The following is a 53,399-nucleotide window of genomic DNA, read 5'->3' as shown; positions in this document are numbered from 1 at the left end:
GACGCAGCCCGCCGCCCCGCAGGCACCGTCCGCCCCGCCCGCGGCAGCGCCGGTCCCGGCCGCCGCGCCGGTCCCGCCGCCCGCAGCCGCACCGCCGGCAGCCGTGCCGGCCCAGGCCGCTCCGGCAGCCGCGCCGGCTCCGGCGTCCGCGCCGAGCTCCACGGCCGCCGCCGCGGTGCCGAACCCCACCCAGGACGGCGCGGCCTCGGGCTACGTCACCCCGCTGGTGCGCAAGCTCGCCAACGAGCAGGGTGTCGACCTGTCCACGGTCACGGGTTCCGGTGTCGGGGGGCGCATCCGCAAGGAGGACGTCCTGGCCGCCGCCGCGAAGGCCCCGGCCGCCTCGGCTGCAGCGGCACCCGCCGCCGCGTCCGGCCCGTTCGTCGCCGAGGTCTCGCCGCTGCGCGGAACCCGCGAGAAGATGACCCGCCTGCGCAAGGTGGTCGCCGAGCGTGCCGTGCAGTCGATGACCTCGACCGCACAGCTCACGAGCGTCGTCGAGGTCGACGTCACGAAGGTGGCGCAGTTCCGCGACGCCCACAAGGCGGAGTTCCTCGAGAAGACCGGCTCGAAGCTCTCCTTCATGCCGTTCTTCGCCCTCGCGGCGTCCGAGGCGCTGAAGGCCCACCCGAAGATCAACTCCACGGTCGAGGGCGACGAGATCGTCTACCCGGAGACCGAGAACGTCTCCATCGCGGTGGACACCGAGCGCGGCCTGCTGACCCCGGTCATCAAGGACGCGGCCTCGCTGGACCTGGCGCAGTTCTCGAAGTCCATCGCGGACCTCGCCGAGCGCACCCGGAACAACCAGCTGAAGCCCGACGAGCTGGCCGGCGGCACGTTCACGCTGACCAACACCGGTTCGCGTGGCGCGCTGTTCGACACCCCCGTGGTGTTCCTGCCGCAGTCGGCGATCCTCGGCACCGGCATCGTCACGAAGCGCCCGGCGGTCGTGAAGGTCGACGGCCAGGAGGCCATCGCCATCCGCTCGTTCGTCTACCTGGCGCTGTCGTACGACCACCGGATCATCGACGGTGCGGACGCCTCGCGGTACCTCGTCGCGGTGAAGAACCGTCTCGAAGAGGGCAACTTCGCCCCGAACCTCGGGTACTGATCACCAGCAGCACGGCCGACGGCCCCGGTTCCCCTCGTGGGAGCCGGGGCCGTTCCCGTGTGCGTCCTCGGTACGGCGTCACCCGGCGCATCACCCGCCGCCGAGCAGGGTCAGGGCGGCGACCACCGACCCGACGGTGACGACGAGCCCCACGAGCGCACGGCGGAGCGGGAGTCGTCGTCCGGCTCCGAGTGGGACGCCGTGCTCGACCACATCCCGCAGTCGCTCGTGCAGTCCGTCCTGCCCGTTCGGTGCCGGCGGTCCGGCGAACACGAGGTCGCTCGGCACGGGGGTCCACCGGAACGGCCGGGGCGCGGCGGCGGCACGGACGACGTCGAGTGCTGCTCGTGCGCTCGGCCCGTCGCCGTCGAGGGCGTCCTGCAGCGCCCCGAGCACCGGGGCCTGGGCGAGCTCGGCCGGGTCCACCCGGTCCCACACCGTCCGGGCTGCGAGCACGAGGGTCCGGGTCGCATCGGTCGCGTGCGCGGTGCGCGTCGGGTGCGCGGTGCGCGTCGCGGTCGTCGCGTTGGTTTGGTTCGTCGGGGTCGTCGCGTTCGTCGGGCGGTCGCAGAGCACGACCGCACCGGCGTCGTCCACCAGCACGTCGTCGACACCGGCGACACCGAGCAGGACCGCGCCGTCGTGCACCGCCACCAGGAGTTCCAGGAGCGGGACCGTGAGGGTCACCGCGACGCCGGTGGTCGGCGTGCCGAGCCGGTCGAGCGCCGGCACGAGGGGCGTACCGGTCGGCCGGTCGAGTTCGACCACGAGACGCCCCGTCGGGGTCCGACCGACCGCGGCCACCGGGACGAGGTGGCGCTCGGCGGCCGCGGAGCGGTCGGCGACCCACGTGAGCACGTGGTGCTCGTCGTCGGTCGCGATCCAGCGATCCGGGTGGTGGTCGGTGCTCGTCTCCATGGTGACCAGCGTGGCGGTGGCGCGGTGGGGCTCCAGGCTCTCCCGCACCATCTGTGGACAGGACGTGTTCGCGCACAGCCGGACACGCGACGGTCTCCCCCGGCGCACGGAGGCCGTATCCTGTTCGCATGGCACGCAGCTCTTCCACAGACAAGAAGGCGAAGGAGCCGGGGCGTCTCAAGCAGATGTTCCAGGTCTTCCAGATGACCCGAAAGGCCGACCCGTCGTCGGTCTGGTGGTTCGCCCTCGCCTTCGTCGGTCCGGTCGTCCTCGGTGTCCTGCTGGCGCTGCTCCTGCCGGGGCAGAACTGGCTCGCGATCGTCCTGTGGATCGTCGCCGGTGTGCTGCTCGGTGTACTGCTCTTCCTCATCGTGCTCGGTCGTCTGGCCGAACGTGCCGCGTACTCGCAGATCGAAGGCCAGCCCGGCGCCGTCGGTGCCGTGCTGTCGAACTCGCTCCGTCGCCAGTGGCGCTCGAGCGAGATGCCGGTCGCGGTGCACGGTCGCTCGCAGGCAGCGGTCTACCGTGCCGTGGGTCGCCCGGGTGTCGTCCTGATCACCGAGGGTCAGCGCGGCAACCTCACCCGCCAGGTCGGCGAGGAGCGCCGCAAGGTCCAGCGCATCGTCCCGAACGTCGCCGTGCACGTGCTGCACGTGGGTGACGGGACCGGTGAGAGCCTGACGCTGCACAAGCTGCCCCGTGCCATGAACAAGCTCAAGAAGTCGCTCAACCGCAACGAGGTCCTGGCGGTCGCGAACCGTCTCGACTCGCTGACGCAGAGCCCCGCGGCCTCGATCCCGAAGGGCATGGACCCGATGCGGGCCCGCGCCGGACGGCCGCGCTGACCGACCCCCCACCCACGAGGACGCCCCCGACCAGATCTGGTCGGGGGCGTCCTCGCGCGTGCGGGGGTGCGATCTCGCTCGAAGCCGGTCCTGCATGGTGCGGGGTCCCGTACTCGGTGCGGGAAGAGCAGGCGCGCACCGAGTACGGAACCTCGCACCAGCCGAACGGCCCCGGCTCAGCGCCGGACGAGCACCGTCCCGGCGATGCGGTCGTGCGCACCCCGGCTGTCGCGGTCGATGATGAGCGCCGGTACCACCAGGCAGAGCAGCACCGTCCGGAGGATCGGCCGCCACACCCCCACGTAGCCGCCGCGCATCGGGACGACCCGCAGTCCGACGCAGATGTGCCCGAACGACCCGGACAGCAGGCAAATGAACACGATCTGCAGCACGGCGAAGATGGCGATCTGCACCCACGAGTGCGCGATGTCACCGGAACCGTTGACCGGCGACCACACACCGGTCACGTAGGCGACCAGGTCGGCCAGCGCGCCGTCGATCAGCAGCGCAACGATCCGCCGGCCGATCCGCCCGACGCTCCGGGGCCCGGACTCGGGCAGTCCGAGGTCCTTGCCCGGCCACCCGTCCGGGTGCTCGGAGGGCGCGGACGGGCTGGGGGTGCTGCGGGCCATGGTCCCCAGCGTAGGCGACGGCCCGGGCGTAACACGCCCGAAACAATCCAGTCATGTCCGGGAAACCCCGTGTCAATAGCCTCGTCGGAGGGTGCCTTGACCGGTGCCTCCGACATCACCCAACCCATTGGAGATCGGCCCCATGTTCAGCGATTCCTCCGAGGTCCTGGCCTTCATCAAGGACACCGACGTCAAGTTCCTCGACATCCGCTTCACGGACCTGCCCGGTGTGCAGCAGCACTTCAACATCCCGGCATCCACCGTCGACGAGGACTTCTTCTCGGTCGGCCAGCTGTTCGACGGCTCCTCGATCCGTGGGTTCGCGTCGATCCACGAGTCCGACATGCAGCTGATCCCCGATGTCACCACGGCGTACGTCGACCAGTTCCGCGCCGAGCGCACGCTCATCATGATCTTCGACATCTACAACCCGCGGAACGGCGAGATCTACGGCCGTGACCCGCGCCAGGTGGCGAAGAAGGCCGAGAAGTACCTCGCGTCGACGGGCATCGCGGACACCGCGTTCTTCGCCCCCGAGGCCGAGTTCTACATCTTCGACGACGTCCGCTACTCGGTCACGCAGAACGAGTCCTTCTACGCGGTCGACTCCGAAGAGGGCGCCTGGAACACCGGTCGCGACGAAGAGGGCGGCAACCTCGCCAACAAGACCCCGTACAAGGGCGGCTACTTCCCCGTCTCGCCGGTCGACAAGACCGCCGACCTGCGCGACGACATCACCCTGAAGCTGATCGACGCCGGCTTCGAGCTCGAGCGCTCGCACCACGAGGTGGGCACGGGCGGCCAGCAGGAGATCAACTACAAGTTCGACACGATGGTCCACGCCGCGGACGACATCCTGAAGTTCAAGTACATCGTCAAGAACACCGCTGACCAGTGGGGCAAGGTCGCCACGTTCATGCCGAAGCCGCTCTTCGGCGACAACGGCTCGGGCATGCACACCCACCAGTCGCTCTGGTCGGACGGCAAGCCGCTCTTCTACGACGAGAACGGCTACGGCGGGCTGTCGGACCTCGCCCGTTGGTACATCGGCGGCATCCTGAAGCACGCCCCGGCACTGCTCGCCTTCACCAACCCGTCGATCAACTCGTACCACCGTCTGGTCAAGGGCTTCGAGGCCCCGGTCAACCTGGTCTACTCCGCCGGCAACCGCTCCGCGGCGATCCGCATCCCGATCACGGGCACCAACCCGAAGGCCAAGCGCATCGAGTTCCGCGCGCCCGACGCCTCCGGCAACCCGTACCTCGCCTTCGCCGCGCAGCTGATGGCGGGCCTCGACGGCATCCAGAACCGCATCGAGCCGCACGAGCCGGTCGACAAGGACCTCTACGAGCTCCCGCCCGAGGAAGCCAAGGGCATCCCCCAGGTCCCCGGCTCCCTCGACGAGGCGCTCGACGCGCTCGAGGCGGACCACGAGTTCCTCACGAAGGGCAACGTCTTCACCGAGGACCTCATCCAGACCTGGATCGACTACAAGCGCGAGAACGAGATCCTCCCGCTGGCCCAGCGCCCGCACCCGTTCGAGTACGAGCTGTACTTCGGCGTCTGAGTCCCGCTGACCGACGAAGGGCCCCGCACCGTCAGGTGCGGGGCCCTTCGTACGTGCCGGCCACGGTTCGGGTGAGCGACACCTCACGGGCTGCGCCACCCGTGCGGTGTCGCCCAGCGCGAGAGGACGCGGCCACCGGGAGCGCGGGTGCGGACGCGACCGCCTGGAGGCCCGGTGCCGGTTCGTCGGGCGGGCGCCGGGCCTCCAGGCGGTCGCGACGCACGTTCCTTCCCATCGCAGGTGGACTGGAAAGCGGAATCGGGCGTACCTGGTCAGAACTTCCGACCAGGTACGCCCGACTCGATCAGGTACGCCCGAATCGACAAGGTACGCCCGACTCGATCAGGTACGCCCGAATCGACAAGGCACGCCCGACTCGACCAGGTACGCCCTATTCGACCCGGTACGCCCGATTCGACCAGGTACGCCCGAATCGACCAGGTACGCCCGAATCGACAAGGCACGCCCGAAACCGCCCGGCGGCCCCGCGCGCACGGGAACGGGGCCCGCGCCGCCCGGCACGGACCCCGTCTCGCGAACGGTGACTAGCGGCTCGTGGCCAACGCGTCGTTCGTCCCCGCTGCGACGCTCACGGGTGCACCCGTGACCGGCGTGGGACGTCCCAGGGAACGGACGGTCCACCCCGCTTTCACCCAGTCCGAGACCGGGAGGCAGTTGCGCGCGTCGATGACGACGCGGCGCCCGACGAGATCTCCGAGGGCGACCGGGTCGGCGGTGATGATGTCGTCCCACTCGGTGAGCACGAGGACGACGTCGGCGCCCTCGATCGCGTCCGTCATCGAGGCGGCGTAGCTCAGCGTCGGGAACGAGCGCTTCGCGGGCTCCATCGCCTCGGGGTCCCAGAGCGTCACCTGGGCGCCGCGGAGGTGCAGCGCAGCGGCGACGTTCAGCGCCGGGGAGTCACGGACGTCGTCGGTCAGGGGCTTGAACGCGGCGCCGATGACGGCCACGCGGCGGTTGAGCACCGATCCCCCGGCCGAGTCGATCGCCATGTCGATGACCCGCTGGCGCTGCCCCATGTTGATCTCGTCGACCTGCTGCATGAGGCCGACGACCTGGCCCGCGCCGATCTCGTTCGCGCGGTACATGAGCGCCCGGATGTCCTTCGGCAGGCAGCCGCCGCCGAAGCCGAGGCCGGCGTTGAGGAACTTCCGGCCGATGCGGGCGTCGTGGCCGAGGGCGTCGGCGAGCGTGGAGACGTCGGCACCGGTGATCGCACACATCTCGGAGATCGCGTTGATGAACGAGATCTTCGTGGCGAGGAACGCGTTGGCGCTCACCTTGACGAGCTCCGCGGTGGCGAGGTCGGTGGTGATGACCGGGGTGCCCTCGCTGATCGGTGCGGCGTAGACCTCGCGGATCACGGCGTCGGCTGCCTCGGAGGCTCCGCCCCAGACCAGCCGGTCCGGGTGCAGGGTGTCCTCGACGGCCTTGCCCTCACGCAGGAACTCGGGGTTCCAGATGAGTTCCGCGTCGATGCCGGCGGGGGTGAACTCGCGGACGATGCCGCGGAGGCGCGATGCCGTCCCGACCGGGACCGTCGACTTGCCGACGATGAGGCCCGGGTGGGTGAGGTTCTCGGCGACGCCACGGGTGGCGCTCTCGACGTAGGCCAGGTTCGCCGCGTGCGACCCGGCCTTCTGCGGGGTGCCGACGCAGACGAAGTGGACGTCCGCAGCGGCGACGGCCGAGGCGATGTCCGCCGTGAAGCGGAGCTTACCGCTGGCGACGTGCTTCGTGATGAGCTCGGGCAGCCCGGGCTCGAAGAACGGGACCTCACCGGCGGACAGTGCGGCGAGCTTCGACGGGTCGATGTCGACACCGATGGTCTCGAAGCCCATCTCGGCCATGGCGGCCGCGTGGGTGGCGCCGAGGTAGCCGGTGCCGATGACGCTGATGACGGGTGCGGGACGGGTGTCGGCCGATGCGGTCGACTTCTTGGACTCGCTCATTGCGTGACCTCCTGCAGGTCGTAGTCGATGTCGTTGCGCTTGATGCCCTCGGCGAAGGCCTTGAGGGAATCGGCGCGGGAGTTGAGACGCCAGTCGTTCGTGGTGCGCTTGCCGTCGACGATGGTGGTCGCGGTCTCGCTGAAGTACGCGAAGCCGACGATGTCCTTGTTGGCGGGGTCGGCCAGCGCATCGAAGAGCGAGTTGATCCACTGCGTCTTCTGCGGGTTCCCGACACTGGTGCCGGTCTCGGTCGCCCCGATCTCGTTGAGCATGATGCCCTTGCCCGGCGCGATCTGCCGGAGCTGCGCGAGCGTCGCTCCGAAGGTCGTGGCGAACGTCGGCTGCTCGGTGGCGTCCCGGTAGTAGCCGCTCATGCCGACCCAGTCCACGTAGTCAGCACCCGGGTAGTACTGCTGCATGTAGTCGAGCGTCTGGTACTTCGTGTTGCCGAGCTTGTCGATGCGGCTCGGGGACCAGTCCCAGATGACGTACTTGTTCGCGCCGTTCGCCTGGAAGACGTCGTGCACGTGCTTCCACATCTTCTTGTAGGAGCCGACGGGGTTCTTCTGGGCGTCACCCTCGGCCCAGTTGTACCAGGAGCCGTTCATCTCGTGGTCGAGACGGATGACCATCGGCTGCCCGTTGGCCGCCAGCGCCTTGGCGTACTTCGTCAGGTAGGCGTCGAACGACCCGCCGGAGATGTCGTCGTTGGTGTACCCGGGGACGTACTTCTGGTCGTTGCCGGTCTGCGCCGGCACCGTCTCCCACGTCATGAGGGGGACGCGGCCGTTGGCCCAGGAGCGCTGCACCGCGGTGGCGTTGAACTCCTGGTCGAAGCCCTGGAAGAAGCCGGTCATGTTCGACGCGGTGCCGACCTGACGGGAGACCTCGTCGTACTCGGCCCAGTTGAACGGGGACTGCGCGGTGTACAGGCCGTACCAGCGCGACTGCTGGCCGAGGATCTCGGCCTTCGTCGGCGTGACGACCGGGGTGGCACCCGGATCGGTCGAGGGGCCGGGGTTCGGCTTCGACCCACCGCCGTTGCCCGAACCCGAACCGCTGCCGGACCCGTTGTCGGACGAACCCGAACCGGACCCGCCGGCGGAACCGGCACCGGACCCGCCGGAACCCGAGCCACCGCTGCCGGAGCCCGCGGCGTTGACGTTGGACGAGCCTCCCGAGCCCTTCGCGGCACCGAGCTGGGACTGCAGCGACGCGATCTGCGCCTTGAGTTCCGAGATCTGTTCGCCGCGCGACCCGGCCTGGGCCGTGCGGGAGTCGAGCTTGCCCTCGAGCGACCAGATGCGCTCCTGGGCGGCGTCGAGCTGCGTCTGCAGCTCGGCGGCGGACACCTTCTTGGCCTTCGGCGCCTCGACGCCGAGCGCCTGGTGCACGGCGGTCGAGACGGGGCCGGTGGGCGAGATCCACACCGACCAGGTGATGAGGCCGAGCGCCAGCACGATGGCCGTCGTGCCGATGGCCGTCCGGCGGGCGTGCTTGCTGGACTGCGCCCACCAAGCACTCGAGGAACGGATGATGTCAGACAATGAGGAACGCCTCCAGGGCGAAGATCGCGATGCCGATCACGTACGGGATCGCTGCGTACGGGTTGTACCGGCGGGCTCGGGCGGGGGCCGGCGCGGCTGCTCGCTGGGCCTCCTGCTGCGCGACCGCGGCTGCGGCCTCGCGGCGGGTGGCGAGGACGGTGGTGGTGGAGTTGGTCGCCGCGTCGGCGCCGAAGAGCTCGTCGAACGCACGGTCGACGGCCACCTGGTCGACGGTGTCGAGCGGAGCGGACGAGCCCGAACCCGAGCCCGCGGAACCTGCGTCCGCGCCGGTCATCCGGGCACGTTCGGCGTCGATCGGGCTGACCGGGACCTGCGCGGTGGAGGACAGCGGCTGGACGGCGTCCGCCGGGTCCTCCTGCATCGGCCCACCGGCGTAGGCGCCGGCTCGGGTCCCCCAGCCGGACGCGTGCGCCAGCCGGAAGAAGCCGATGAGGCGGATCGGCATCAGGAAGAACGTCGACACGATGATGAACATCGGCAGGCGGAAGAAGTCGCTCGGCTTCTCCGACAGGTGCCGCATCTGGCGGATCGCCATGCTCAGCACGCTCGAGATCACCATGAGCGCCGCGACGTAGACGAAGCCGGTCGAGAAGCCGTACTGCGACAGGATGCCCTGGTACAGGTTCTCCCCCTGGCCTGTGAAGGCGCGGTAGATCCAGCCTGCGATCACGCCGAAGAGCATGAACGGCAGGATGATGTCGGTGATGAAGAACGCCGCCAGGATCGGGGCGTGGCCGAGCATCCACGGCAGCATCCGCAGCGTGTTGTACTGCGAGCCGCGGGCCCAGCGGAGCTGCTGCTTGAACAGCTTCTTCACCTGCAGCGGGGCATCCGTGTAGACCAGCGACGTGTACTGGTAGACGGTCCGGTACCCCTCCTTGAGCGTGAGGTTCGTCAGCGTCCGGTCGTCGGAGACCTCGAGGAACACGCCCATGAACTTCTCGTGCATGAACCGGTCCATCACCCGCATGAGGATGCTCCGGCGGAACGCGATGGTGCGCCCGGGCAGGCAGCCGATCTGCCCGAGGACACTCTGTGCCGGCATCGAGTAGAGCGCGCGCGAGTTCTCGAGCCAGTCGGCCCAGCGGGTGATCCAGCTGCGCTCCGGCTCGAGGATGCGCTGCCGGGTGGTCACGCCACCGACGGACTCGTCGGCGAACGGCCTGAGGAGTTCCTCGAGCGCGCCGGGGGTCCAGACGGTGTCGGAGTCGACCAGCACGGTGATGTCGCCGTTGGACATCTCGGTGCCGACCTTGACGGCGTTGCGCTTGCCCGGGATGGGCGTGTGGGTCCAGCGGACGAGCGGGGCGAACTCGTCGCAGACCGCTTCGAGTGCCTCGTTGCGGGCACCGTTGATGACGACGATGATCTCGCCGGGCTGCTGCTCGACCATGCGGCCGATGACGTCGCGGAACAGGTCGAGCGGTTCGTCCACGACGGGGACGACGACGCTGGTGGTACCGACGAAGGTGCCGGTGAAGGGGCGGTAGCGGGCGGAGATGACGACCTTGAGCAACCAGAGCAACCAGATCACCGCGGAGTACACGGCGAACAGGTAGAACTCGGGGTGCCCTTCGACCATCTGCCTGATCTGCAGAATGAAGGTGAACACTGATCCCTGCTTCAACGTTCGAGGTGGAGATTCCGCTTCATCGGGGAATCAGGGCCGGTTCGGGTGATGCAATTGATGCAGAACCTGAACGCGCGCGCAACGGGGCCCCCGTCCGGGGGCGTTACGGGCGCGTTACGGGGTACACACTGGTCCCCCTCTTCGCCGGTCGGAGCGGTCCCCCGTCGTGCTGACAGCACTCCTGCGGACCGCGCAGCAGCGGTGGCTCGCCCCGATGGGCGACAGGTGCGGCCTGGAGGCACGGGTCGGGCCAGACGGAAAGCCCAGGTCAGCAGGTGGTCAGGTGGCGTGTCGGGGGGCACCGGAAATGGTCCCCTGGCGATCCGGTGGGAGTTCGGTCACGGCACGGTAACGAGCCGGGCTCTGTTTCGAACAGGGGTACGAGCGGGATGTCGTCGGGGGACGCCGCGCGACACGGAGAATTAACCTTCGAAGGCTGCTCAGGTCGGGTCCGTCCGGAGACGGCCGGGCGTGTCGCGCGGTGCTCTGCGTGGTGTCGCAGGCGACGCAGCGTCGTGTCGGGGGCGGGTCAGGCGCCGCAGCGTCGTCTCCGGGGCGGGTCAGGCGCCGTAGAACTCGCGCTCGAACACCTGTCGGGCGCGCCGTGTGACGCCGAGGTAGTCGTCCTCGAGGCGGCTCGCGGAGCCCGGCGGGTACTCCATCAGACGGGCGACCCCCTCGAGCTGGACGCGGTCGACGGGCAGGACGTCGGTGGTCTTCCCCGACCACAGTACGAGGGCACTGCGGGTGCGCGACGCGAAGCGCCAGGCGGCCCCGAGCCGCTCGCCGTCCTCGGCGCCGACCAGTCCGGCTTCGACCGCGGCGTCGAGCGCCTCGAGCGTCGACGTGGTCCGGAGCGACGGGATCTCGAGCGCGTGCTGCAGTTGCAGGAGCTGCACGAACCACTCGACGTCGCTGAGCGATCCCCGGCCGAGCTTGAGGTGCCGGGCGGGGTCGGCGCCGCGGGGCAGCCGCTCCGACTCCACGCGGGCCTTGATGCGGCGGACCTCACGCACCTGGTGGTCGTCGATCCGCTCCGGGTACCGGGTTCGGTCGGCGAGGTGCTCGAAGTCGCGCAGGAGCTGTGCGTCGCCGACGGCCCCGCGGGCGCGGAGGAGCGCCTGCGCCTCCCACGTGAGCGACCAGCGGGCGTAGTAGGCGCCGTAGGACTCGAGCGTCCGCACGACGGGACCGTTCTTGCCCTCGGGGCGCAGGTCGATGTCGAGGTCGAGCGGGTGGATCGTGTCCTCGGTGAGCCGGTTGAGCTCGCGCACGATGGTCTGGGCGGTCCGGGACGCGACCTCGGGGGCCAGGTCGGGTGCGCGGTACACGTACAGCACGTCGGCGTCCGAGCCGAAGCCGAGCTCCCGCCCGCCGTACCGGCCCATCGCGATGATCCCGAACTCGAAACCCTCGGGGGCGTCACGACGGGCGAGCGCGAGGGCACCGGCCAGGGTGGCCTCGGTGACGTCGCTCAGGGCCGGGCCCAGGCCGTCGACGTCGAGCGAGCCGAGCACGGCGGCCATGCCGAGCCGCAGGGTCTCCCGACGTCGAGCCGACCGGAGCAGGGCCGCGGAGCCGTCGACGTCGTTGCCGTGCCGGGCGGTGGTCGCGGTCATCTCGGCGAGCAGCGCGTCGATCGGCCGCGGACGCAGGAGCGCCTCGGGCTCGTCGAGCCAGGCGACCGCCTCGGGGAACCGCTCGAGCAGCCCGGACAGGAAGGCCGACTCGGACAGCACCGTGGTGAGCGAGTGTGCGGCACCGGACGAGTCGCGCAGCATGCGGAGGAACCAGCTCGACTCCCCCAGGCCGTCGCTCAACCGGCGGAAGGCCAGCAGGGCACGGTCCGGCGCCGGCCCCTCGGCCATCCAGCGCAGGAGCACGGGGAGCAGGTTCCGCTGGATCGCCGCACGCCGACTCGTGCCCTGCGTGAGGGCGCGGATGTGCCCGACGGCGCCGGTGGGGTCGACGAACCCGACACCGGCGAGCCGGTCGACGACCTGGTCGTTGGTCAGGACGATCTCGTCCTCGGTGGAGGCCACGGCGGACAGCAGCGGCCGGTAGAACAGGCGCTCGTGCAGCCCGCGGACCTCGAGCTTCACGGCACGCCAGCGGGCCTCGAGCGCCGGGGCCGACGCGGCGACACCGCTCGACCGGGCGAGCACCCGCAACTCCTCCTCGTCGGAGGGCATCAGGTGCGTCCGCTGCAGACGCCGGAGCTGGATGCGGTGCTCGAGCACCCGGAGCAGGGCGTAGTCCGGCCCGAACCGAGCGGCCTCGGCACGGCCGACGTACCCGGCGTCGGTCAGGGCGTCCATCGCCTCGAGCGTCGACCGGACCCGCACGGACGGGTCGTCACGGCCGTGCACGAGCTGCAGGAGCTGCACGGTGAACTCGACGTCCCGCAGGCCTCCGGGGCCGAGCTTGAGCTGGCGGTCGACGTCGGCGTCGGGGATGTGCTCGGTCACCCGCTCGCGCATGCGCTGCACCGACTCGACGAACCCCGGCCGGGTGGAGGAGTTCCACACGAACGACGCGACGGCCTCGGCGTACCGGGCACCGAGGTCGGCGGACCCGGCGATCGGGCGGGCCTTGAGCAGCGCCTGGAACTCCCACCCCTTCGCCCAGCGCTCGTAGTACGCCACGTGCGAGTCGAGGGTGCGGACGAGTGCGCCGTCCTTGCCCTCGGGCCGGAGGTTCGCGTCGACCTCCCACAGGGCGGGCTCGGCGGCGAGGTCGGTGATCGCGTGCATGGCGGCGATCGCGATGCGGGTGGAGACGAGCACGGCCCGGTCGGTGGGGACCTCGTCGGTGGGCTCGGTGACGAAGATGACGTCGACGTCGCTGACGTAGTTGAGCTCGCGGGCACCGGCCTTGCCCATCGCGATCACCGCGAGCGGGGTCGCCGCGACGTCGGCCGCGGGGAACGGCACCTCGCGCCGGGCGATGTCGACCGCGGCGTCGAGGGTGGCTCCCGCCAGGTCGGCGAGGCCGGCAGCCACGGCCGGGAACGCATCCGTCGGCACGGGGTGCAGCACGTCGAACAGGGCGATCTGGGCCAGGTGCCGGCGGTAGCGCACCCGCAGGCGCATCCGGGCGTCCTCACCCGTGGCGCCGTCGACGGCCTCGGCCAGCGACGCCGTGTACCGCTCCTGCGACCACGGTTCGCCGACCGGTTCCAGCAGCAGGGCGAGCTCCGCCGGACGCCGGTGCAGGAACTCCCCGAGCCCGATCGACGCGCCGAGCAGGCGGACCAGGCGCTCGGTCGCCGCGTCGTCCGTCAGGACGGGGCGGAGCTCGTCCGGCGCGCGCTCGAGCAGCCGCTCGAGCATCCGCAGGGCGCCGTCCGGATCAGCGGTGCCGCCCCAGAGCGCGGCAGACCCGGCGACCGGCAGCGGCACGTCGGGGCCGAACCGGGCCTCCAGGTCGGCAGCCCGCTCGAGGCTCTCCGACAGCTCCGCGAACCCCAGACGGGCCAGCTCCGAACGTGACGTCGTCGTCCGACCGGTCATGTGGAACGTGCTCCCGAGGGGTCAGGGCGCTCGGCTCTAGAGCGCGCCGAGGTTGGTGTCGAGCTCGAACGGGGTGACCTGGTCGCGGTAGCGCTTCCACTCCTGCCGCTTGTTGAGCAGCACGAAGTTGAACACCTGCTCGCCGAGGGTCTCGGCCACCAGCTCGGAGTCCTCCATCAGGCTCAGGGCGTGGTCGAGGCTCGCGGGCAACTGGCTGTAGCCCAGGGCCCGGCGCTCCGAGTCGCTGAGGCTCCAGACGTTGTCCTCGGCCTCGGCGGGGAGCTCGTACTCTTCCTCGATGCCCTTGAGGCCGGCGGCGAGCAGCAGCGAGTACGCCAGGTACGGGTTCGCCGCCGAGTCGATGCCGCGGTACTCGATGCGCGAGGACTGGCCCTTGTTCGGCTTGTAGAGCGGCACGCGCACCAGGGCCGAGCGGTTGTTGTGGCCCCAGGTCACGAAGGACGGGGCCTCGTCGCCGCCCCAGAGCCGCTTGTACGAGTTCACGAACTGGTTCGTCACGGCGGTGATCTCGGGCGCGTGCTTGAGCACCCCGGCGATGAAGTGCTTGGCCGTCTGCGACAGCTGGTACTGGCCACCGGCCTCGTAGAAGGCGTTCTGGTCGCCCTCGAACAGCGAGACGTGGGTGTGCATGCCGGAACCGGGCTGGCCCGAGATCGGCTTCGGCATGAACGTCGCGTAGACGCCCTGCTCGATCGCCACTTCCTTCACCACGGTGCGGAAGGTCATGATGTTGTCCGCCATCGTCAGTGCGTCGGCGTAGCGGAGGTCGATCTCGTTCTGTCCGGGGCCGGCCTCGTGGTGCGAGAACTCGACCGAGATGCCGAGGTCCTCGAGCATCCGGACCGACCGGCGACGGAAGTCGTGCGCGCTGCCGCCGGGCACGTTGTCGAAGTAGCCGGCCTGGTCGACGGGCTGCGGGCCGCCGTCCTTCCACTCGCGGCTCTTCAGCAGGTAGAACTCGATCTCGGGGTGCGTGTAGAACGTGAAGCCGCGGTCGCTCGCCCGCGCCAGGGTGCGCTTCAGCACGTTGCGGGGGTCGGCCACGGCGGGCTGCCCGTCCGGCGTCGTGATGTCGCAGAACATCCGAGCGGTCGGGTCGATCTCGCCCCGCCACGGCAGGATCTGGAAGGTCGAGGGGTCCGGGTGCGCCAGGACGTCGGCCTCGTACGAACGGGTGAGGCCCTCGATTGCGGAGCCGTCGAACCCGATGCCCTCGGCGAACGCGCCCTCGACCTCGGCCGGGGCGATCGCCACCGACTTCAGCGTCCCGATGACGTCCGTGAACCAGAGTCGGATGAACTTGATGCCGCGCTCCTCGATGGTGCGGAGCACGAAGTCCGTCTGCTTGTCCATGCACGACCTTTCCGTGTATCGGGTGGCCGCTGGCGGGCCTCGTCCCAGGCTAGTGGTCCGGCGGTGTGCGCGGGGCCGTGCGACGCGCCGTCACCGGGGCGTCGCACGGGGCGCCGTCGGGGTGCCGGCCGCGGTGCCGGCCGCGGTGCTCAGCGGTCCTCGGCATCCCACTTCTCGTTGTTCGCGGCGATGCGGTCGAGCGCGTGCTGCGCCTCCTCTCGCGTCGCGAACGGGCCGATCCGGTCGCGCTGCGGGGACTGCGGGCCCTGCTCGACCTGGCCGGTCTTGTCGTTGAACCACCACTGGGACTCGATGCGGTCTTCGCTCATGCGGCCCACCGTACCCACGTCGCGGTGCCGGCGGACCGCCGGCGCGGTGGCTCCACGCCGAGACTCGGCTCTCCGGACGTCTTCCGGGTCGCGCGTTCCGGGATCTGTCCGCCGGTCCGAGACTCGGCTCGCCCTGGAGGCCCGGCGCCGGTCCGGCGGACCGGCACCGGGCCTCCAGGCAGTCACGCTCGCCCCGTCGGGCCGCACCCGGGGGGCGGTTGCGTTCGGCGCGTCGCGCCGCGGCTAGAGTGGTCCGCATGCCCCGGGACGAACACGGACACCTGACCGCCGGCCGCATCTCCCCGCACCGCGCCGTCCCGAAGGACATCGAGCGTCCGGAGTACGTCGGGAAGGTCGAGCCCCACGAGCACGGTCTCGGTGACACCTACACACCGGACGAGGTCGAGCGCATCCGCGTCGCCGGACGCATCGCGTCGCAGGCCATCGACGCCGTCGGCGAAGCGATCCGCCCCGGCGTGACCACCGACGAGCTGGATCGCATCGGGCACGAGTTCGTCGTGGCCCACGGCGCCTACCCCTCCACGCTCGGCTACCGCGGCTACCCGAAGTCGCTCTGCTCGAGCCTCAACGAGGTCATCTGCCACGGCATCCCCGACGACACCGTCCTGCAGGAGGGCGACCTCGTCAACATCGACATCACCGCCTACAAGGACGGCATGCACGGCGACACGAACCGCACGTTCGTCGTCGGACAGGCCGCGCCCGAGGTGTCGGACCTGGTGACACGGACCGAAGAAGCACTGCGTCGCGGCATCAAGGCCGTCGCCCCGGGCCGGCAGGTCAACGTGATCGGTCGTGCCATCGAGGCGTACGCGAAGCGCTTCGGCTACGGCGTCGTCCGCGACTACACCGGTCACGGCGTCGGTCGGGCGTTCCACTCCGGCCTGATCATCCCCCACTACGACGCACCGCAGTACGACACGGTGATCGAACCCGGCATGGTGTTCACCATCGAACCCATGCTCACGCTCGGCGGCATCGAAGCCGACATCTGGTCCGACGACTGGACCGTCTCGACCCGCGACAAGTCGTGGACCGCGCAGTTCGAGCACACCCTCGTCGTCACCGAGCGCGGCGCGGAGCTCCTCACCGTCTCCTGACCGGACACCTCCGGCAGGCAACCGAAAGGCACGACAACCTCATGACCTCCCTCGCAGTCGGCGTCGACATCGGTGGTACGGGCATCAAGGGCGCGATCGTCGACGTCGCGTCCGGCGCCCTCACCACGGACCGCATCAAGAAGGCCACGCCCGAGGGCGGGAAGCCCCAGGACATCACGGCGGTGGTCAAGGAGATCATCGGCGAGCTCGCCCCCGGTGACGACGTGCCCGTCGGCGTCTGCTTCCCGGCCATCGTGCGGGACGGCAAGACGATGTCCGCCGCGAACGTGTCGAAGAAGTGGATCGGCTTCGAGGCCGAGGCGCTGTTCGAGAAGGAGCTCGGCCGCTCCATCCACTTCGTCAACGACGCCGACGCCGCCGGGTTCGCCGAGCAGCAGTTCGGTGCGGCCAAGGGCAAGGACGGCCTGGTCATCGTGACGACGCTCGGCACCGGCATCGGCACCGCGCTCATCAACGACGGCGTGCTCATCGTCAACTCGGAGCTCGGGCACCTGGAGATCGAGGGGCACGACGCCGAGTCGCGCGCCTCGTTCGCCGCCAAGGAGCGCGACGACCTGTCGTGGAAGCACTGGGCGAAGCGCCTGCAGAAGTACTACTCGACGCTCGAGGCCCTGCTCTCCCCCGAGCTCTTCGTCGTCGGCGGCGGGGTCTCGAAGCAGTACGAGGAGTTCCTCCCGCTGCTCGACCTGCAGGCCGACATCATCCCCGCGACGCTCCGCAACAACGCCGGCATCATCGGCGCCGCGACCCTGGCGGCGCGCAGCGTCTAGTCCGGGTCGGATCGGCGTCCCTGGTCGCGGGCGTGCCTGGTCGCGGGCGTGCCTGGTCGCGGGGGTCCCTGGTCGAATCGGGCGTCCCTGGTCGCGGGCGTGCCTGGTCGAATCGGGCGTACCTGGTCGGAACTTCCGACCAGGTACGCCCGTTCTCATCAGGTAGCAGTGTGGGTGGGGCGCCCCTCGCATCGGGCATCGCGGAGCCGGGTAGACTCGCTCCAGCGAATGGGTCGGTGAGACGGTCGCGTCGCTCCCCCGGGAGCGCCGAGGAACGTCCGGGCTCCACAGAGCAGGGCGGTGGGTAACACCCACCCGGAGCAATCCGCGAGACAGTGCCACAGAAAGCAGACCGCCGGCGGAGACGTCGGTAAGGGTGAAACGGTGGTGTAAGAGACCACCAGGGGTCCGGGTGACCGGATCCGCTCGGTAAACCTCGCCCGGAGCAAGGTCAGACAGAGGACGTTGAGGCTGCTCGCCGAGTCCTCGGGTAGACCGCTGGAGGCCGACGGCAACGTCGGTCCGAGAGAGATGGCCGTCACCGCCGTGCAAGCGGCGGGACAGAACCCGGCGTACGGCCGGCCCATTCGCCCCCCTTCTCCGTGCTGCGTTGGCCCGCGCGGGCGGCGCGCGCGGTCACGACTCCCCGCTCAGGTTCGCCGAGCGGTCACCAACTGTCGGCCGGCACGGCCGCAGCCGACAGTTCGTGACCGGCCGACGGCACCCACGCGACGCGTTGCGACCAGCCCACGACGGACAGGAGGCGCGGTGCCAGCCGCCACGGGCCTCCCGTCGGACGGCGCGCGCGGTCACGACTCCCCGCTCAGGTTCGCCGAGCGGTCACCAACTGTCGGCCGGCACGGCCGCAGCCGACAGTTCGTGACCTCTCGGCGTGACGCGCGCGACGCGCGCGACGCGTTGCGACCAGCCCACCACGGACAGGAGGCGCGGTGCCAGCCGGCACCGCGCCTCCGGCCCGGACGTCGCTCGCGACTACAGCCCGGACTCGGCCGTCCGCACCAGGATCGCCTCGCTGTCGGGGCACAGCACCACGTCGTCGGGCGCAGCCCGGCGGATGGTCTGCAGGTCGGAGTTGTTGAGCGCCACGCCCGAGGCCGTCGACACGCCGCCCTGCAGCAGCGAGGCACCGAAGCCGTAGCGCGCACGCTGCCGGTCGTACAGGGCGAGCAGCTCGGCCGGCACCTTGGCGGCGACGTCGGCACGGGCCTGCTCGGCGGACTCGCGGTCGGCCGTGAGCCGGGCGATCTCCGCGTCGCGCTCGGCGACCAGGCCACCGCGGGCGGCCTCGACGTCAGCGAGCTTGGCCTCGACGTCACCGACCCGGGCGCGGAGCCCGTCGAGGTTCTCCATGATCTCGAGCTCGGCGGTCTCGAGGCCGCCGATGCGCCGCTGCAGCGAGTCGAGCTCGCTCTGCAGTCCGGCGGCGTCCTTCGCGTTCGCGACGTTCTGCAGCATCGTGGTGTCGCGTTCGACACGGGCCTGTGCCACGGCGGTGTCGGACTCCAGGCGGGCGAGGTCGCGCTCGGCGTCCTCGACCTCGCCGGTGGCGGCGACGAGTTCGCTCCGGAGCGCCGCGGCCTGCTTGCTCAGCTCGGTCAGCTGGTCGCCCTTCTGCAACGACGTGATGCGGTGGGCGATGCGGGTGACGTCGTTGTCGAGACGCTGGACGTCGAGGAGGATGACCTGGTCCTCGGGTGCTGCCTTCATGGTCAGGCTCCTTCTGTGGGGGTGGTGGGTTCGGCGGCCGGCAGGACGGCGAAGTCCCACGGGTCGGTGCGGAGTTCGCTCACGGTGACGCGGACCCCGGCCCGGGTGCGCAGCTGCTCCGCGGCGACGTCGAGCCAGAGCCACTCGGTGGCCCAGTGCGAGGTGTCGATGAGCGCCGGCCCGCCGTCGAGCAGCGCCTGTTCGCGGAACTCCGAGGCCGGGTGGTGCCGCAGGTCGCTCGTGATGTAGACGTCGGCGTCGAGCACGGCGGGGTGGCCGAGCAGCGAGTCGCCGGCACCTGCGCACAGCGCCACGGTGCGGACGGGCTGGTCGAAGTCACCGGAGACGCGGACGCCGGTCGCGGTGGGCGGCAGCAGGTCGACGAGCTTCCGGGCGAGGGCGCCGAGGGTCGTCCCCTCGGGCAGCACCCCGACTCGGCCGATGCCCGTGTCGGGGTCGGCTCCGGCGTCGAGCGGGCATTGCTCGGTCAGCCCGAGGCGGTCGGCGAGGACGGCCGAGGTGCCGGTCGTCACGACGTCGGCGTTGGTGTGCGCCGCGAGCAGGGCGCTGCCGCCACGCACGAGGGTCGCGAGGACACTGCCCTTGTAGGTCGACTCGGCGATCGTCGTCACCCCGCGGAGCAGCAGCGGGTGGTGCGTGAGCAGGAGCTCGGCGCCGAGTTCGACGGCTTCACGGGCGGTGGCCGGGACCGCGTCGACGGCGAGGTGCACGTGCTCGACGGTGGCGTCCGGGTCACCCGCGACGAGCCCGACGGAGTCCCACGACTCGGCACCGGCGGCGGGCCACAGGTCCTCGATCACGGCCTGGAGTTCGCGGAGCGTCGGCATCCCGTCAGTGTACCGAGGCGACCGCCCCGCACGGGGCAGCCGGCCCGTGTGGGGTGATCCGGGCCTCCAGGCAGTACGACCGGAAGCAGTGCGACCCGGAGCGATGCGACCGAAGGCCATGCGACCGAAGGCGGTGCACCCGACGGCGCCGTGGCCGCAAGCCGTCAGCGACGACCGAGCAGGCCGAGCAGCCGGTCGACGAGTCGCGACCACCAGCCGGCCGCGGCCGGCTCTGCCGCCGTGTCGGTGTCGGCTTCTGCCGCGTTCGCGACGGGGGCCGGGACGACGGGTGCGGCGACGGCGTCCGGCAGGACGACCGGCGTGCTGGCGGTGACGCCCTGGTGCGCGGTGAGCGCGGCGGCGAAGGCCGCGCGGTCGATGACCGTCGGCCCGGTGGCGGGCAGGACGAGCGGGGTCGGTCGTGTGGCCGCGGACACCGGGGACACGGCCGGGAGGCCCAGCACCGGCCGGACGGGTTCGTCGCGTTCCGGGGTGACGAGTTCCACCACCGGTGCGGCTTCCGGTGCGGGTGCCTGCTCTGCTGCGGGGACGCTCCGTGCTGCGCGGGTCGGCACCGGGGCCGGTCGGGTGACGAGCGTCACGGGCGCGGTCGCTGCGCGGCGGGCTGCGGCGCGGTCGCGGCGGTCCGCCTCGGCGGCGGCGTCGGTCAGCAGGTCGGCGAAGACGGTGTGGGCGAAGGCGCGGGCGGCCGTCACCTCGGGGTCGTCGGAGTCGGCGACGGTGGCCTCCCACGCGGCGAGGCGAGCGAGGTCCTCGTCACGGCGGCGGACCTCGTCCTCGAGCAGGACGATGCGCTCGATGCTGCTGCGGCCCGTGGACGAGGACATCTCGACGGCGAGGTCCTCGATGCGGAGGGCCAGACGCTCCGGCGGCTCCGGGAAGGACGGGGCGCAGACCGCGGCGTGCCGGGCGCGGTCGCGGCGGAACGCGGGGGCGGCGGGCGCCGACGGGGTCGTCTCGTCGGCCGGTGCCGGGGTGGCGACGTGCGCCGGTGCCAGGGTGGCGGCGTGCGCCGGGGCGGTCGTCGCGGTTGTCGCGTCGGCGGTCGGCGCTGCGGCCGTCGCTTCGTCGGCGGCCGGCGCTGCGGCCGTGTCTTCGTCGGCGGTCGGCGCTGCGGCCGTGGCTTCGTCGGCGGTCGAGGTGCTGATCGCGGCGTCTCCGGGGCGCTGCACGGGGCCGGTGACGGGCGGGACGACGAGGTCCGGCACGTACGGGGCACGGGTCGCCGGTGCGTCGCGGAGCCACTCCTCGAGCTCGCGGCCGAACGGGTCCACGAGCGGGGTGCGTGCGCCGGACTGGGTCTCCATGTCCGAAGGATAAATATCGCGCGGGACGAAACGTGGGACATCCGCGGTGTGTCGCTGTACCGCCTGCCATATCGGAGCGGAGTTGAGCGGCGTGTCGCGCGCCGTGCTCACCGGGGTGGGCGGAGGCCGTCCTCGAACGCCCGCAACAGTTCCCGTCCCGCGGACCAGGCACCGACTCCGCTGGCGACGTTCACGTGCCCGAGGGCACCGACACGGACGACGTCCGCGCCCATCGCGTCGGAGAACACGACGGCCCGGTCAGCGCTGCAGTACGGGTCGTCGTCGCTCAGGACGAGGCGCGTCGGGACCTGCTGGGCCGGGGGCACCGGCCGCGGTGCCACGAAGCCCGCAGCCTCGGCCGGGAACGCGTCGCCGAGCGGGTCGGGCGGGGCGACGAGGAAGGCGCCGGCGACGAGCGTGGGAGCGTCCACCGTGGTGACGAGCCAGTCGGCGACGGCCAGGACGCCGAGGCTGTGGGCGATGAGGACCGGGGGCTCCGCGCACGAGGCCACGGCCGTGGCGATCGCGGCGCGCCAGTCGTCGGGGTCCGGGTCGCTCCAGGAGGTGGGGGCGATGCGGACGGCGGCGCGGAGCTGGTGGTGGCGGTCGCGCTCGTCCTGCTGCTCCCCCTCCCGCTCCCAGACGGACTGCCAGTGGTCCGGCTCCGAGTTCCAGATGCCGGGGACGATCACCCACGGTCGCGGTCTGCTCACCCGGGCAGCGTAACGAACCGGCGAGGCGCGATCCGGAGTGTGACGTGCGTCAGGGCTGCGGGACCGCGCCCCGGGGCTGCTGCAGCGTGTCGCGCGGGTACTGCCCGAAGCGCGACGCGTACGCCGCCGAGAACCGGCCGAGGTGCGCGAAGCCCCAGCGCAGCGCCACGCTCGCCACCGTCAGGTCACCCGCCGACGCACGCCGGAGTTCCTCGTGCACGCGGTCCAGGCGGATCCCCCGCAGCAACGCGTTCGGCGCTGTGCCGACCTGCCGCTGGAACGCCTGCTGCAGCCCCCGGACGCTCAGGCCGACGTGCAGGGCGACGTCGGTCGTGGTCACGGGCGTGTGGGCGAAGGCGTGCATGAACTCCACGGCCTCGCGGACACGGCCCGTGGCGCCCTGCGGCAGCCCGACGTCGGGGGCGATGGACTCGTGCGGGAACGTGTCGAGGAACGCCAGCGCGGTCTCGCGCACGGTCTCGGCGAGGGCCAGCTCGGTGAGCGGTGCCGGGCCGAGCACGATCGCTGCGGCACGCTGCACCCGGGCGTTCCAGGCGCGGAGGTCCTCCGGCCGGGGCGCCGCGGTGTGGTCGAACACCAGGGGGCCGGGCCGGGTGCCGTGCACCTCGGCGGCGACGCCCTCCAGGTACGTGCGGTCGAACTGCACGAGGCTCTGGCGGATGTCCTGCAGGTCGAACGCGAAGGGGCGCCGTGTCGGGAACACGCGGGGCGTCCCCGGTGCGAAGTCGACCTCCTGGCGACCGACGTCGACGCGGCCACCGCCGTCGGAGGTCCACATCACGACGTACTCGTCGGGGACCTCGACCTCGCCCTGCATCCGCCCGTCGAACCGGGTGGAGCGGAACGTCATCATGTCATCGCCGACGACCTGGAACCGGTACGCGAACGGACGATCGGTCCGGGACGCCGAGAACCCCGTGCTCTCGTAGGCCTCTTCGTACAGTTGCACGGCCGCGTCGAGTCCGGCGCCGGACGTCTCGAACCGGATCCGGGGATCAGGCTCGACAGTCATCGCGCGAATCGTGACACGGTGTCCAGGATGCGCGGCAATCGGCGATCCGTCATTGCGGTTTACGGCCCACGGAGTGCGCTGGGTGGACGACCGGGGCGGATCCGTCGATGCGTGACGGCCGTGCTCCCGCTCAATGCCGGGAGCGCAGCACCGTCCAGCGGTTCCGGTCGGCGACGCGTTCGTACCGCAGATCGTCGACGACCATCCGGACGAGGGCGAGCCCGCGACCGCCTTCGGCGAAGTCGTCGGGCAGCACGGCGGCATCGGGATCCACCGTCGCCGCGACCCCGTCGTCGGAGAGCAGCGCCTGGAAGCGCTCGTCGCCGATCTCGAGCCGGAGTTCGCACGAGACGCCGTCCGCACGCGCGCCGTGCTCGATGACGTTCGAGGTGAGTTCGACGAGCGCGAGTTCGAGGGCCATCCGGTCCTCGGTCGCGACCGACGGCTCGTGCTGCCACACGCCCGCGAGGAAGTCGTGCACGGCGGACACGTCATCCGGGGGGCACGCCAGTGCGAGCATGTGCTCGGCGACGGGGGCGGTCATCACCAGTCGGTCACCGCGGCGTCCCCGTCGGGGTACGTCCGCAGGATCTTGTCGATGTTGGAGAGCTTGAGCACCATCTGGACCTGTTCCGACGGTGCCGCGATGCGGAGGTCGCCGCCGGCCTGCCGCGCGGTCTTCAGGCTGCCGACCAGGGCGCCGAGCCCGGAGGAGTCCATGAACTCGACCCCGGAGAGCTCGACCACGAGCCGCGAACGCCCGTTGCCGACGATCTGCGCGACGGTCTCGCGGAACGTGGGCGCGGAGACCATGTTGAGCCGGCCGCTGCACTCCAGGACGGCGGTGTCGGTCTCCGCCTCGTGTACGACGATGTCCATCTCGGTGGGTCTCCTCAGATCGGTGCGCCTTGCAACCAGCAACCTACCGGCTCAGACCCTCAGTTGTGGGACCGGTTTCGCCGCGTCGCCGTCAGTTGTGGGACCGGTTTCGCCGCGTCGCCCTCAGTTGTGGGACCGGTTTCGCCGCGTCGCCCTCAGTTGTGGGACCGGTTTCGCCGCGTCGCCCTCAGTTGTGGGACCGGTTTCGCCGCGTCGCCGTCACCTGGACCACCACGGCCGCGGCCATCAGCGCTGCCATCACCCCGCCCATGGCCAGCGCGGTGCCGCCGAGCGCGCCGGCGAGCGGGGTGCCGAGACCGCCGATGCCGAAGGTCAGCCCGCCCTGCAGGGCGGCCGCGGTGCCCGGGTGCGCCGCGCCGACGTGCTGGGTGCGGGTCATCGCCGCCGGCAGGACGAAGCCCCACGCGGCCGTCACGACCGCGAGGGCGCACCACACCGGCACGGGCCCGAGTCCGAGGAGCGCCGACACGAACACGGCCGTGGCCCCGACCGTCCCGACGACCAGGCCCAGGGTCAGCAAGGCGTCTTCGGTGAACCGTCCGACGAGCCGACCGAACAGCAGCGTCGTGACGATCATCATCGACGCGTTCGTGGCGAAGACCAGCGTGTACAGGCCCTCGGAGAACCCGAACTCCGACTGGAACACGAACGAGCTCGTCGCGATGTACGCGAAGAACCCCACCGTCGACAGCACCCCGCTCAGCACGTAGGCCCGGAACCGCGGGATTGCCAGGAGCTCGCGGATGCGCCGCCCGTTGGCCGCGAACCCGACGCCACCACGACGCTCCGGCGGCAGGGTCTCGCGGAACCGCAGCACCACGGCCACGAAGAACACGGCGCCGAGCACGGCCAGCACGACGAACATGAGCCGCCACGTGCCGACCGTCAGCACCGCTCCCCCGGCCAGCGGGGCCACCACGGGTCCGATCGCGTTGATGGCCGCGAGCGTGCCGAACACCTTCGCCATCCGGGTGCCGCTCGTCACGTCGGACACCATCGCCCGGCCCGCCACGGCGCCCGCGGCACCGGCGAGTCCCTGCGCAACGCGGGCCACCACCAGCGTCACGACGTCGGGGGCGAGCGCGCAGCCGACCGACGCGAGGGCGAACAGTGCGGTCCCGACGACGAGCATCGGCCGACGACCGATCCCGTCACTCACCGGTCCGACGAGGAGCTGGCCGACCGCGAAGGCCACGAGGAACGCCGTGAGCGACAGCTGCACCGCGCCGGGCGTGGTGCCGAGGTCGCGCGCGATGGCCGGGAGTGCGGGGATGTACATGTCCGTGGCGAACGGCGACACGCCGACGATGAGCGCCAGCGGCACGATCGGGGGCAGCACGGTCGTCGTCGGTCCCAGCCTGCGCTCCGTCGTCACCTCGGACACGCTACGCGTCCCCGAATCGATTCGACAGGCACTTCGTGAGCAGCACGGTCGGGTCGCGGTGCCGGAAGCGACCGTTGCTGCTCACGAAACGCGGCCTGCGACGTGCGCGCGGACGGACTGGAGGCCCGGTGCGGCCCCGCCACGGGCCTCCCGTGCGGCGCGCGAGCGGTCACGACACCCCGCTCACGTCCACCGAGTGGTCGCAACCGGTCGCTCGGCGACGGCGCAGCCGACGGTTCGTGACCACTCGGCCGGGGCCACCCGACGTGTCGTGACCACTCGGCGGAGCGGCGCGTGAGCGGTCACGACACCCCGCTCACGTTCGCCGAGTGGTCGCGTTCCGTCGCTCGGCGACGGCGCAGCCGACGGTTCGTGACCACTCGGCGGGGGCCACCCGACGTGTCGTGACCACTCGGCGGAGCGGCGGCGGGCGCCGCGTGAGTGGTCACGACACCCCGCTCACGTCCGCCGAGTGGTCGCGTTCCGTCGCTCGGCGACGGCGCAGCCGACGGGTCGTGACCACACGGCGGGTGCCACCCGACGTGCCGTGACCACTCGGCGGAGCGGCGGCGTGCGGCACGAGCGGTCACGACACCCCGCTCACGTCCGCCGAGTGGTCGCAACCGGTCGCTCGGCGACGGCGCAGCCGACGCTTCGTGACCACTCGGCGGCGCGACCCGGGACGTGCGCGCGGACGGACGGGAGGCCCGGTGCCAGCTGGCACCGGGCCTCCTGTCCATCGGTCGGGGGCGTCAGCCCGTGTTCTGCAGGCCGGCCGCGATCCCGTTGACGGTGAGCAGCAGGAGCCGGTGGTCGGCGTCCGTCGGGTCCGTGCTGCCGGACGTACGGATGGCGCGCAGCGCACGGAGCTGCAGGTGCGACAGGGCGTCGACGTACGGGCTGCGGAGGCGCACGGCGCGGGCGAGGACGGGTCGGTCCTCGAGCACGTCGCTGCCGCCGGAGACGCGGAGCACCCAGTCGCGGGTGCGGACCATCTCGTCGAGCACCTTCGCGGCGAGGTCGTCGCGGTCGGCGAGCTCGAGGTACCGGCGGGCGATGTGCTCGTCGGTCTTCGCGAGCGACATCTCGACGTTCTTGATCATCGCGGCGAAGAGCGGCCAATCGGCGTACGCGGCGCGGAGCACGTCGACGTCGCCGACGGCCTCGAGCGCGGAGCCGAGCCCGTACCAGCCGGCGAGGTTGATGCGCGCCTGCGTCCACGAGAACACCCACGGGATGGCGCGGAGGTCCTCCAGCGACTCCACCGACAGGCCACGACGGGCCGGGCGGGAGCCGAGGGGCAGCAGGCCGATCTCCTCCATCGGGGTGACCCGGGCGAACCACGGCGCGAAGCCGTCGGCCTTGACCAGGTCGTAGAAGGCGACGCGCGAGACGTCGTCGAGCTGCTGGGCGAGGTCGGCGAACCGGGCGGCCGCGGCGGCGGTGCGCGCCTCGTTCGACGGCGACGACGCGAACAGCGTCGCCGAGGCCATCTGCTCGAGGTGGCGGGCGGCGATGTCCTGGTCGCCGTACTGGGCGAAGATGACCTCACCCTGCTCGGTGAGCTTCAGGCGACCGTCGATCGACCCCGGCGGCTGCGCGAGGACCGCCTCGTTGGCGGGACCGCCACCGCGGCCGAGCGAACCGCCCCGGCCGTGGAACAGGGTCAGCTCGATGTCGTTGTCGCGGGCCCAGTCGGCGATGCGGGCCTGGGCGTCGTACAGCGCCAGGTTCGCGGACACCGGGCCGACGTCCTTCGACGAGTCCGAGTAGCCGAGCATGACCTCGAGCCGACGGCCGGTCGCGGCGAGGCGTCGCTGGAACGCCTCGGTGCGGACGGCCTCGTCGAGGATGTCGACGCTGGCGTGCAGGTCGGCGAAGGTCTCGAACAGCGGGATGACGTCGAGCACCGGCGCGGCCTCGGCGGATCCGAGCGCGGCGACCGCGAGTTCGTGCACGTTCGCCAGGTCCGCCGGGGACTGCGTGAAGGACACGATGTACCGGTTCGCCGCACGGACGCCGTAGCGGGACTGCAGCCCGGCGATCGTGCGGAACACGGCGAGGACCTCTTCGGTGGTCTCGCTCAGTTCGCCACCGGCGCGGATCTCGGCGAGGGCCGTTCGGTGCACCTGCGAGTGCTGCCGGACCTCGAGCTCGGCCAGGTGGAACCCGAAGGTCTCGACCTGCCAGACGAGGTTCTGCAGCTCGCCGTTCGCCGGGCGGATGGCACCGGCGGCGATGAGCGACGCCTGGATGGTGCGGAGGTCGGCCAGCAGCGCCTCGGGGCCGTCGTAGGCCAGCGGTGTGGTGCCGGTCCGGGTGGCGTCGATGCGCGCGGCGACGAACAGGAGCGCACGACGGTGGGTCTCGTTCGGTGCGCGGACGCCGATGCGCTCGGCGATGCCCGGGTCGAGGGACTCCTGCGCGGCGACGAGGGCGGTGAGGCCGGCGTCGGCGGGGGTGTCGCTCGCGTCGAGGGTCAGGGCGCTGCCGATGCGGGTGGTCGCGCGGGCGAGGCCGAGCAGGATGTGCTCCGCCGCGATCTCGGCGGCCTGGCGGGTGACGTCGGCCGTGACGTGCGGGTTGCCGTCGCGGTCGCCGCCGATCCAGGTGCCGAACCGCACGAACGCGGGCGCGATCACGGAAGCGCGGCCGGCGTCGTCGCCCTGCAGCCGGTCGTCGAGCAGGCGGTAGACCTGCGGGACGATCTCGAACAGGGTCTGGTCGAACACGCTCATCGCGGTGCGGACCTCGTCGAGCGGGGTCGGCCGGGTGGTGCGGAGCGGCGAGGTGCGCAGGAGGGTCGTGATCTCCTCGAGCAGGCGGCGCTCGTTCTCGGCGCGGGCCATCGCGTTGCGGGCACGGTCGCGCTCGTCGATGAGGTCCGTGATGCGGCGGACACCCGTGGTGACCGCGCGGCGGCGGGCCTCGGTCGGGTGGGCCGTCAGCACCGGGTGGAACCGCAGGGTGCGGAGGCGTTCGGCAGCCTCGGCCTCGCCGACCTCGGCGACGAGCTCGGCGTAGGTGGCGGGGAACGAGTCGCCGGCCACGCCGCCGTCGTCACCACGCTGCCGGAGGACCCGCACGCGGTGGTGTTCCTCGGCCAGGTTTGTGAGGTGGAAGTAGGTGGTGAACGCCTGTGCCACGGCCTCGGCGCGTTCGGCCGACATGCCAGAGACGATCGCCTGGGCACGCGCTGCGCCCTCGGCGTGGTCGCCTTCGTAGGCGTCGATCACGGCGGCGCGCAACGACTCCACGTCGTGGAGCAGTTCGTCGCCCCCGTTCTCCCGCAGCACCCGGCCGAGGAGGTTGCCGAGGTACCGCACGTCGGCGCGCAGGTCACTGTCGACCGCACCGCTGACGTCGTCCCGCGCGCGCTCGTGGCGTGCAGATCCGTCGATCGCCGTCATGGAGTCCTTTCCGGGTCGTCCGGGAGGCTGGTCCCGGGTCCCAGCAGCGTATCGGCACCCGGGGGCGCATGACGTCGACCGTCCGGACGGACGCGAGGCCGGGGCCGGGGGCCGGGGCCGAGGGGCTCTGCGCGGGGACCGCCGCTGTGCGGTCAGGCCGTGACGGCGGCGACCGACGTGTCGCCCGGCTCCTGACGGAACGGAGCACGGCGGGCGTCGAGGCCGGCGAGCAGCCCACGGTTCAGCTCGTAGGCGAGCTCGACCTCGGCGATCACCCGCTCCTGCTCCTCGGCCGTCCAGGGCGCGGCGTCGAGCTGGGCCCGGTAGGTGTGCTCGAAGTCGCTCGGGTCGGCGACCTGGTCGAAGATGTAGAAGAGGACGCCGTTCGTGTCGAACCCGAACCGCTCGGCCAGCACCTGCCCGATCACGTGCCCGCCGGACACGTCGCCGAGGTACCGCGTGTAGTGGTGTGCCACGAAGCCGCCGGGCCACTCAGCCGCGACCTCGTTGAGGCGTCGCACGTACGCGGTCGTCGCGGGCAGCGGGCACACCAGTTCGGACCAGTCCGGGCCGATCAGGTACTCGAGGTCGGCGCGGATCGCCGGCATCCGGGTGAGCTGCGCGGTGACGAACGGCGCCGCCACGGGGTGGTCGGCCATGCGTTCCGCCGCCCGCTCGAGCGCGTCGTACACGAAGGCGTACTGTCCGAGCAGGTCCGCGTAGTCGGCGACGTCGCAGTCGCCGCCGAGCAGGTCCTGCATGAAGCCGCTCGTGGCCGAGGCACCGTGCGAGCGCCGCGTGCGACGCCGCAGCAGCTCGGAGAACGGGATGACGGTCGAGTCCATGAGGTAAGGCTAACCTTAGTGCCGCGCGCGTCAAGCAGGGATCACCCAGGTGGCGCCGAACCCGCGAGAGGAAGCTCCCCCACGATGAGCTCGAAACCCAAACGCCCCCAGCACGTCTTCGTCGTCGACCGCACCGAACGGCTCTCGCCCCACATGGTGCGCGTGCACCTGGGCGGCTCGGCCTTCGAGGACTTCGTCGCCCAGGCCGACCCCGACCGGCTCGGCTCGACCGACAAGTACGTCAAGCTCCTGCTCGCGAAGCCGTCGCTCGGACTCGTGCCGCCGTACGACCTCGAGGCCCTGCGCGAGACCCTGCCGAAGCACGACCGCCCCGCCCGCCGCACCTACACGGTGCGTGCGGCCGACCACACCACGCGGACCATCGCGATCGACTTCGTCGTGCACGGCGAGGAGGGCCTCGCCGGTCCCTGGGCAGCGTCTGCGCAGCCCGGCGATCGACTCGCCCTGTCCGGGCCCGGTGGTGGCTACGCGCCGACCCCTGACCCGGCGGTCACGCACGTGCTGCTCGGCGACGACAGCGCCCTGCCCGCGATCGGCGCCGCACTCGAGTCGATGCCCGGCTCCGCCGTCGGCGTCGCCCTGGTCGAGGTGGCCGGGCCCGCCGACGAGCAGGACATCCGGCACCCGGCCGGGGTCGACCTGCGGTGGCTGCACCGGGACGCCACCGGCGCCCAGCCGGGCACGCTCCTGCTGGAGACGGCCCGCGGGCTGCCGCGTGCCTCCAGGCCGGTCCAGGTCTTCGCGCACGGCGAGCGGACCGCGATGAAGGCGATCCGTCGGCTGCTGCAGGACGACTGGGGGCTGGAGAAGCGCGAGATGTCGTTGTCGGCGTACTGGGCGCTCGGTCGCGGTGAGGACGAGTTCCAGGAGGAGAAGCGCGAGCCCGTCGGGGTGATCTTCACCGACTGACGGCGGCCTGCGTGCCCGTTCCTTCCCAGAGCGGGTGCGATGGCTGGTGGGAACGGGCGTACCTGGTCGGAAGAACGGACCAGGTACGCCCGATCTTGGCCGGTACGCCCGGTTCGACCAGGTACGCCCGGTTCCCGCAGGTACGCCCGCTCTTTCCCAGAGCGGGCGCGATGGCAGGTAGGAACGGGCATACCTGATCGGAAGAGCGGATTAGGTACGCCCGATTCGACCAGATACGCCCGATCCGACCAGGTACGCCCGGTTCCCGCAGGTACGCCCGCTCTTTCCCAGAACGGGTGCGATGGCTGGTAGGAACGGGCATACCTGGTGGGAAGAACGGACCAGGTACGCCCGATTCGACCAGGTACGCCCGATTTGACCAGGTACGACCGATTCGACCCGGTACGCCCAGCGCGCGCAGCGGCCGGGAGGCCCGGGGCACGTCGGTGGGTCGGGCTAGCGTTCGGCGCATGGTCACCTCGTCGTGCTGCGTGCCGGGTTGCGCGGGCGTGCTCGCGGACGGGCTCGCGGGCGTCCCCCTGTGCGGCGCGCACGTCGCGTTCGTCGCCGACCTCGCCGCCGAACACTCCGGCATCGAGGACACCCTGCCCGGACCGTGCCCGGCGTGCGGTTCGCGGATCGGGGTGCGGTTCCCCTCGGGTGCGGTGTGCGCCCGGTGCGAGTGGCGCTGGGGTGACGTGCCGGACGGCGACCTCGCTCCCCCTCGGGTCGACGTCGTCTACTACCTGCGGATGCGCGACGACTTCGGCGACCGCATCAAGATCGGCACGACGATGAACCCTCGGCAGCGGCTCGCGGCGATCCCGCACCAGGACCTGCTGGCGTTCGAGCGCGGTGACCGGACCCTCGAACGCCGCCGGCACGCAGCCTTCGCCGCCAGCCGGTACCCGGGCACCGAGTGGTTCCGGGTGACGCCGGAACTCCTGGCCCACGTGGACGCCGTCGCCGCCGGGGTCGACGACCCGTGGGACCTGCACGCACGGTGGACGAGCGAGGCGCTCGCGCTGCGGGGCTGACGCGCGACCAGGCCGTCGGGGCACCTGCTCAGGCGGCCTGCAGCATGCGGTCGGCGGTGCGGAGCGAGAGCGCCATGATCGTCAGCGCCGGGTTCGCGATGACCGCGCTCGGGAACACCGAGTTGTCGGCGATCCACAGGTTCGGGACGTCCCACGAGCGGCCGTCCCGGTCGACGACGGAGGTCTCGCGGTCCGTGCCCATCCGCGCGGTGCCGATGGTGTGCGCCGTGCGTTCGAGCACCCGGACGTCCTGCCCACCGGCAGCCTCGACGATGGTCGTCATCGTGCGGACCGCGTGACGACGGATCGCTTCCTCGTTCGAGCCCGGGGTGAACGAGACCCGGGCACGCGGGACACCGTGCTCGTCGAGTTCGTCGGTCAGCTCGAGGCGGTTGTCGTCGTACGGCAGGCACTCGGCGTTGATGCCGACGCCGGCCGAGAACGGGTAGTCCTGCAGCGCCCGGACGAGCTCGGTGCCGCGGAGTCCGCCACCCCGGACCAGCGAGGTCGCGAAGGTCTGTGGCTGCACGCCCAGGCTCTGGATGAGGTAGCCGCCCGCGAAGTCGGCGTCCGCCGGTCGGACGAAGTCCTCGGTGATGATCGACGACGGGTACCCGCGGTACGAGCGCATCGACTCGTCGAAGCGCGCCCACACCTGGGTGGCTCCGTGCGCGGTGAAGTTCCGGCCGACCTGTCCGCTGCCGTTCGCGACACCGGTGTGCAGCAGCAGCCGCGGCGTCTCGACACCGCCCGCGGCGAGGACGAGGGTCCGGCAGCGCTGGCGGTGCTCGCGCCCGTCGGCGGTGTACAGGACCGCCTCGACCCGTCCCGCCGCGTCGAGCTCGATGCCGTGCACGAAGGACTCCGGACGGATCTCGGCACCGAACGCCACGGCGGCGGGCAGGTAGGTAGGTCGTGTCCATCGACACCTTCGAGCCGTTGCGGCAGCCCTGGTGGCACGAGCCGCAGGACACGCAGGCCTGACGCAGCCCGTGGTGCTCCTGGTGCCGGTCCTCGGTGGTCAGGCCGACGGGGGCGTCGGTCGCGGTGATCCCGGCGGCCGCGGTGCCGCGCATCATCATGTCCGACGAGGCGTTCCGGGCCGGCGGGCGCATCCGGTAACGGCGGGACGGGTCCCACGGGTAGTGCTCAGGGCCGGCGACGCCGACGTCGTGCTCGACCTGCTCGATCCAGCCGGTGAGTTCGGCGTGGCTGATCGGCCAGTCCTGCCCCGCGCCGCTCTCGGTCCGCAGCCGCAGGTCGTGCTCGCTCGGCCGCGGGGTGAACGCGCCCCAGTGCAGCGTAGAACCGCCGACGCCCGTGCCGCTGTTGTTCGGGCCGAAGGCCGTGGGGGTCCCACCGCCGCTCAGCCGCTCGTCCATCCAGTTGATGTCACCGGGGGCGGCGACCTCGTCCGGCACGTGGTCGCCCGGCTCGGTGTTGCGACCGGCCTCGAGCGCGACGACCGTCAGGCCACGGCGGGCCAGCGATGCGAGGAGCGGCGCTCCCCCGGCCCCGGTGCCGACCACCACCACGTCGATGACGTCGTCCGTGCCGTACGTGCGTTGTCCGTCGAGTCTCATCGTGCAGCTCCGGTCGTCGGTGCGGTGTCCATCGTGCCGGCGGTGCCGGCGGTACCGGGGCCGGCGGGGGCCTCGGGTTCCCAGGCCTCGCGCTCGCCCGCCGCGAGCAGCTGGAAGCCCTGCTTGCGGACGCCGTCGCCGCCGTTCGCGTAGCCGTCGAAGTCGATGGCGGCCAGGGTGGCGGGGTGTGCGAGCCAGTGCTTCACGAGGTCGACGCTGGCGTCCTCGAACCACGCGCGCAGCTGCTCGGCGTCGAGATCGCCGTCGGCGCGGTACCGCCCGGCAGCCACGGACTCGAGGGCCTGGTCGAGCACGCCGTCGCGGGCGGGTGCGGCGAGCACGTCGAGCGCGGCACGGTAGGCCTCGGCGTCCACCGGCAGGCCGTCCGGCCGCCAGCCGTCGCCGAGCCCGGCGGCCAGCTGCGCGTCGACCCGCAGTGCCAGGTCGACCTGGTCGGTGCCGGGCTGCGGGACGACGATCCGCGCGACCGCACGCAGGGTGTCCAACTGCGTCGGCATCAGGGCGTGGGGTGCGGCCGCCGGGTCGTCGGGCAGTGCCCGCTGGGCCAGCAGACCTCGGGTCCGGGCGCTGACCCGCGGTGAGGCGATCACGCGGGCGTGCTCCACGGGGACGACCGGCGACCCCGTGACACGGCGCTGCCAGAAGTCGCGGATGCGCTCGGCCACGGCCTCGGGCTGTTCCCAGGGCAGCAGGTGGGCTGCGCCGTCGACGACGTGGAGCTCGCTGTTCGGCCAGTGCGGCAGGGTCAGGCGGCGCTGGGCGTCGGCATCGAGGTCGCCGTCCTCGGCGCCGGCGAGCACCAGGGCGGGCACCGGGTTCGGTGCGGCGTCCGACCAGTCCTCGCGGCTGCCGCGGGACAGCCAGTCCGTCCAGGCTGCCGGGTCGGTCAGCTCGACGTCCTGCACCGCCGCGCTGTGCCGCGAGGGCGCCAGGGGTGCCGCGGTGTTGGCGGCGACGAACTCCTCGGCGTCCTCGGCGCCGATCGGGCCACCCGCAGCCCATGACAGCATCGTCCAGCGGCGGTCGTCGTCCATCGGCTCGGGAGCGAGCGGGGACGCGGCGAGGAGCACCACGGCTCGCAGCCCGAACAGGCCGTTCGCGCCGGAGATCGTGCGGTCGGCCACCACCGTGGCGACCTTGCCGCCCATCGAGTGCCCGAGGAGCATCCACTCCGTCGAGCCGCTCGCCCCGATCGCGCGCTCCACCAGGACGGCCATCTCCTCGACGGTGGTGCCGGACGACGCCGGGCTGCGACCGAAGCCGGGCAGGTCGATGCCGATCAGGTCGAGGTCGCCGACGAGTTCGGCGCGCAGCAGCGCGAACTCCTCGGAACTCGCGCCGAGGGCGTGGAGACAGAAGACGGTGGTCACCATGTATACCTACCCGTCGCTCGCGACCGCTCCCAGCCGGGTCGTACCCCGTCACGCCGCGCCTGTCCCCCGGTCGGCGGCGTCACCGGGTGTACGCGTCGACGAACAGCGCGCCCCGGAGCTCGCGCAGGGTGTCCGCAAGCCGCTCGACGGTCCGCCCGGAGATGCCCGAGACCTGCAGGTCGTACGGGCCGAGCGCCGGCAGCCGTCCGGTGCGGATGCGGACGACCTCCCACCCCACGGCACGGACGGCGCGGTCCTTTCTGCGGTCGGTCTCCTGCCGGGGGCCGACGTGCTCGAGCCCGTGCCGACCGGTGGAGTCGTACTCGATCGCGACGCGGAGCTCGGGCAGGATGATGTCCGGCCAGGCCTCGACGTGGTCGAAGAACGGGCGGTCGAGCCGGATCGCGGAGTGGTCGTAGGTGAACGCGAACCGGTCGGACAGCATGCCTCGGAGTTCGGCTTCGACCGCCGATGCCGTCGCCGGGGCGCAGACGCTCGTGAACGACTCACCCGACGGCAACCGCGGGGTCTTCGGGCAGATCGTGCGGGGAACGGACTGGGCGGCCCGACGGGGTGCCCCAGCGGCCGACCCGGCGGACCCGGCGACGGGCCGACGGGACCGGGCACGGCTCGACGCAACGGCGCCGGCCGGGACCCCGCGGACCGGAGCCGCCGGCAGGGTCTGTCGTCCGGTACTCCGGACGACCCGCTGCGGCACGGGCACCGCCTGGGGCCAGTCCGACGGCAGCACCGGCCACCGCTGCGGCTGGGCCTGCACCGCGCACTCGGGGCACCAGACGGAGCGGCGGCGCTCACGACCCGGGCGGGACCGCTGTTCGGAGGGCGTCGCGACGAAGACGTGCCCGACGTCGCACTCCCAGGTGAGCAGGACCTCGGCCGCCGGGGGGACCTGGGTCAGGACAACGCCGTGGTTCAGGTCGGGGTGGTACTGCCTGATGAGCACCGGGTACGGCGCCCAGTCCGCGCGGAACTGTCCGACGGCGTACGGCACCGCTTCGCCGCGCGACCACTGTCGGCGGCGCCACCACGCATCGACGGGTTCGGCCACGCCACCACGCTAGGAACGACCACCGACACCCGCCGCACCACGCAGCGCGGCCGACACCCGCCGCACCACACAGCGAGCAGCGCGACCGACACCGCCGCGGCACCACGCAGGGACGCGCGACCGCTCAGGGGGCCAGCGCGTGCTTCACGTAGGCGACCAGGGCGTTCGCGTGCCCGTGCCCGAGGCCGTGCTCGGACTTGAGCCACCCGACGACCTCCATGTGCTGGTGGTCGTCGAGCCGGTCGGCGACCAGGTCGAGCCACTCCTGCACCGGGCGGCCGTACGTCGTCTCGATGCTCGGGAAGTACGACGCCGGACCCTTCACCTTGGTGCCGTCCGCCGGGGGTGCCGGGGCGGTCACACGATGCGCTGTCATGGCGCAACGGTAGCGCTTCGTCGGCCGTCACGGAACGTCACCCAGGACACCGTTCTGTGACGCCGCGTTGCGCCGGATGGCCGGGTGTTGCGTCGCGTGGCGGGGTGTTGCGCGACCCGTTGTCGGCGCCGCCCAGGCCTCCTACGGTCGCGACATGACCGACACCACCAGGGCCCCGCAGCGGGAGGCGACCAGCGTCGACGACGGGGGTCGACCGCCCGAGGCGGGACGCGCCTCCAGGCCGACGTCCGCGACCATCGTCGCGGCCGGACACGCCGCACTCGACCGCCCCGTCGTGCCGCTGCGCCACCCGATGCGGTGGATCGCCGCGGCCCTCGTGCTCGTGGTGCTGCTGAACTTCGTCGAGACGCTGTTCACCAACGAGCAGTGGGGCTGGCCCGCCGTCGGCAAGTGGCTGTTCAGCCCCGCCGTCCTGACCGGACTGCAGCTGACGCTGACGGCGACGGCGCTGAGCGCGGTGATCAGTTTCGCCGGCGGTGTGGTCGTCGCGATCGCACGGCTGTCGCGGAACCCCGTGCTGTCCGGGCTCGCCTGGGGGTACGTCTGGCTGTTCCGGTCGGTGCCGCTCATCCTGGTGCTCGTCTTCCTGTACAACCTCGGGTCGCTGTACCCGACCATCGGCATCGGCATCCCCTTCGGGCCCCAGTTCCAGGTGCCGACCGCCAACGTCCTCGGCGACCTGGCGATCGGCGTGATCGGGCTGAGCCTCAGCGAGATCGCCTACGCGTCGGAGATCGTCCGCGCCGGCGTGCTCGCCGTCGACCACGGGCAGCACGAGGCCGCACAGGCACTGGGGCTCCCCCGCCGCCGCCAGTTCGTGCGGGTGATCCTGCCGCAGGCGCTGCGGTCGATCGTGCCGGCGTTCGTCAACCAGGTCGTCGGACTGCTGAAGGCCTCTTCGCTGCTGTTCTACGTCTCGCTGCTCGACCTGTTCGGCGTGGTGCAGAACCTGTCGAGCACCTACCCGACGGACATCATCCCGCTGCTCGTCGTCGCCACGATCTGGTACCTCGTGCTCACCAGCGCGGTGTCGATCGTGCAGTACCACGTCGAGCGGTGGACCGCCCGAGGCTCGGTCCGGGCGCTGCCGCCGACACCCTGGCAGCGGGTGCGCACCGCCGTGCGTCGCGCTTCCGGACGTGGGTCGGGACGGCCTGGAGGCCCGGATCACCCCCGGCAGGCCGCCTCCGCAGCGCGCGTGGTCGCGTCCGGCCCCGGTTCCACCATCGACGACAGGACCATCTGATGAGCGCAGCGATCAGCATCCACGGGGCCGTCAAGGCGTTCGGGGACAGCGTCGTCATCGACGGCATCGACCTGTCGCTGCCGTCCGGCAGCGTGACCGTCGTCCTCGGCCCCTCCGGTTCCGGCAAGTCCACGCTGCTCCGGGCGATCAACCACCTCGAACCGCTCGATCGCGGGATCGTCACCGTCGGCGACGAGCCCATCGGTGTCCGCCTGCGCACCGGCCGCGACGGTGTCCCCCGCTGGAAGGAGCTGCCCGAGCGGCACATCCTGCGGCAGCGGTCACGGATCGGCTTCGTGTTCCAGCACTTCAACCTGTTCCCGCACCTCACCGCGCTCGAGAACGTCGCCGAGGGGCCGATCGCCGCCGGGGTCCCCGTCACCACGGCCCGAGCGCGGGCACGGACCCTGCTCGATCGGGTCGGACTCGGCGACCGCGGCTCGGCCCGCCCCCGGCAGTTGTCCGGCGGGCAGCAGCAGCGCGTCGCCATCGCCCGGGCCCTGGCGCTCGAGCCGTCGGTGGTCCTGCTCGACGAGCCGACCTCGGCGCTGGACCCGGAGCTCGTCGGCGAGGTGCTCGGGGTCATCCGGGGGTTGGCGGACACGGGCACGACGCTCGTCATCGTCACGCACGAGATCGCCTTCGCCCGCGAGGTCGCCGACCACGTCGTGTTCCTCGACCACGGGCGGGTCGTCGAGCAGGGGCCGCCGGCCCGGGTGCTCGACCACCCGCAGCACACCCGCACGCGCGACTTCCTGTCCCGTGTCCGCTGACCCCTGATCCCCGCACGCACCCCACACCCACCCCAAGGAGAACCATGTCCACGATCACCCCGTCCCGCTGGCGCAACCGCGCCGGCTTCCTCGTCCTCGCAGCCGGCGTCGTCGTCGCCCTCGCCGGGTGCTCGGCGGGCGCTTCCGCCGACACGAGCGGCGAACCCGACGGCTCCGTCACCATCGGCGCCGCCTCGAACGGTGCGGCGAAGGAGACGACCCTCGAGGTCACCGAGGACACGAAGCTGCACGACGCGCTCCCCGCCGCCGTCCGGGAGTCCGGCAAGTTGACCATCGGCGTGGGTGCCCTGCCCGCCGGGTTCCCGCCACTCGCCTTCACGGGCGACGACCAGAAGACGATCACCGGTTCGGAGCCCGACCTCGGACGACTCGTCGCCGCGAAGCTCGGGCTGCGCGCGGACGTGCAGAACGCGACGTGGGACAACCTGTTCGTCGGCATCGACAGCGGCAAGTACGACGCCGGCTTCTCGAACGTCACGGTCACCGAGCAGCGCAAGGAGAAGTACGACTTCGCCTCGTACCGGCAGGACAACCTGGCCTTCCAGGTGCTGGCCTCGAGCTCGCTGCGCTTCGACGGCGACCCGTCCGTGCTCGCCGGGAAGACCCTGTCCGTGAGTTCCGGCACGAACCAGGAGAACATCCTGCTCGAGTGGCAGGAGGAGCTCCGGGCGAAGGGCGAGGACTTCACGATCAAGTACTACCCGGACGGCAACGCGGTCAGGCTCGCGCTCGACTCGGGCAAGATCGACGCCTACTTCGGCCCGAACCCGACGATCGCCTACCAGAACACGCAGAGCGGGAGCACCGCGAAGCCGACGAAGACCGCGGGCACGTACTCCGGCGCCGGCTCCTCGTTGCAGGGGCTCATCGCAGCGACGACGAAGCAGGGCAGCGGGATCGCGAAGCCCGTCGCGGCCGCGATCAACGAGCTCATCGAGGACGGCACCTACGCGAAGTGGCTCGCGGCCTACAACCTGTCGAACGAGGCCGTGAAGACGTCCGAGGTGAACCCCGAGGGTCTGCCGCTCGACAACAGCTGAGGTGTGCCGCGACACCCCCGTGACCGTCGTGGTCGCGGGGGTGTCGTCGGTTTCTCGCACACGCACCCGATGTGTGCGCAACGAACGACATCCCACCCGTCGAACGACAGGTGGGATGTCGGAACATGCACACGCAGCGACCTACCGGGCAGCCAGAGCGGACTCCCCCTCGGCGACACGCGCCGCCCACTCCGCGGCGAGCAGCTCGTAGGAGCGCACCCGGGCCTCGTGGTCGTGCGCGATCGTCGTGACGAGCAACTCGTCCGCTCCCGTGACCCGCCGGAGCGTCTCGAGCCGTTCCGCGACGTGTGCCGGGTCGCCGACGAACCTCGTCGCGAGCCGGTCCGCCACCGACGCGGCGGCATCGTCCGGCAGCCGAACCGCTCGAGCCTCGTCCGGGGTGGGGTACTCGATCGCCCCGACGCCGGAGCGGATCGAGTGCACCCACTCGGCGTACCCGAGCCCGAGCTCGTCCGCCTCGGCCGCGGTCGGCGCCACGAGCACGTCGGCCGACACGATCACGTGCGGCGCGTCGAGCACACCCGGGCGGAACGCGTCGCGGTAGGCCTGCACCGACGCCAGGACCGTGCCGGGCGACGTGTGGTAGTTCGCGCCGTACGGCAGCCCGAGCGCGGCGGCGATCCGGGCACTCTCGCCGCCGGTGGAGCCGTGGATCCACAGCTCGACAGCGGCACCCCCGGCCGGCGGGGCCTCGATCAGCGCGCCGTCCCGCGACCACGTGCCGGCGAACAGGCCGCGGATCAGGTCGAGTTCGCCCGCGAACCGGTCGACGTCGCCCGGCACCCGGCCGAGCAGCTCCCCCTGCAGGGCGAACCGGCTGCCCGGCTCGAAGCGGAACTCGAACGGCGCGGGGACGAGCAGGCCGTCGACGACCTGGTCGGTCCGCGGGGCGAGCGACGGCGGCTTCGGGGTGCCGGGTGCTGGCGCTCCTGAGCGGCCGAGCCCGAGGTCGATCCGGGCACCGTACAGCGCGGCGAGCGTGCCGAAGGTCTCGGCGATCTGCAACCCGCGGACGTTGCCGACCAGGGTCGCGGCGCTGCCGACCCGGATGGTCGAGGTGGCGGCGGCGACCGCACCGATGACGATCGTCGGTGCGCTGCCGGCGACCCCGGGGTTCAGGTGGTGCTCGGCCAGCCAGTACCGGGCGTACCCGGCACGTTCGGCACGCTGTGCGAGGTCGACCGTGTTCGCCAGGGCCTCGGCGGGGGTCGACCCGCTGCTCACCGGCACGAGATCGAGGACGGAGAGCGGGACCCGGCTCATGCGAGCACCCGCTGCCGGTCGAGGACCCGTCCGGGAAGGTCGAGCGTCTGCCGGAGCGTCGCCCCCTCGTCGTACGACTGCCGGTACACGCCGCGCTCCTGCAGCAGCGGGACGACCCGGTCAACGAACTCGTCGAGCCCGTACGGGTTGGTGTGCGGCACGACGACGAAGCCGTCGGTGGCGCGCTCCTGCACGTACCGGTCGATCTCGGCGGCGATGTGCGCGGGCGTGCCGACGAAGCCGCCACGGGTGGAGGCGCGGATGACCAGGTCACGGATCGACAGGTGTTCGGCCGCGGCGAGGTCACGCCACGACTGCACCAGCGCGGGGACGTCGCGGGTGTGGCGGACGCGGCCACGGGTGATGTCGGCGCCCTCCAGGTCCGGCTCGATCGAGGGCAACGGCCCGTCGACGTCGTACGACGACAGGTCACGGTTCCACACCTGTTCGAGGAACGCGATCGCCGTCGCCGGGCTGACCTGGGCGCGGCGGATCGCCCGGGAACGTTCCTCGGCCTCGTCCGCCGTTTCGCCGAGCACGAAGGTCGCGCCGGGCAGGATCAGCAGCTCGTCCTTCGACCGCCCGACCCGCTCCAGGCGCTCGGTGACGTCGCCGTAGAAGCTCCGTGCGTCGTCGAACTCGGTGTGCAGCGAGAAGATCACCTCGGCGTGGGCGGCGGCGAGGTCGCGGCCTTCGTCCGAGTCACCCGCCTGCACGATCACCGGGTGCCGCTGCGGGCTGCGCGGGACCGGGAAGGTGCCGGACACCTCGAACTGCGGGCCGTGGTGGTCGACGTCGTGGATCCGGGACCGGTCGGCGAAGGCCCCAGCGGCCAGGGTCCCGGCGGCGCCCGACCCGTTCGCCACGATCGCGTCCGACTCCCACGAGTCCCAGAGTTCGCGCGACAGCTCCACGAACTCGGCGGCTCGCGTGTACCGGTCGGCGTGGTCGAGGAATCCCCCACGGCGGAAGTTCGCACCGTGGAACGCGTCCGAGCTCGTCACGACGTTCCAGCCGGCGCGGCCGTCGGTCAGGTGGTCGAGCGTGGCGAGCTGCTTCGCGAGCTCGACGGGCTCGTTGAAGGTCGTCTGCAGGGTGCCGACGAGCCCGATGTGGTCGGTGACCCCGGCCAGCGCGGCCAGGACCGCGAGCGTGTTCGGGCGCCCGACGACGTCGAGGTCGTGGACGCGTCCCTTCTGCTCGCGGAGCCGCAGGCCCTCGGCGAGGAACAGGAAGTCGAAGAACCCTCGCTCGGCGTTCCGAGCGAAGTGCTCGAACGACGAGAACGCGATCTGGCTCTCGGCTCGGTCGTCGCTCCAGACGGTGGTGTTGTTGACGCCCGGGAAGTGGGCGGCGAGGTGGACCTGACGCTTGGCGCTCATGCTGAGACCCCCGAGGAGACGGAACCGACACCGGCACCGGTGACGGCAGGGCGCGAGTACCGGCTGACCGCCGGCGCGATGCCGAGCCGCGTGCGCAGGTCGGCGGTGGGACGGGATGCCACGTCGGCGCGGAGCCCCGCGGTGACGAGCGCCGGGACGAGCTGCCGCGCGATGGCGGTGCTGTCGACCGGGATGCGCAGTGGACGGAGCCGGGCGCCGGCGTACCCGAGGGCCCGCAGGTCCGCGATCAGCGACACGAGTTCCGGCGCCGTCGTCGCGAGGACGGACGTGTCCGACCCCGTACCGACGGCGTACGGGGCGCCAGCGGCCGCGTCGAGCGCGGCGAGCTCGTCGGCGGCGGCGGCCGGTGACGACCCGATGAGCACGGCGAGGTCGGCGAGGACCGGACGGCGGAGGTCGGATCCGGCCGCCTGCTCGGCGTCACGGACGAGTGCCAACGCTTCCCGCGCCTCCCTGCCGTCGAAGCCGGGCGTGACCAGCACGACGTCCGCAGCGTCCACGGCGAACGCGGCCGCGTCGGCGCGGTGTGCCAGCGCGAACACCGGCGGTCGACCCTGCGGGGACCGCGGCACGATCGACGCGCCGTGCACCGAGACGAACGAACCGGAGAACGCCGCGTCGTGGATGCGGTCGCGGTCGATGAAGCGGCCGGTCGTGACGTCACGGATGATCGCGTCGTCGTCCCAGCTGTCCCAGAGGCGGGAGACGACCTCGGCGGCCTCGCGGGCTTCGTCGAACAGCGTGGCCGCGTCGTCGCCTCCGGGTCGGCGGCCGAACAGCGCGGCCTCGCGGGTCGTCGGACTCACCTGGATCCGCCATCCGGCCCGCCCCAGCGAGACGTGGTCGAGGGTCTGGAGGCCCGTGCCGACGTGGAACGGTTCGGTGTGCGTGACCGAGACGGTCGGCACCAGACCGATCGCGCGGGTCGCGGGGGCGACCGCGTTCGCGACCAGGAGGGCGTCCAGGCGGCCGACGACGGTCGACGTGTCGAGGTCGCCGTCGGGGTCGGTGGGGCCGGCGGTGAAGGAGTCCTCGAGGGTGACGGCGTCGACTCCGAGCCGGTCCTGCTCGACGACGACGTCCCGCCAGTGCCGGAGGCTCGTGAGGCGCTGTGCTGCCGGGCCGGCGACGCGCCAGGCGGCGGGATGCCAGCCGGCGCCCTGCAGCGCGGTGACGAGGGTGATGCGGTCGGGCACGGTCATGGGGCGACGCTAGGACGGTTCGGCCGGGCGGCGAAGCGGTGTTGCGGAACGTGACCGACGGTGTCGCCGTGTGACGCGCGGCGGGGGCGGACCGCACGGCGGCGTCGCTCGGTGCGCACCTCGCGCCGTGCGAGGATCGCCGGATGGTCTCGTCGTTCCTGACCCACGCTGAAGTGGTGGTCGACCCCGCGGTCACGATCGAATCGTGGGGGCTGTCGCCCGAGGGACGCGTCCGGGCTGCCGCCGCACACCGGCTCGCGTGGACTCCGGGCTCCCGGCGGATCGTCTCGAGCACCGAGCGCAAGGCCGTCGAGACCGCCGGCCTGCTCGCCAGCGCCGTCGGGCTGTCGGTCGAGCACGACCCCCTGCTGGGCGAGATCGACCGGAGCGCGACCGGGTACCTGCCGCCGTCCGAGTTCGAGGCCGTCGTCGACGCGTTCTTCGCCGCACCCGAGCAGTCGGTCCGCGGCTGGGAGCGGGCGATCGACGCCCAGGAGCGCATCGTCGCGGCCGTGCGCCGGCACTGCGCCACCGGCGACGTCATGATCGTTTCGCACGGTGCGGTCGGCGCGCTGCTCCTGGCCCACCTGCGCGGCGTCCCGATCACGCGCGCCCTCGACCAGCCCGGCATGGGCAGCGTCTTCCGCTTCGACGCGCCCGCCTGGCGGGCGACCAGCGGCTGGAGACGCGTCCCCGCGACCTGACGGGAGGCGCGGGGCGGGGCCGCCACGGGCCTCCCGTCCGTCGCCTGCGCGGCCCGAGCGCCCCGCTCGTCAGACCACGCGCGTCGCGCCCGTCACGGGGCCGGGGGCGGCGTCCTCGTCGTCGGCGTCGTGCAGGGTCCGCTCGGCCTGTCCGAGCAGGTGGTGCACGGCGAGGCCGATCGAACGGGCACCGACGACCGCGACGAGCACGCTCAGCAGCGCCAACAACACGGCGGTGGGGATCCAGGCGGACGGCAGCGCGAGTGCCCGGAACCACTCCACCGAAGCGGTGGCGACCGCGGCGGCCGGGAACACGAACGACCAGAACCCGAGCGAGAACGCCAGGCGGACGTACCGCGGCAGCAGGGCCAGCTGCACGAGGACCATCAGGACGCCGAGCCCCGCGATGGCCTGCACGGGCAGGGTGACCGCTCCGTCGGTGAGGGCGAACACCGACAGGGTGGCGACCGCCGGCGGCGCGACCAGGATCGCCATCGTCGGCACGAGCGGCCCCGGCAGCGCCGGTCGGAACGCCAGCCGGATGAGCAGCAGGCCGGTCATGACGCCCCAGAAGAACACACCGACGCCGAGGGCCGGCCAGGAGAGCCAACCGACGCCGACCTCGTGCGTGGCGACCGAGGCGACCAGGGCCGCGGCGACGGTCGGCAGCAGGTAGCCGCCGTGCACGGACTCCAGGGCGAGCCGGCCCTCGAACCAGGTGCTCAGCAGCCAGGCGGCGAACCCGGCCGCGGTGGCCACGGCGGCGAGCACGACGACCTGCCCGGCGACGGGGGCGAACCGCGCCAGGTCGACGCCGAGCAGCATCGCGGTCGCGGGCACGAGCGCGGCGATCGGCCCCTGCGCCGGGTGGCGGAGCTGGTCGACGAGCCGTTCCCCGACGCGTGCGCCCCGGACGGCGTGCGCCCCGAGCAGCCACACCGACGCGACGGCGGCGATCGCCCAGAACACCTGCGGCACCACGGCGGGCAGGTGCAGCACGGGGGCGGCGTACGACCACGTCTCGGCGAAGCCGGCGAGGCCGAACGGGACGGCGAGGGTGTTGAGCGGGATGCGGGAGGTGGGTCGTGGCATGGCTCCCCCATTCTTCCGGACGTGTCGGCTGCCCCAGTGCGCGCCCGGGGGCCGTGCGTGCTCCGCGGTCAGGCTGCGGGCAGTTGCTCGCCCGCCTCGATCGCTACGTCGAGCCGGTTCTCGGCGGGCGGCAGCGGGCAGGTCGCGTGCGGGGTGTAGGCGCACGGCAGGTTCGTGGACCGGTTGAAGTCGATGCGGGTGGCACCGTCGGCATCCGGTGCGGCGATGTCGAGACTCCGGTTCGCGGCGTACGTCGTGACCCCGCTCGTGCGGTCGGTGAAGAGCACGTGCAGGCCACGGGCGTGCCCGTTGAACGCCAGGAGCGACCGCGGCCCGTCGAGGTCGAACGTCAGGACGCCGGGGGCCTCGTACACGTGCAGCAGACCGTCGACGACGCTGCCCACGGTGACCTCGCGCGGGGTGTCGAACGGCTCGAAGTGCGCGTCCACGACGAACCGTTCAGCGGGGGCGTACGCCGGGGTGCCGCGGTAGCCGACGCGGGTCGGGTTCGACGGGTGCCGCGGGCGCAGCAGGTCACTGCCTCCGCGCCGGGCGACCTCGATCACCACGGTCTCGTCGCCGTCGCGCCACACCACGTTCGTGCTCGAGCGCTCCGGCAGCGGGCCGAACCGGTGCGTCCCGGTGACCGGCTGCCCGTCGACCTCGATCGTCTCGTCGTCGGCCAGTGCGACCACCGGGCCGTGCTCGTCCGTCGACCAGCTGCCCGGAGCGTCGTCGAACCGTTCCGGCGTGGCGGTGAGCCAGCGGATGCTCGTGATCGCGAGGAACCCGTGCTCGCTCGCCCGGGCCTGCTCGTGGTCGTCGTGCCAGGCGGTCCACGCTCCGGCGAAGTTCGGTACGGCCGGGGTGGTCGGGGTCGTGGTGGTCGGGGTGGTCGCGTTCGCCGGGGTCGTCGTGCTCATGGGTCGACCGTACGACGCGCGGACCGGGGGCGCGACGCGGAACGTAACGGGTCCGACCCCTCGTGGGAGAGTGGCACTGCAGCGCACCGCGAAGCCTCGCGCGCGGCCCCCGACTCCCGACAGTCCGCACCCATCGAGAGGAAGGCAGCGCATGCCCTTCGAGAACACCGACCGCATCCAGGCCACCACCGCCGGATCGCTCCCCCGCACCCCGGAGCTCATCGCCGCGAACGCCGCGCGGCCCGTGGGCGCCGACGGCTTCACGCTCGCGACCACCGACGAGGTCCGGGCACTGACGAGCGCGGCCGTCGACGACGTCGTCGCCCGGCAGACCGCGCTCGGCATCACGCAGCCCGGCGACGGCGAGTTCGGCAAGGCGATGTCGAACAGCGTCGACTACGGCGCCTGGTGGGGGTACTCGTTCCAGCGCGTCAGCGGCCTGAGCCTGACCGACGAGAACATCTTCTCGCAGCAGCCGGTCCGCTCGAGCCCGGGGAACATCCGGCTCACGAGCTTCCCGGACCGCCGCGACTGGACGATCTTCCACGACGCCTACACCGATCCCGAGTCGGGCATCGGCACCGGCAAGAACGCCACCGCGTTCCCGACCACGACCGGTCCGATCACCTACACCGGCCACGAGGCCGCGGCCACCGACGCCGCGAACCTCAAGCACGCGGTCGAGGCCGCCGGCGCGGACAACGGCTTCATCACGGCGCTCTCCCCCGGTTCCGCCGCCCGCATCGCGAACGAGTACTACGCGACGGAGGAAGAACACATCTGGGCGTGGGCCGATGCCCTGCGCGAGGAGTACACGACGATCCTCGACGCTGGCCTCGTGCTGCAGATCGACGACCCCTCGATCGCCGAGAACTGGGACCAGATCAACCCCGAGCCGAGCATCGAGGACTACCGCGCCTTCACCCGCATCCGTGTCGAGGCGCTCAACCACGCGCTGCGGGGCCTCGACACCAGCCGCGTGCGCTTCCACCTGTGCTGGGGTTCCTGGCACGGCCCGCACACCACCGACATCGAACTCCGCCACATCGTCGACCTGATGCTGGACATCGACGCCGGCGCGTACTCGTTCGAGGCCGCGAACGCCCGCCACGAGCACGAGTGGACCGTCTGGCAGGACGTCGCCCTGCCCGAGGGCAAGGTCATCGTCCCCGGTGTCGTCGGCCACGCGACGAACGTCGTCGAGCACCCCGACCTCGTCGCGCAGCGCATCGAGCGGTTCGCCTCGGTGGTCGGGCGTGAGCGCGTCATCGCCAGCACCGACTGCGGGCTCGGCGGCCGCGTGCACCCGCAGATCGCCGCGGCGAAGCTCGAGTCCCTCGGTGAGGGTGCCCGGCGCGCGAGCGCGAAGCTGTTCTAGCCGCCCGTTCCTTCCCAGAACGGCTGCGATACCTGGCGAGATCGGGCGTACCTGCCACGAAGAACACGGGAGGTACGCCCGTTTCGGGGAGGTACGCCCGTTTCGTGCAGGTACGCCCGTTTCGTGCAGGTACGCCCGGTTCGGGAACGCACGCACGGACGGACGGGAGGCACGGTGCGGGCTGGCACCGTGCCTCCCGTCCGTCAGCGGCGTCGGCCCAGGGCGACGGCCGCGACCGCGACGAGCGCTCCGGCCCACAGCACGGGGCGCGTGACGCGCCGACGCTTCGCGACCCAGCCGCCGTTCGTCGCGTTCGCGGCGTCGGCGGGGGCGTAGAGGTTCCCGTCGGTCGGGGCGCCCTCGCCACGGAGCGCGAACGTCTCCACCATCGGCTTCGTGATCTTGTGGAACAGGCCCGGGAACACGTACTGCAGCGGCACGAGCGAGGCCTGGATCCGTCCGACGAAGCGGTAGCGCTTGGGGTGCGTGGCGGCCTGCACGACGGCACGGCCGGCCCGCTCGACCGAGACGGTGGGCGGCAGCGGGTGCGAGGTCTTGCCGGTGTAGTTGGCACCGTTCTGGTAGATCGGGGTGTCGATCGTGGACGGCAGCAGCGCGGTGAACCGGATGCCGGTGCCCGCGAACTCGTCGCCGAGCACGTCGACCAGGCCGAGGGCCGCGTGCTTGCTCGTCACGTACGCCGACTGGTAGGGCGCCGAGAGCAGGGACTGGATCGAGCCGACGAGCACGTAGGTGCCCTTCCCGCGCTGCTTCCAGTGCGGCAGCAGGTGCGTGATGGCGTTGAGGTGCCCGTACAGGTTCGTGTCGACGACGCGCTTGAACGCCTCGGTGGGGGTCTGCTCGAACAGGCCGTAGACGAACAGGGCCGCGTTGCCGACGAAGACGTCGATGCGACCGAAGCGGGTCGTCACCGTGCCGATGAGGTCCTTGACCTGGTGCTCGTCGGCGACGTCCGTCGGGATCGCGGTCGCCTCGGCGCCGAGCTTCCGGCACTCGGCGGCTGCGGCCTCGAGCGAGTCCTGCCCGCGTGCGGCGAGCACGAGCGTGGCGCCCTGGCGAGCGAACTCGTGTGCGGCGGCCCTCCCGATGCCGCTCGATGCTCCGGTGATGACGACGATCTTCCCGCGGTACCGATGTCCCATGTGTCCTTGGTACCCGGCCGTGGTCCGTTCCCGCACAGCCGGGTCGTACCCCTGCACGCGGTGCGAAGATGGAGCATGCGCAAGGACGACCTGACCGTCGACGAAGCCGCGGTCATCGCCGAGCACGCCCGCTCCGGTGCCCTCGACGTCGACGACCCCGAGGTGCGGAAGGTCGTCGAGCAGGCGAACCGGGTACTGGTCCGTGCGCAGATGTGGGGCGAGGAGCGGAGCCCGAAGCTGCGGCGTCGCCGACGACTCATCGCGGTCGGGGCCCTCGTGATGGTGCTCGTCTGGGTCGCGGGACTGCTCGTGCCGCTGGCGATGCGCTTCGGCTGACGGGTCCGTCGGCGCCGGCTGCGGTGTGCGCGGGGCGGATCAATCACGGTGCGGCCCTGGTCTGACTCGTCCGGATGGTGCATGATCCGACGACCACACCACCATCGCGCTGCAGGGAGCACGACATGGACCAGCACATCGATCGACGGCGCTTCATGACGCTCGGACTCGCCGGAGCCGCGACGACCGCCCTCGGCGCGACCGCGATCGGCGCGGACGGGTCGGCGCAGGCGGCGACCACGGCGGCGGCTGCCGCCCCCGTGCTGCTCGCCGCCGACGAGTTCGACGGCCCGGCCGGCAGCGCGCCGAACCCGGGGATCTGGCGGTACGACCTGGGTGCCGGCGGCTGGGGCAACGCCGAGTTGCAGACCTACACGGACTCGCGGCGGAACGCGGCGCTCGACGGTGCCGGCAACCTCGTCATCACCGCACGCCGCGAGGCCGACGGCTCGTTCTCGTCGGCCCGGCTGAAGTCCGAGAGCACCTACACCGCGCAGTACGGCCGCATCGAGGCGCGGATCCGCATCCCCCGCGGCCAGGGCATCTGGCCGGCGTTCTGGATGCTCGGCGCGGACATCGGGCGGGTCGGGTGGCCGGCGTGCGGGGAGATCGACGTGATGGAGAACGTCGGGTACGAGCCGGGGATCGTGCACGGCACGGTGCACGGGCCCGGGTACTCAGGAGCACAGGGCATCTCGGCGGCGTACACGGCTCCGTCCGGAGCAGCGTTCGCCGACGACTTCCACGTGTACGGGGTCGACTGGCGCCCCGGCTCCATCACCTGGACGGTCGACGGTGTCGCGTACCGGACGGTCACCCGGGCCGACATCGGCTCCGACCCGTGGGTGTTCGACAAGCCGTTCTTCGTGATCCTCAACGTCGCGGTCGGCGGGAACTGGCCGGGATCGCCCGACGCCTCGACGCGGTTCCCGCAGCCGATGACGGTCGACTGGCTGCGGGTCCACCAGAACGGCTAGCCGGGTCGCCCACGCCGTGACCGGGCTCGTCCCCGTCAGGCCGCGCTCGTCCGCGTCAGGGACGGCGGTTCGCGCGGGCGACGAGCCACAGGTAGGTGCTGTGCCCGACCAGGGCGAGTCCGAAGAACACCGCGGCGACCGCGTAGACCCGGTCGAGCTTGCCCTGCCCGATCACGAGCATCACGACGCAGAACGCGACGGCGATCGCGAGGACACCGACCTGCACGGTCGACCAGATCCGTCGGAAGCGCGGCATGCCCGTCTCGTTCACGCCACCCATTCTGCCCGATGCCGTCAGTGCTTCTCCGGGTCGTGGCCCCAGTTCATGAGCGAGTACCGCCAGGGGGTGTCGTGCACGTCGCCCTCGGGCCGCTGCTCCGAGTGCCGGGCGACGTAGCCGACGACCTTCCGCATGTGCGCCAGGTCGTCGTCGGTGCGGTCGGCCCGGTGCTTCTCGAGTATCCGGATGATGTGCCGACCGCTCTCGTGCCCGGTCGATTCGCCCCCGCCGGAGGGCTTCTGCCCGACGGCCTTCGACTCGTCGGTGTCGAGCCACTTCCGCAGCTCGGTGGCGGTCATGTTCACCACGTCGTCGAAGTCGGCCCGGGTCTGCTCGTCGTCGTGCTCGCTCATGCGGTCGAGCCAACCCGGCGGTGCTGGACGACTGCGCAGGACGGACGCGGCTCCGACCGTGCCCAGCCCCTCACGCGTTTCCTGACCCTGCGAACCCCGCACCCGAACAGGAAGAGGCATCACATGCGCGCAGTCGTGTGGCACGGCATCGGCGACATCCGGCTCGACGAGGTCCCGAAACCGACGATCCAGGACCCGGAGGACGCGATCGTCCGGATCACCCGCAGTGCCATCTGCGGCACCGATCTGCACTTCGTCCGCGGCACCATGGCACCGATGGTCGAGGGCACGATCCTCGGCCACGAGGCCGTCGGCGTCGTCACCGAGGTCGGGGACGCGGTGCGCGGCTTCAGCCCCGGCGACCGCGTCGTGATCAACTCCACCGTGTCCTGCGGTGCCTGCCGGTACTGCCGGATGGGCAGGACCGCCCAGTGCGACCGCTCGAACAGCAACGGACCGCAGGCGGGCACCGCGTTCTTCGGCGGCCCCGCCTCGACCGGACCGGTCGACGGCATGCAGGCGGAGTACGTCCGCGTCCCGTGGGCCCGCAACACCATGCACCCGCTCCCGGACACCGTCTCCGACGAGCAGGCGATCCTGCTGTCCGACATCTTCCCCACGGGGTGGTTCGGCGCGGAGCTCGCGGGCGTCACGCGCGGTGACGTCGTGGTGGTGTTCGGCGCCGGGATCGTCGGACAGTTCGCGGCAGCCTCGGCGTACAAGCAGGGCGCGGCCCGCGTCATCGTCGTCGACGGCGAGGAGACCCGGCTCGCCGCCGCGCTCGCCCAGCACTGCGAGGTCGTCGACTACAACGCCGAAGACCCGGTCGAGACGATCATGTCGCTGACCGACGGCATCGGCGCGGACTGCGTGATCGACGCAGTCGGCGTGGACGCCGAGCGCCCGAAGCGCGGCCCGGCGGCGGTCGACCAGGACCAGGCGGAGGCGTTCGACGCCGAGGTCGCCGCGGTCGCGCCCGATGCCGCACCCGACGGCTTCGGTGAGCAGCAGCAGTGGAAGCCCGGTGACGGCCCCTCGCAGGTGGCTCGCTGGGCGGTGTCGAGCGTGGCGAAGTACGGCCGCATCGGGATCATCGGGGTGTACGGACCCACGGCCGAGCACTACCCGATCGGCGAGGCGATGCTCAAGAACCTGACCGTGCGGATGGGGAACTGCGACCACCACTCCGTCACCCCGCCGCTGATCGACATGGTGGCCGCCGGACAGTTCGACCCGACGGCCCTGATCACCGAGCACGAGCCGATCACCGACGCGATCGGTGCCTACGAGGCGTTCGACCGGCGCGAACCCGGCTGGATCAAGGTCGAGCTCGGCACCTCCTGACCGGAACGCGCTGCACCGGACCGCGACGACACCGGGTGGGAATGGAACGTCCCCGCCCGGTGTCGAACTCTGCACCGACCACGAAGGAGCCCACCATGAGCCTCGACCTCCACAAGAGCACCGGCGCCGGAACCGTCACCGACGAGCGCGCCTGCCTGCCGAAGCCCGTCCTGCCCAGCCTGCACGACGAGCGCACCCCGTCCTTCGGCCGCTGGCTCGGCCAGATCAACCACACCGACTGACCCACCAGCGGAGCGAGGGCACCCACCGCCCGGACCCTCGCCGCGCACTGCTACCGTGCACCCATGTCCTGGGGCCGGCGGTACTACGCGCTGCAAGCCGTCGGCGGAGCGGCCTGGTGGATCGCCGTCGCGACGCTGCCGTGGATCCGCACGGCGACGCTCGGCTCGCTCGACCCGGTGCTGGTCGCCGTGTTCGACGTCCCGCTGTTCGTCGTCGCCTCGGCCCTCGCCGCCGCGGGAGTCCGGACCGCCGCGGTGGCCACGACGGTGTGGACCGCGCTGGTGCTCGTTGCCCTGAGCGTCTGGGCCACCGCGATCGGCGATGCCGGCTTGGGCGTGCTGGTCATGCTGGCCGCCACGATCGGATCGACCCTCGCCCTCGCCCTCGTCCTGCTCGGACGGGTCCCGACGGAGTGGGTGACGAGCGGTCCGCTGCGGATCCGCACCGCTGACGCCGCGGCCCCGCGTTCCCGGCACGTCACCGCGACCGTGCTGCAGATCGTCGTCTTCTGGGGCCTGTTCCTCGGGGTGTTCCCCCTGGTGATCGCGTTCGCCGAGCACCGCTGGGGCCTGCACCTGCGCCTGCCGACACCCTCCGTCACCGCCCTCACCGTCGTCGGTGTGGTCGTGCTCCTGCTGGCGAGTGCGCTCGGCATCGCGTCGGCAGCGGCGATGTCGACGAAGGGCGAGGGCACGCCGCTGCCCTCGGCCACCGCGAACCGCCTGGTGGTCGCCGGGCCGTACCGGTCGGTGCGGAACCCGATGGCCCTGGCCGGCATCACCCAGGGGGTCGCCGTCGGCCTGCTGCTGTCGTCGTGGCTGGTCGTCGTCTACGCGGTCGCCGGTTCCGTGGTCTGGAACTGCATCGTCCGCCCGCTCGAGGAATCCGACCTTCAGGAACGGTTCGGCGACGACTTCCGCCGCTACGCCGAGCAGGTCCGGTGCTGGGTGCCGCGGTGGCCGGTGCCGGCGCGCGTGGGTTCGGTGCCGCTCAGCTCGTCGCGCCGCTGATGTTGACGAGCCACGACACCCCGTGGCGGTCGGTCAGCATCCCGAACGTGTCACCCCAGGGCGCCGCGGTGAGCGGTTCGACGATCGTGGCGCCCTGGGCGAGGCCGTTCCACCAGCGTGTCAGCAGTTCGTGGTCGTCACCGCTGAGGGACAGCGAGATGCTGCTCTCGGCCGGCGTGGGCATGCCGGACGGCGCGTCCGAGGCCATCAGGAGCAGGCCCTGGTCGCCGTCGAGCTGGCCGTGCATCACCTTGTCGGCGTCGGCGGGGTCCTGGCTCATGCCGGCTTCACCGAACGTGCCGATCGTGAGCGTGCCGCCGAAGACCGAGTGGTAGAACTCGAGCGCTTCGCGGGCGCCGCTCCGGAACCCGAGGTAGGGGTTGAGGCGAACGGTCATGACGGTCTCCCTCGTCCTGCGCGAGCGCCGTCGCCCGCGTCGTGATCATCGTGGCAGAGCGCGCGTCCCCGCGGAAGGAGACGCCGTCGTCTTCCTTCGGCGCCGCCAGGTCGTCGAGACGCCTCCACATTCGGCGGCGTCTCGACGACGGCACGGCGTCGCAGCAACACGCCGGCGTGTTCGAAGCAGCACCAACGCCGGACGGGAGGCGCGTGGCGGCGCCGCCACGCGCCTCCAGTCCGTCACGCGGCGGGGTC

49 protein-coding genes and 1 other RNA gene (1 of these 50 only partly in view) are annotated in these 53,399 nt (G+C 72.0%); 18 read left to right on the top strand and 32 right to left on the bottom strand.

The window, feature by feature from the left end:
- A partial coding sequence (sucB, locus tag DEJ30_RS13605; RefSeq protein ID WP_110862260.1) for a 2-oxoglutarate dehydrogenase, E2 component, dihydrolipoamide succinyltransferase occupies positions 1 to 1,114 on the top strand: 1,114 nt, incomplete at its 5' end.
- 90 nt (positions 1,115 to 1,204) lie between these two features.
- Here the strand turns inward: sucB and DEJ30_RS13600 are convergent.
- A complete protein-coding gene (locus tag DEJ30_RS13600; protein ID WP_146238591.1) occupies positions 1,205 to 2,032 on the bottom strand; it encodes a hypothetical protein in 828 nt (275 codons plus the stop codon).
- 128 nt (positions 2,033 to 2,160) lie between these two features.
- Here DEJ30_RS13600 and DEJ30_RS13595 point away from each other — a divergent pair, with 128 nt between their 5' ends.
- Positions 2,161 to 2,877 carry a DUF4191 domain-containing protein gene (locus DEJ30_RS13595; RefSeq protein WP_110862249.1) on the top strand — a complete coding sequence of 239 codons (717 nt, stop codon included), beginning with the start codon at positions 2,161 to 2,163 and terminating at the stop codon, positions 2,875 to 2,877.
- A 176-nt stretch (positions 2,878 to 3,053) separates the two neighbouring features.
- Here the strand turns inward: DEJ30_RS13595 and DEJ30_RS13590 are convergent, their stop codons facing one another.
- The gene (locus tag DEJ30_RS13590; protein ID WP_110862248.1) at positions 3,054 to 3,509 is read right to left on the bottom strand and encodes an RDD family protein; all 456 of its coding nucleotides are present in this window, start codon (positions 3,507 to 3,509) and stop codon (positions 3,054 to 3,056) included.
- A 142-nt stretch (positions 3,510 to 3,651) separates the two neighbouring features.
- On the opposite strand from DEJ30_RS13590, the gene glnA (DEJ30_RS13585) reads away from it, so the two are divergent.
- Positions 3,652 to 5,076 carry a type I glutamate--ammonia ligase gene (glnA, locus tag DEJ30_RS13585; protein ID WP_017886082.1) on the top strand — a complete coding sequence of 475 codons (1,425 nt, stop codon included), beginning with the start codon at positions 3,652 to 3,654 and terminating at the stop codon, positions 5,074 to 5,076.
- Between the two features lie 545 nt (positions 5,077 to 5,621).
- Here glnA (DEJ30_RS13585) and DEJ30_RS13580 read toward each other — a convergent pair.
- The 6 genes from DEJ30_RS13580 to DEJ30_RS13555 form a co-directional block, all read right to left on the bottom strand.
- Positions 5,622 to 7,049, bottom strand: coding sequence for a UDP-glucose/GDP-mannose dehydrogenase family protein (locus DEJ30_RS13580; RefSeq protein ID WP_110862247.1), 1,428 nt, complete (start codon positions 7,047 to 7,049; stop codon positions 5,622 to 5,624).
- The gene (locus DEJ30_RS13575) at positions 7,046 to 8,596 is read right to left on the bottom strand and encodes a glycosyl hydrolase (RefSeq protein WP_110862246.1); all 1,551 of its coding nucleotides are present in this window, start codon (positions 8,594 to 8,596) and stop codon (positions 7,046 to 7,048) included. Before DEJ30_RS13575 ends, DEJ30_RS13580 begins: the two co-directional genes overlap by 4 nt.
- Positions 8,589 to 10,229: a glycosyltransferase family 2 protein gene (locus DEJ30_RS13570; protein WP_110862245.1), complete on the bottom strand. Its 1,641-nt coding sequence runs from the start codon at positions 10,227 to 10,229 to the stop codon at positions 8,589 to 8,591. Before DEJ30_RS13570 ends, DEJ30_RS13575 begins: the two co-directional genes overlap by 8 nt.
- A gap of 578 nt (positions 10,230 to 10,807) precedes the next feature.
- Entirely contained in the window at positions 10,808 to 13,759 is a 2,952-nt protein-coding gene (locus DEJ30_RS13565) for a bifunctional [glutamine synthetase] adenylyltransferase/[glutamine synthetase]-adenylyl-L-tyrosine phosphorylase (RefSeq protein ID WP_110862243.1), read from the bottom strand.
- 36 nt (positions 13,760 to 13,795) lie between these two features.
- Positions 13,796 to 15,133 (bottom strand): type I glutamate--ammonia ligase, encoded by a 1,338-nt coding sequence (glnA, locus tag DEJ30_RS13560; RefSeq protein ID WP_027465449.1) that lies wholly within the window; start codon positions 15,131 to 15,133, stop codon positions 13,796 to 13,798.
- A 149-nt stretch (positions 15,134 to 15,282) separates the two neighbouring features.
- A complete protein-coding gene (locus DEJ30_RS13555; RefSeq protein WP_027465448.1) occupies positions 15,283 to 15,462 on the bottom strand; it encodes an SPOR domain-containing protein in 180 nt (59 codons plus the stop codon).
- A 257-nt stretch (positions 15,463 to 15,719) separates the two neighbouring features.
- On the opposite strand from DEJ30_RS13555, the gene map reads away from it, so the two are divergent.
- From map to rnpB, 3 genes are all read left to right on the top strand, one after another.
- Positions 15,720 to 16,583 carry a type I methionyl aminopeptidase gene (gene map, locus DEJ30_RS13550; protein ID WP_071403965.1) on the top strand — a complete coding sequence of 288 codons (864 nt, stop codon included), beginning with the start codon at positions 15,720 to 15,722 and terminating at the stop codon, positions 16,581 to 16,583.
- A gap of 41 nt (positions 16,584 to 16,624) precedes the next feature.
- Positions 16,625 to 17,374 (top strand): polyphosphate--glucose phosphotransferase, encoded by a 750-nt coding sequence (gene ppgK, locus DEJ30_RS13545; protein ID WP_027465446.1) that lies wholly within the window; start codon positions 16,625 to 16,627, stop codon positions 17,372 to 17,374.
- A 229-nt stretch (positions 17,375 to 17,603) separates the two neighbouring features.
- An RNA gene (gene rnpB / locus DEJ30_RS13540) (RNase P RNA component class A) lies at positions 17,604 to 17,964 on the top strand.
- Positions 17,965 to 18,367: 403 nt separating this feature from the next.
- Here rnpB and DEJ30_RS13535 read toward each other — a convergent pair.
- From DEJ30_RS13535 to DEJ30_RS13490, 10 genes are all read right to left on the bottom strand, one after another.
- Positions 18,368 to 19,102, bottom strand: coding sequence for a zinc ribbon domain-containing protein (locus DEJ30_RS13535; RefSeq protein WP_110862241.1), 735 nt, complete (start codon positions 19,100 to 19,102; stop codon positions 18,368 to 18,370).
- Between the two features lie 2 nt (positions 19,103 to 19,104).
- Positions 19,105 to 19,950, bottom strand: coding sequence for a Nif3-like dinuclear metal center hexameric protein (locus tag DEJ30_RS13530; RefSeq protein ID WP_110862239.1), 846 nt, complete (start codon positions 19,948 to 19,950; stop codon positions 19,105 to 19,107).
- A gap of 164 nt (positions 19,951 to 20,114) precedes the next feature.
- Positions 20,115 to 21,278: a hypothetical protein gene (locus DEJ30_RS13525; RefSeq protein WP_110862237.1), complete on the bottom strand. Its 1,164-nt coding sequence runs from the start codon at positions 21,276 to 21,278 to the stop codon at positions 20,115 to 20,117.
- 107 nt (positions 21,279 to 21,385) lie between these two features.
- Positions 21,386 to 21,991 carry an alpha/beta hydrolase gene (locus DEJ30_RS13520; protein WP_110862235.1) on the bottom strand — a complete coding sequence of 202 codons (606 nt, stop codon included), beginning with the start codon at positions 21,989 to 21,991 and terminating at the stop codon, positions 21,386 to 21,388.
- Between the two features lie 49 nt (positions 21,992 to 22,040).
- On the bottom strand, positions 22,041 to 23,024 hold the full coding sequence (locus DEJ30_RS13515) for an AraC family transcriptional regulator (RefSeq protein WP_181420142.1): 984 nt from the start codon (positions 23,022 to 23,024) through the stop codon (positions 22,041 to 22,043).
- 130 nt (positions 23,025 to 23,154) lie between these two features.
- Entirely contained in the window at positions 23,155 to 23,568 is a 414-nt protein-coding gene (locus DEJ30_RS13510) for an ATP-binding protein (protein ID WP_110862231.1), read from the bottom strand.
- Entirely contained in the window at positions 23,568 to 23,903 is a 336-nt protein-coding gene (locus DEJ30_RS13505; protein WP_017886068.1) for an STAS domain-containing protein, read from the bottom strand. The genes DEJ30_RS13510 and DEJ30_RS13505 overlap by 1 nt, the downstream gene beginning before the upstream one ends.
- Positions 23,904 to 24,090: 187 nt before the next feature.
- Complete coding sequence (locus tag DEJ30_RS13500) at positions 24,091 to 25,299, bottom strand: multidrug effflux MFS transporter (RefSeq protein ID WP_258369948.1); 1,209 nt, start codon at positions 25,297 to 25,299, stop codon at positions 24,091 to 24,093.
- Positions 25,300 to 26,060: 761 nt separating this feature from the next.
- A complete protein-coding gene (locus DEJ30_RS13495; protein ID WP_110862227.1) occupies positions 26,061 to 28,718 on the bottom strand; it encodes a phosphoenolpyruvate carboxylase in 2,658 nt (885 codons plus the stop codon).
- 152 nt (positions 28,719 to 28,870) lie between these two features.
- Positions 28,871 to 29,563 carry a heme oxygenase (biliverdin-producing) gene (locus tag DEJ30_RS13490; RefSeq protein ID WP_110862225.1) on the bottom strand — a complete coding sequence of 231 codons (693 nt, stop codon included), beginning with the start codon at positions 29,561 to 29,563 and terminating at the stop codon, positions 28,871 to 28,873.
- 84 nt (positions 29,564 to 29,647) lie between these two features.
- On the opposite strand from DEJ30_RS13490, the gene DEJ30_RS13485 reads away from it, so the two are divergent.
- Both DEJ30_RS13485 and DEJ30_RS13480 read left to right on the top strand, forming a co-directional pair.
- Positions 29,648 to 30,493 carry a siderophore-interacting protein gene (locus DEJ30_RS13485; RefSeq protein ID WP_110862222.1) on the top strand — a complete coding sequence of 282 codons (846 nt, stop codon included), beginning with the start codon at positions 29,648 to 29,650 and terminating at the stop codon, positions 30,491 to 30,493.
- Between the two features lie 470 nt (positions 30,494 to 30,963).
- Complete coding sequence (locus tag DEJ30_RS13480; RefSeq protein WP_110862220.1) at positions 30,964 to 31,530, top strand: GIY-YIG nuclease family protein; 567 nt, start codon at positions 30,964 to 30,966, stop codon at positions 31,528 to 31,530.
- A 28-nt stretch (positions 31,531 to 31,558) separates the two neighbouring features.
- On the opposite strand, the gene DEJ30_RS18555 is transcribed toward DEJ30_RS13480, so the two are convergent.
- The 4 genes from DEJ30_RS18555 to DEJ30_RS13460 all read right to left on the bottom strand — a co-directional run bounded on the left by DEJ30_RS18555 (position 31,559) and on the right by DEJ30_RS13460 (position 35,952).
- Entirely contained in the window at positions 31,559 to 32,422 is an 864-nt protein-coding gene (locus tag DEJ30_RS18555) for a GMC oxidoreductase (RefSeq protein WP_258369947.1), read from the bottom strand.
- Between the two features lie 687 nt (positions 32,423 to 33,109).
- On the bottom strand, positions 33,110 to 34,504 hold the full coding sequence (locus tag DEJ30_RS13470) for an alpha/beta fold hydrolase (protein ID WP_181420141.1): 1,395 nt from the start codon (positions 34,502 to 34,504) through the stop codon (positions 33,110 to 33,112).
- An 82-nt stretch (positions 34,505 to 34,586) separates the two neighbouring features.
- Positions 34,587 to 35,576 carry a zinc-ribbon domain-containing protein gene (locus DEJ30_RS13465; protein ID WP_110862216.1) on the bottom strand — a complete coding sequence of 330 codons (990 nt, stop codon included), beginning with the start codon at positions 35,574 to 35,576 and terminating at the stop codon, positions 34,587 to 34,589.
- 124 nt (positions 35,577 to 35,700) lie between these two features.
- Positions 35,701 to 35,952 (bottom strand): DUF4287 domain-containing protein, encoded by a 252-nt coding sequence (locus tag DEJ30_RS13460; protein WP_110862214.1) that lies wholly within the window; start codon positions 35,950 to 35,952, stop codon positions 35,701 to 35,703.
- 154 nt (positions 35,953 to 36,106) lie between these two features.
- Between DEJ30_RS13460 and DEJ30_RS13455 the strand changes: the two genes are divergently transcribed.
- From DEJ30_RS13455 to DEJ30_RS13445, 3 genes are read left to right on the top strand one after another with little or no spacing between them, the layout of a single operon-like run.
- Entirely contained in the window at positions 36,107 to 37,219 is a 1,113-nt protein-coding gene (locus DEJ30_RS13455) for an amino acid ABC transporter permease (RefSeq protein ID WP_110862211.1), read from the top strand.
- Complete coding sequence (locus DEJ30_RS13450; protein WP_110862209.1) at positions 37,219 to 37,992, top strand: amino acid ABC transporter ATP-binding protein; 774 nt, start codon at positions 37,219 to 37,221, stop codon at positions 37,990 to 37,992. The genes DEJ30_RS13455 and DEJ30_RS13450 overlap by 1 nt, the downstream gene beginning before the upstream one ends.
- 44 nt (positions 37,993 to 38,036) lie before the next feature.
- Positions 38,037 to 39,053, top strand: coding sequence for a transporter substrate-binding domain-containing protein (locus DEJ30_RS13445; protein ID WP_110862207.1), 1,017 nt, complete (start codon positions 38,037 to 38,039; stop codon positions 39,051 to 39,053).
- Positions 39,054 to 39,194: 141 nt separating this feature from the next.
- Here DEJ30_RS13445 and DEJ30_RS13440 read toward each other — a convergent pair whose 3' ends face one another.
- The 3 genes from DEJ30_RS13440 to DEJ30_RS13430 are packed head-to-tail and all read right to left on the bottom strand — an operon-like array spanning position 39,195 to position 42,942.
- Entirely contained in the window at positions 39,195 to 40,337 is a 1,143-nt protein-coding gene (locus tag DEJ30_RS13440; protein ID WP_110862205.1) for an LLM class flavin-dependent oxidoreductase, read from the bottom strand.
- Entirely contained in the window at positions 40,334 to 41,719 is a 1,386-nt protein-coding gene (locus DEJ30_RS13435) for an NtaA/DmoA family FMN-dependent monooxygenase (protein WP_110862203.1), read from the bottom strand. The genes DEJ30_RS13440 and DEJ30_RS13435 overlap by 4 nt, the downstream gene beginning before the upstream one ends.
- Positions 41,716 to 42,942, bottom strand: coding sequence for an LLM class flavin-dependent oxidoreductase (locus DEJ30_RS13430; RefSeq protein WP_110862201.1), 1,227 nt, complete (start codon positions 42,940 to 42,942; stop codon positions 41,716 to 41,718). Before DEJ30_RS13430 ends, DEJ30_RS13435 begins: the two co-directional genes overlap by 4 nt.
- Positions 42,943 to 43,085: 143 nt before the next feature.
- Between DEJ30_RS13430 and DEJ30_RS13425 the strand changes: the two genes are divergently transcribed.
- Complete coding sequence (locus DEJ30_RS13425; protein WP_110862199.1) at positions 43,086 to 43,646, top strand: histidine phosphatase family protein; 561 nt, start codon at positions 43,086 to 43,088, stop codon at positions 43,644 to 43,646.
- A gap of 69 nt (positions 43,647 to 43,715) precedes the next feature.
- Here the strand turns inward: DEJ30_RS13425 and DEJ30_RS13420 are convergent, their stop codons facing one another.
- Entirely contained in the window at positions 43,716 to 44,738 is a 1,023-nt protein-coding gene (locus DEJ30_RS13420) for a transporter (protein WP_110862197.1), read from the bottom strand.
- A gap of 68 nt (positions 44,739 to 44,806) precedes the next feature.
- Entirely contained in the window at positions 44,807 to 45,661 is an 855-nt protein-coding gene (locus DEJ30_RS13415) for a DUF1684 domain-containing protein (RefSeq protein ID WP_258369945.1), read from the bottom strand.
- Between the two features lie 151 nt (positions 45,662 to 45,812).
- On the opposite strand from DEJ30_RS13415, the gene DEJ30_RS13410 reads away from it, so the two are divergent.
- Positions 45,813 to 47,039 carry a cobalamin-independent methionine synthase II family protein gene (locus tag DEJ30_RS13410; protein ID WP_110862195.1) on the top strand — a complete coding sequence of 409 codons (1,227 nt, stop codon included), beginning with the start codon at positions 45,813 to 45,815 and terminating at the stop codon, positions 47,037 to 47,039.
- A gap of 203 nt (positions 47,040 to 47,242) precedes the next feature.
- On the opposite strand, the gene DEJ30_RS13405 is transcribed toward DEJ30_RS13410, so the two are convergent.
- Positions 47,243 to 48,202, bottom strand: a complete 960-nt coding sequence (locus tag DEJ30_RS13405) for an SDR family oxidoreductase (protein WP_110862192.1) — start codon at positions 48,200 to 48,202, stop codon at positions 47,243 to 47,245.
- Between the two features lie 75 nt (positions 48,203 to 48,277).
- Between DEJ30_RS13405 and DEJ30_RS13400 the strand changes: the two genes are divergently transcribed.
- Positions 48,278 to 48,538 carry a hypothetical protein gene (locus DEJ30_RS13400; protein ID WP_110862190.1) on the top strand — a complete coding sequence of 87 codons (261 nt, stop codon included), beginning with the start codon at positions 48,278 to 48,280 and terminating at the stop codon, positions 48,536 to 48,538.
- A 125-nt stretch (positions 48,539 to 48,663) separates the two neighbouring features.
- On the top strand, positions 48,664 to 49,515 hold the full coding sequence (locus DEJ30_RS13395) for a family 16 glycosylhydrolase (protein WP_181420140.1): 852 nt from the start codon (positions 48,664 to 48,666) through the stop codon (positions 49,513 to 49,515).
- Between the two features lie 55 nt (positions 49,516 to 49,570).
- Here DEJ30_RS13395 and DEJ30_RS13390 read toward each other — a convergent pair whose 3' ends face one another.
- Together DEJ30_RS13390 and DEJ30_RS13385 are read right to left on the bottom strand one after the other, a co-directional pair.
- Complete coding sequence (locus tag DEJ30_RS13390) at positions 49,571 to 49,786, bottom strand: hypothetical protein (protein ID WP_138803199.1); 216 nt, start codon at positions 49,784 to 49,786, stop codon at positions 49,571 to 49,573.
- A 23-nt stretch (positions 49,787 to 49,809) separates the two neighbouring features.
- Entirely contained in the window at positions 49,810 to 50,148 is a 339-nt protein-coding gene (locus DEJ30_RS13385; protein WP_110862188.1) for a DUF3140 domain-containing protein, read from the bottom strand.
- A gap of 123 nt (positions 50,149 to 50,271) precedes the next feature.
- Between DEJ30_RS13385 and DEJ30_RS13380 the strand changes: the two genes are divergently transcribed.
- The 3 genes from DEJ30_RS13380 to DEJ30_RS13370 all read left to right on the top strand — a co-directional run bounded on the left by DEJ30_RS13380 (position 50,272) and on the right by DEJ30_RS13370 (position 52,745).
- Positions 50,272 to 51,492 (top strand): alcohol dehydrogenase catalytic domain-containing protein, encoded by a 1,221-nt coding sequence (locus tag DEJ30_RS13380; protein ID WP_110862186.1) that lies wholly within the window; start codon positions 50,272 to 50,274, stop codon positions 51,490 to 51,492.
- Between the two features lie 95 nt (positions 51,493 to 51,587).
- Entirely contained in the window at positions 51,588 to 51,734 is a 147-nt protein-coding gene (locus DEJ30_RS18265) for a hypothetical protein (RefSeq protein ID WP_181420139.1), read from the top strand.
- Positions 51,735 to 51,797: 63 nt separating this feature from the next.
- A complete protein-coding gene (locus DEJ30_RS13370) occupies positions 51,798 to 52,745 on the top strand; it encodes an isoprenylcysteine carboxylmethyltransferase family protein (protein ID WP_110862182.1) in 948 nt (315 codons plus the stop codon).
- Here DEJ30_RS13370 and DEJ30_RS13365 read toward each other — a convergent pair.
- Together DEJ30_RS13365 and DEJ30_RS13360 are read right to left on the bottom strand one after the other, a co-directional pair.
- Positions 52,726 to 53,142: a VOC family protein gene (locus DEJ30_RS13365; protein ID WP_110862180.1), complete on the bottom strand. Its 417-nt coding sequence runs from the start codon at positions 53,140 to 53,142 to the stop codon at positions 52,726 to 52,728. The two genes, DEJ30_RS13370 and DEJ30_RS13365, sit on opposite strands and share 20 nt — an antisense overlap.
- Positions 53,143 to 53,384: 242 nt before the next feature.
- A protein-coding gene (locus DEJ30_RS13360; protein ID WP_110862178.1) for a DapH/DapD/GlmU-related protein crosses the window boundary here: on the bottom strand, positions 53,385 to 53,399 show its final stretch. It continues 396 nt past the right edge of the window; only the last 15 of its 411 coding nucleotides appear in the window; its start codon lies off the right edge, out of view — the gene reads right to left on this strand; it ends in the stop codon at positions 53,385 to 53,387.

It is taken from the genome of Curtobacterium sp. MCPF17_003, assembly GCF_003224385.1.
In the GTDB taxonomy this organism is placed as follows: domain Bacteria; phylum Actinomycetota; class Actinomycetes; order Actinomycetales; family Microbacteriaceae; genus Curtobacterium; species Curtobacterium flaccumfaciens.
The sequence above is the reverse complement of the archived record's forward strand: the minus strand, read 5'-3'. Positions and strand labels throughout refer to the sequence as shown.

Excerpts from the sequence above, each read along its gene's own strand:
- DEJ30_RS13600 (WP_146238591.1), bottom strand. The coding sequence starts at position 2,032 with ATGGAGACGAGCACCGACCACCACCCGGATCGCTGGATCGCGACCGAC.
- DEJ30_RS13595 (WP_110862249.1), top strand. The coding sequence starts at position 2,161 with ATGGCACGCAGCTCTTCCACAGACAAGAAGGCGAAGGAGCCGGGGCGT.
- DEJ30_RS13590 (WP_110862248.1), bottom strand. The coding sequence starts at position 3,509 with ATGGCCCGCAGCACCCCCAGCCCGTCCGCGCCCTCCGAGCACCCGGAC.
- glnA (WP_017886082.1), top strand. The coding sequence starts at position 3,652 with ATGTTCAGCGATTCCTCCGAGGTCCTGGCCTTCATCAAGGACACCGAC.
- DEJ30_RS13580 (WP_110862247.1), bottom strand. The coding sequence starts at position 7,049 with ATGAGCGAGTCCAAGAAGTCGACCGCATCGGCCGACACCCGTCCCGCA.
- DEJ30_RS13565 (WP_110862243.1), bottom strand. The coding sequence starts at position 13,759 with ATGACCGGTCGGACGACGACGTCACGTTCGGAGCTGGCCCGTCTGGGG.
- glnA (WP_027465449.1), bottom strand. The coding sequence starts at position 15,133 with ATGGACAAGCAGACGGACTTCGTGCTCCGCACCATCGAGGAGCGCGGC.
- DEJ30_RS13555 (WP_027465448.1), bottom strand. The coding sequence starts at position 15,462 with ATGAGCGAAGACCGCATCGAGTCCCAGTGGTGGTTCAACGACAAGACC.
- map (WP_071403965.1), top strand. The coding sequence starts at position 15,720 with ATGCCCCGGGACGAACACGGACACCTGACCGCCGGCCGCATCTCCCCG.
- ppgK (WP_027465446.1), top strand. The coding sequence starts at position 16,625 with ATGACCTCCCTCGCAGTCGGCGTCGACATCGGTGGTACGGGCATCAAG.
- DEJ30_RS13535 (WP_110862241.1), bottom strand. The coding sequence starts at position 19,102 with ATGAAGGCAGCACCCGAGGACCAGGTCATCCTCCTCGACGTCCAGCGT.
- DEJ30_RS13530 (WP_110862239.1), bottom strand. The coding sequence starts at position 19,950 with ATGCCGACGCTCCGCGAACTCCAGGCCGTGATCGAGGACCTGTGGCCC.
- DEJ30_RS13525 (WP_110862237.1), bottom strand. The coding sequence starts at position 21,278 with ATGGAGACCCAGTCCGGCGCACGCACCCCGCTCGTGGACCCGTTCGGC.
- DEJ30_RS13515 (WP_181420142.1), bottom strand. The coding sequence starts at position 23,024 with ATGACTGTCGAGCCTGATCCCCGGATCCGGTTCGAGACGTCCGGCGCC.
- DEJ30_RS13510 (WP_110862231.1), bottom strand. The coding sequence starts at position 23,568 with ATGACCGCCCCCGTCGCCGAGCACATGCTCGCACTGGCGTGCCCCCCG.
- DEJ30_RS13505 (WP_017886068.1), bottom strand. The coding sequence starts at position 23,903 with ATGGACATCGTCGTACACGAGGCGGAGACCGACACCGCCGTCCTGGAG.
- DEJ30_RS13495 (WP_110862227.1), bottom strand. The coding sequence starts at position 28,718 with ATGACGGCGATCGACGGATCTGCACGCCACGAGCGCGCGCGGGACGAC.
- DEJ30_RS13490 (WP_110862225.1), bottom strand. The coding sequence starts at position 29,563 with ATGGACTCGACCGTCATCCCGTTCTCCGAGCTGCTGCGGCGTCGCACG.
- DEJ30_RS13485 (WP_110862222.1), top strand. The coding sequence starts at position 29,648 with ATGAGCTCGAAACCCAAACGCCCCCAGCACGTCTTCGTCGTCGACCGC.
- DEJ30_RS13480 (WP_110862220.1), top strand. The coding sequence starts at position 30,964 with ATGGTCACCTCGTCGTGCTGCGTGCCGGGTTGCGCGGGCGTGCTCGCG.
- DEJ30_RS13460 (WP_110862214.1), bottom strand. The coding sequence starts at position 35,952 with ATGACAGCGCATCGTGTGACCGCCCCGGCACCCCCGGCGGACGGCACC.
- DEJ30_RS13455 (WP_110862211.1), top strand. The coding sequence starts at position 36,107 with ATGACCGACACCACCAGGGCCCCGCAGCGGGAGGCGACCAGCGTCGAC.
- DEJ30_RS13450 (WP_110862209.1), top strand. The coding sequence starts at position 37,219 with ATGAGCGCAGCGATCAGCATCCACGGGGCCGTCAAGGCGTTCGGGGAC.
- DEJ30_RS13445 (WP_110862207.1), top strand. The coding sequence starts at position 38,037 with ATGTCCACGATCACCCCGTCCCGCTGGCGCAACCGCGCCGGCTTCCTC.
- DEJ30_RS13440 (WP_110862205.1), bottom strand. The coding sequence starts at position 40,337 with ATGAGCCGGGTCCCGCTCTCCGTCCTCGATCTCGTGCCGGTGAGCAGC.
- DEJ30_RS13435 (WP_110862203.1), bottom strand. The coding sequence starts at position 41,719 with ATGAGCGCCAAGCGTCAGGTCCACCTCGCCGCCCACTTCCCGGGCGTC.
- DEJ30_RS13430 (WP_110862201.1), bottom strand. The coding sequence starts at position 42,942 with ATGACCGTGCCCGACCGCATCACCCTCGTCACCGCGCTGCAGGGCGCC.
- DEJ30_RS13425 (WP_110862199.1), top strand. The coding sequence starts at position 43,086 with ATGGTCTCGTCGTTCCTGACCCACGCTGAAGTGGTGGTCGACCCCGCG.
- DEJ30_RS13420 (WP_110862197.1), bottom strand. The coding sequence starts at position 44,738 with ATGCCACGACCCACCTCCCGCATCCCGCTCAACACCCTCGCCGTCCCG.
- DEJ30_RS13415 (WP_258369945.1), bottom strand. The coding sequence starts at position 45,661 with ATGAGCACGACGACCCCGGCGAACGCGACCACCCCGACCACCACGACC.
- DEJ30_RS13410 (WP_110862195.1), top strand. The coding sequence starts at position 45,813 with ATGCCCTTCGAGAACACCGACCGCATCCAGGCCACCACCGCCGGATCG.
- DEJ30_RS13405 (WP_110862192.1), bottom strand. The coding sequence starts at position 48,202 with ATGGGACATCGGTACCGCGGGAAGATCGTCGTCATCACCGGAGCATCG.
- DEJ30_RS13400 (WP_110862190.1), top strand. The coding sequence starts at position 48,278 with ATGCGCAAGGACGACCTGACCGTCGACGAAGCCGCGGTCATCGCCGAG.
- DEJ30_RS13395 (WP_181420140.1), top strand. The coding sequence starts at position 48,664 with ATGGACCAGCACATCGATCGACGGCGCTTCATGACGCTCGGACTCGCC.
- DEJ30_RS13385 (WP_110862188.1), bottom strand. The coding sequence starts at position 50,148 with ATGAGCGAGCACGACGACGAGCAGACCCGGGCCGACTTCGACGACGTG.
- DEJ30_RS13380 (WP_110862186.1), top strand. The coding sequence starts at position 50,272 with ATGCGCGCAGTCGTGTGGCACGGCATCGGCGACATCCGGCTCGACGAG.
- DEJ30_RS18265 (WP_181420139.1), top strand. The coding sequence starts at position 51,588 with ATGAGCCTCGACCTCCACAAGAGCACCGGCGCCGGAACCGTCACCGAC.
- DEJ30_RS13370 (WP_110862182.1), top strand. The coding sequence starts at position 51,798 with ATGTCCTGGGGCCGGCGGTACTACGCGCTGCAAGCCGTCGGCGGAGCG.
- DEJ30_RS13365 (WP_110862180.1), bottom strand. The coding sequence starts at position 53,142 with ATGACCGTTCGCCTCAACCCCTACCTCGGGTTCCGGAGCGGCGCCCGC.